40 protein-coding genes, 1 tRNA gene and 1 pseudogene (1 of these 42 running past the window's edge) are annotated in these 57,671 nt (G+C 45.5%); 16 read left to right on the top strand and 26 right to left on the bottom strand.

Annotated features, from left to right (window positions below):
- The first annotated feature begins 832 nt into the window (after positions 1-832).
- Positions 833-3,388 carry a leucine--tRNA ligase gene (gene leuS / locus QUB14_RS10465; RefSeq protein WP_333216937.1) on the top strand — a complete coding sequence of 852 codons (2,556 nt, stop codon included), beginning with the start codon at positions 833-835 and terminating at the stop codon, positions 3,386-3,388.
- An 82-nt stretch (positions 3,389-3,470) separates the two neighbouring features.
- Here the strand turns inward: leuS and QUB14_RS10470 are convergent, their stop codons facing one another.
- On the bottom strand, positions 3,471-4,274 hold the full coding sequence (locus QUB14_RS10470) for a helix-turn-helix domain-containing protein (RefSeq protein ID WP_333216935.1): 804 nt from the start codon (positions 4,272-4,274) through the stop codon (positions 3,471-3,473).
- A gap of 171 nt (positions 4,275-4,445) precedes the next feature.
- Here QUB14_RS10470 and QUB14_RS10475 point away from each other — a divergent pair, with 171 nt between their 5' ends.
- Positions 4,446-5,450, top strand: coding sequence for a site-specific DNA-methyltransferase (locus QUB14_RS10475; RefSeq protein WP_333216933.1), 1,005 nt, complete (start codon positions 4,446-4,448; stop codon positions 5,448-5,450).
- 102 nt (positions 5,451-5,552) lie between these two features.
- On the opposite strand, the gene QUB14_RS10480 is transcribed toward QUB14_RS10475, so the two are convergent.
- Positions 5,553-6,362 carry an SAM-dependent chlorinase/fluorinase gene (locus QUB14_RS10480; protein ID WP_333216931.1) on the bottom strand — a complete coding sequence of 270 codons (810 nt, stop codon included), beginning with the start codon at positions 6,360-6,362 and terminating at the stop codon, positions 5,553-5,555.
- Positions 6,363-6,380: 18 nt separating this feature from the next.
- On the opposite strand from QUB14_RS10480, the gene QUB14_RS10485 reads away from it, so the two are divergent.
- Positions 6,381-7,229, top strand: a complete 849-nt coding sequence (locus QUB14_RS10485) for a DUF3598 family protein (RefSeq protein WP_333216929.1) — start codon at positions 6,381-6,383, stop codon at positions 7,227-7,229.
- Positions 7,230-7,329: 100 nt separating this feature from the next.
- Here the strand turns inward: QUB14_RS10485 and QUB14_RS10490 are convergent, their stop codons facing one another.
- From QUB14_RS10490 to QUB14_RS10505, 4 genes are all read right to left on the bottom strand, one after another.
- Positions 7,330-8,007 carry a GIY-YIG nuclease family protein gene (locus QUB14_RS10490; RefSeq protein WP_333216927.1) on the bottom strand — a complete coding sequence of 226 codons (678 nt, stop codon included), beginning with the start codon at positions 8,005-8,007 and terminating at the stop codon, positions 7,330-7,332.
- A gap of 142 nt (positions 8,008-8,149) precedes the next feature.
- Positions 8,150-9,013: an aldo/keto reductase gene (locus QUB14_RS10495; protein ID WP_333216925.1), complete on the bottom strand. Its 864-nt coding sequence runs from the start codon at positions 9,011-9,013 to the stop codon at positions 8,150-8,152.
- Positions 9,014-9,235: 222 nt separating this feature from the next.
- Positions 9,236-10,030: an ABC transporter permease gene (locus QUB14_RS10500; RefSeq protein WP_333216923.1), complete on the bottom strand. Its 795-nt coding sequence runs from the start codon at positions 10,028-10,030 to the stop codon at positions 9,236-9,238.
- Between the two features lie 120 nt (positions 10,031-10,150).
- Positions 10,151-11,106, bottom strand: a protein-coding gene (locus tag QUB14_RS10505; protein ID WP_445251832.1) for an IS630 family transposase whose coding sequence is annotated in 2 segments (ribosomal slippage) — positions 10,151-10,761 and positions 10,761-11,106 — 957 coding nt in all. Because the reading frame shifts where the segments join, the coding sequence is not laid out codon by codon here.
- Between the two features lie 544 nt (positions 11,107-11,650).
- On the opposite strand from QUB14_RS10505, the gene QUB14_RS10510 reads away from it, so the two are divergent.
- On the top strand, positions 11,651-12,724 hold the full coding sequence (locus QUB14_RS10510; protein ID WP_333216921.1) for a radical SAM protein: 1,074 nt from the start codon (positions 11,651-11,653) through the stop codon (positions 12,722-12,724).
- Between the two features lie 378 nt (positions 12,725-13,102).
- Here QUB14_RS10510 and QUB14_RS10515 read toward each other — a convergent pair whose 3' ends face one another.
- The 5 genes from QUB14_RS10515 to QUB14_RS10535 all read right to left on the bottom strand — a co-directional run bounded on the left by QUB14_RS10515 (position 13,103) and on the right by QUB14_RS10535 (position 22,970).
- Positions 13,103-13,492 carry a hypothetical protein gene (locus tag QUB14_RS10515; protein ID WP_333216919.1) on the bottom strand — a complete coding sequence of 130 codons (390 nt, stop codon included), beginning with the start codon at positions 13,490-13,492 and terminating at the stop codon, positions 13,103-13,105.
- Positions 13,493-13,736: 244 nt separating this feature from the next.
- Positions 13,737-13,865, bottom strand: a complete 129-nt coding sequence (locus QUB14_RS10520) for a hypothetical protein (RefSeq protein ID WP_333216917.1) — start codon at positions 13,863-13,865, stop codon at positions 13,737-13,739.
- A gap of 115 nt (positions 13,866-13,980) precedes the next feature.
- Positions 13,981-15,570: a glycoside hydrolase family 57 protein gene (locus tag QUB14_RS10525; protein ID WP_333216915.1), complete on the bottom strand. Its 1,590-nt coding sequence runs from the start codon at positions 15,568-15,570 to the stop codon at positions 13,981-13,983.
- A gap of 543 nt (positions 15,571-16,113) precedes the next feature.
- A complete protein-coding gene (locus QUB14_RS10530; RefSeq protein ID WP_333216913.1) occupies positions 16,114-19,323 on the bottom strand; it encodes an EAL domain-containing protein in 3,210 nt (1,069 codons plus the stop codon).
- 371 nt (positions 19,324-19,694) lie between these two features.
- Positions 19,695-22,970 carry a PAS domain S-box protein gene (locus QUB14_RS10535; RefSeq protein ID WP_333216911.1) on the bottom strand — a complete coding sequence of 1,092 codons (3,276 nt, stop codon included), beginning with the start codon at positions 22,968-22,970 and terminating at the stop codon, positions 19,695-19,697.
- A 541-nt stretch (positions 22,971-23,511) separates the two neighbouring features.
- On the opposite strand from QUB14_RS10535, the gene gatB reads away from it, so the two are divergent.
- The 5 genes from gatB to QUB14_RS10560 all read left to right on the top strand — a co-directional run bounded on the left by gatB (position 23,512) and on the right by QUB14_RS10560 (position 29,231).
- The gene (gene gatB, locus QUB14_RS10540; protein ID WP_333216907.1) at positions 23,512-25,014 is read left to right on the top strand and encodes an Asp-tRNA(Asn)/Glu-tRNA(Gln) amidotransferase subunit GatB; all 1,503 of its coding nucleotides are present in this window, start codon (positions 23,512-23,514) and stop codon (positions 25,012-25,014) included.
- A 372-nt stretch (positions 25,015-25,386) separates the two neighbouring features.
- The gene (locus QUB14_RS10545) at positions 25,387-26,553 is read left to right on the top strand and encodes a pentapeptide repeat-containing protein (RefSeq protein ID WP_333216906.1); all 1,167 of its coding nucleotides are present in this window, start codon (positions 25,387-25,389) and stop codon (positions 26,551-26,553) included.
- A 43-nt stretch (positions 26,554-26,596) separates the two neighbouring features.
- A complete protein-coding gene (locus QUB14_RS10550; RefSeq protein ID WP_333216904.1) occupies positions 26,597-27,172 on the top strand; it encodes a Uma2 family endonuclease in 576 nt (191 codons plus the stop codon).
- A gap of 80 nt (positions 27,173-27,252) precedes the next feature.
- Positions 27,253-27,891, top strand: coding sequence for a Uma2 family endonuclease (locus QUB14_RS10555; RefSeq protein WP_333216902.1), 639 nt, complete (start codon positions 27,253-27,255; stop codon positions 27,889-27,891).
- 107 nt (positions 27,892-27,998) lie between these two features.
- Positions 27,999-29,231, top strand: a complete 1,233-nt coding sequence (locus QUB14_RS10560; RefSeq protein WP_333216900.1) for a pentapeptide repeat-containing protein — start codon at positions 27,999-28,001, stop codon at positions 29,229-29,231.
- Between the two features lie 73 nt (positions 29,232-29,304).
- On the opposite strand, the gene QUB14_RS10565 is transcribed toward QUB14_RS10560, so the two are convergent.
- The 9 genes from QUB14_RS10565 to trhO form a co-directional block, all read right to left on the bottom strand.
- Entirely contained in the window at positions 29,305-29,502 is a 198-nt protein-coding gene (locus QUB14_RS10565; RefSeq protein WP_333216898.1) for a hypothetical protein, read from the bottom strand.
- A 265-nt stretch (positions 29,503-29,767) separates the two neighbouring features.
- Entirely contained in the window at positions 29,768-30,148 is a 381-nt protein-coding gene (locus QUB14_RS10570; RefSeq protein WP_333216940.1) for a response regulator, read from the bottom strand.
- 177 nt (positions 30,149-30,325) lie between these two features.
- Positions 30,326-30,709, bottom strand: a complete 384-nt coding sequence (locus QUB14_RS10575) for an Hsp20/alpha crystallin family protein (RefSeq protein WP_333216896.1) — start codon at positions 30,707-30,709, stop codon at positions 30,326-30,328.
- Between the two features lie 116 nt (positions 30,710-30,825).
- A complete protein-coding gene (locus QUB14_RS10580) occupies positions 30,826-31,206 on the bottom strand; it encodes a response regulator (RefSeq protein ID WP_333216894.1) in 381 nt (126 codons plus the stop codon).
- A gap of 57 nt (positions 31,207-31,263) precedes the next feature.
- On the bottom strand, positions 31,264-34,698 hold the full coding sequence (locus tag QUB14_RS10585; protein ID WP_333216893.1) for a PAS domain S-box protein: 3,435 nt from the start codon (positions 34,696-34,698) through the stop codon (positions 31,264-31,266).
- 74 nt (positions 34,699-34,772) lie between these two features.
- Positions 34,773-36,674, bottom strand: a complete 1,902-nt coding sequence (locus QUB14_RS10590; RefSeq protein ID WP_333216891.1) for a response regulator — start codon at positions 36,672-36,674, stop codon at positions 34,773-34,775.
- 268 nt (positions 36,675-36,942) lie between these two features.
- A complete protein-coding gene (gene dpdE / locus QUB14_RS10595; RefSeq protein ID WP_333216889.1) occupies positions 36,943-40,278 on the bottom strand; it encodes a protein DpdE in 3,336 nt (1,111 codons plus the stop codon).
- Positions 40,279-40,474: 196 nt separating this feature from the next.
- Positions 40,475-41,131 carry a glutathione S-transferase gene (locus QUB14_RS10600; RefSeq protein WP_333216887.1) on the bottom strand — a complete coding sequence of 219 codons (657 nt, stop codon included), beginning with the start codon at positions 41,129-41,131 and terminating at the stop codon, positions 40,475-40,477.
- Between the two features lie 333 nt (positions 41,132-41,464).
- A complete protein-coding gene (gene trhO / locus QUB14_RS10605) occupies positions 41,465-42,412 on the bottom strand; it encodes an oxygen-dependent tRNA uridine(34) hydroxylase TrhO (RefSeq protein WP_333216885.1) in 948 nt (315 codons plus the stop codon).
- A gap of 29 nt (positions 42,413-42,441) precedes the next feature.
- Here trhO and QUB14_RS10610 point away from each other — a divergent pair, with 29 nt between their 5' ends.
- On the top strand, positions 42,442-43,863 hold the full coding sequence (locus QUB14_RS10610; RefSeq protein ID WP_333216883.1) for an Arm DNA-binding domain-containing protein: 1,422 nt from the start codon (positions 42,442-42,444) through the stop codon (positions 43,861-43,863).
- A 477-nt stretch (positions 43,864-44,340) separates the two neighbouring features.
- Here the strand turns inward: QUB14_RS10610 and QUB14_RS10615 are convergent.
- A tRNA-Gly gene (locus tag QUB14_RS10615) sits at positions 44,341-44,412 on the bottom strand.
- 200 nt (positions 44,413-44,612) lie between these two features.
- Positions 44,613-44,960 (bottom strand): hypothetical protein, encoded by a 348-nt coding sequence (locus QUB14_RS10620; RefSeq protein ID WP_333216881.1) that lies wholly within the window; start codon positions 44,958-44,960, stop codon positions 44,613-44,615.
- A 396-nt stretch (positions 44,961-45,356) separates the two neighbouring features.
- Between QUB14_RS10620 and QUB14_RS10625 the strand changes: the two genes are divergently transcribed.
- Complete coding sequence (locus QUB14_RS10625) at positions 45,357-45,629, top strand: hypothetical protein (RefSeq protein ID WP_333216879.1); 273 nt, start codon at positions 45,357-45,359, stop codon at positions 45,627-45,629.
- 105 nt (positions 45,630-45,734) lie between these two features.
- Entirely contained in the window at positions 45,735-49,472 is a 3,738-nt protein-coding gene (locus tag QUB14_RS10630; RefSeq protein ID WP_333216878.1) for a chemotaxis protein CheB, read from the top strand.
- Here the strand turns inward: QUB14_RS10630 and QUB14_RS10635 are convergent.
- Both QUB14_RS10635 and QUB14_RS10640 read right to left on the bottom strand, forming a co-directional pair.
- Complete coding sequence (locus QUB14_RS10635) at positions 49,435-49,665, bottom strand: hypothetical protein (RefSeq protein WP_333216876.1); 231 nt, start codon at positions 49,663-49,665, stop codon at positions 49,435-49,437. The genes QUB14_RS10630 and QUB14_RS10635 overlap by 38 nt on opposite strands.
- Positions 49,666-50,114: 449 nt before the next feature.
- On the bottom strand, positions 50,115-51,902 hold the full coding sequence (locus QUB14_RS10640; protein WP_333216874.1) for an efflux RND transporter periplasmic adaptor subunit: 1,788 nt from the start codon (positions 51,900-51,902) through the stop codon (positions 50,115-50,117).
- A gap of 123 nt (positions 51,903-52,025) precedes the next feature.
- Here QUB14_RS10640 and QUB14_RS10645 point away from each other — a divergent pair, with 123 nt between their 5' ends.
- The 3 genes from QUB14_RS10645 (at position 52,026) to QUB14_RS10655 (ending at position 54,681) form a co-directional block, all read left to right on the top strand.
- Positions 52,026-52,226, top strand: a complete 201-nt coding sequence (locus tag QUB14_RS10645; RefSeq protein WP_333216872.1) for a hypothetical protein — start codon at positions 52,026-52,028, stop codon at positions 52,224-52,226.
- Positions 52,227-52,326: 100 nt separating this feature from the next.
- On the top strand, positions 52,327-53,460 hold the full coding sequence (locus QUB14_RS10650; RefSeq protein ID WP_190663043.1) for an AI-2E family transporter: 1,134 nt from the start codon (positions 52,327-52,329) through the stop codon (positions 53,458-53,460).
- A gap of 153 nt (positions 53,461-53,613) precedes the next feature.
- Positions 53,614-54,681 (top strand): ABC transporter permease, encoded by a 1,068-nt coding sequence (locus tag QUB14_RS10655; RefSeq protein ID WP_333216869.1) that lies wholly within the window; start codon positions 53,614-53,616, stop codon positions 54,679-54,681.
- 46 nt (positions 54,682-54,727) lie between these two features.
- On the opposite strand, the pseudogene QUB14_RS10660 reads toward QUB14_RS10655, so the two are convergent.
- Positions 54,728-54,928, bottom strand: a pseudogene (locus tag QUB14_RS10660) (ATP-binding protein); the annotation flags it as partial.
- Between the two features lie 79 nt (positions 54,929-55,007).
- On the opposite strand from QUB14_RS10660, the gene QUB14_RS10665 reads away from it, so the two are divergent.
- On the top strand, positions 55,008-56,339 hold the full coding sequence (locus QUB14_RS10665) for a tetratricopeptide repeat protein (RefSeq protein ID WP_333216865.1): 1,332 nt from the start codon (positions 55,008-55,010) through the stop codon (positions 56,337-56,339).
- A gap of 160 nt (positions 56,340-56,499) precedes the next feature.
- Here the strand turns inward: QUB14_RS10665 and QUB14_RS10670 are convergent, their stop codons facing one another.
- Positions 56,500-57,671, bottom strand: the 3' portion of a protein-coding gene (locus QUB14_RS10670) for a PAS domain S-box protein (RefSeq protein WP_333216938.1). The gene runs 2,242 nt beyond the window's last position; 1,172 of the gene's 3,414 nt are visible here — the last part of the coding sequence; its start codon lies beyond the right edge, outside the window — the gene reads right to left on this strand; the stop codon is at positions 56,500-56,502.

Consider the following 57,671-nt stretch of genomic DNA (forward strand, 5'->3'; position numbering starts at 1 on the left):
CGGTACGATCGCCTGATGATCGGCTTGATCGCCTGATGATCGGCTTGATCGCCTGATGATCGGTACGATCGCCTGATGATCGGCTTGATCGCCTGATGATCGGTACGATCGCCTGATGATCGGTACGATCGCCTGATTGTCGGCTCAATCGCCTGATTGTCGGCTCAATCGCCTGATTGTCGGCTCAATCGCCTGATTGTCGGCTCAATCGCCTGATGATCGGTACGATCGCCTGATGATCGGTATGATCGCCTGATTGTCGGCTCAATCGCCTGATTGTCGGCTCAATCGCCTGATTGTCGGTATGATCGAATCAATGACGTGGCGATCGGCTAGCTCACTCTTTTAAGATACAAGGGGCGGGTTTCACCAACAATAATTGCCTAAAACCAATAATCTGGTAAACCCGCCCCCACCCGATGACAAATTAAAACGTACATTGCTATGCGCTCCCGATAGCATTTAAGCCGGAATAAATGCTAAGAAACCCGGTCGATCGTAGAAATCTGGTTTCTGGGAATTGGGGTTATTTATTCTTTTAGGACTTACGCATCAAGACCAAAGAAACCGGGTTTTTTGCCGTTTGGCCGACTGTAACGAAGTATGCTCGTAAAAACCCCGTTTCTGACCACCCGTGCATAAGTCTTATTCTTTTCAGGGCGAACGGGGATATTTGGTCGATCGCCCCCCAGCTAAAATCACGTATACTACACTATATAATACATAGATTTGAGCCAAAATCCTTGGTGCTCAGAAAAATCAGAATCGAAGCCCCTTGAATGTGTAAAAATACTGAAGCAAACATTACTAAACCCTGCACGGAGCAATTGTTGTGGATTCCAGATATAACCCCCAATCCATAGAAGAAAAATGGCAGCAGACATGGGCTGAGCAAAACTTAGACCAGATGCCAGAAGATACCCGAAAGCCTAAATTTTATGCCTTATCCATGTTCCCCTACCCGTCGGGAAACCTGCACATGGGCCACGTCCGCAACTACACAATCATCGATGTAATTGCCAGACTCAAGCGAATGCAAGGTTATCGGGTATTGAATCCGATGGGATGGGACGCTTTTGGTTTGCCCGCAGAAAATGCAGCCATCGAGCGAGGAATTCCGCCTGCACAATGGACTTATCAAAACATCGCCCAAATGAAAGGCTTATTTCAGCGTTTGGGCATTTCATTTGATTGGACAAAAGAAGTTACAACTTGTTCTCCCGATTATTATCGGTGGACTCAATGGATTTTCTTGCAATTTTTAGAAGCAGGATTAGCTTATCAAAAAGAAGCGGCAGTTAATTGGGACCCCATAGATCAAACAGTCTTAGCAAACGAACAAGTAGATAACGAAGGTCGTTCCTGGCGTTCCGGTGCCAAAGTCGAGCGCAAATTATTGCGGCAGTGGTTCCTCAAAATTACCGATTACGCCGAACAGTTATTAAACGACTTAGACAAATTGCCAGATTGGCCAGAAAGAGTCAAATTAATGCAAGCCAACTGGATCGGCAAATCAGTCGGCGCTTACTTAGAATTTCCGATTGTCGGAATGGATGAAAAAATCGCCGTTTTCACCACACGTCCCGATACAGTTTACGGCGTCAGTTACCTTGTTTTAGCGCCGGAACATCCACTAACTCAGCGCGTGACAACCGCAGACAGAAAAGCGGCCGTAGAAACCTTCATCAAAGAAGTCGCCGCCCAAAGCGAGATCGATCGCACAGCCGAAGACAAACCAAAGCGCGGCATCCCCACAGGCGGCAAAGCAATCAATCCTTTCAACGGCGAAGAAATTCCCATTTGGATTGCCGATTATGTGCTATACGAATACGGCACCGGCGCAGTCATGGGAGTACCCGCCCACGACACGCGAGATTTCAAATTTGCCAATCAATATCAACTGACAATTAAATTAGTAATTGTGGATGATGATGAAGTTCCGCTGACGGAAGCTTACACCGAACCCGGAATTATGATTAATTCCGAAAAATTCAACGGCATGGATTCAATTAAAGGCAAAGCAGCAGTGATTGAATATGCCGAAAATGAAGGTTATGGCAAAGCGCGAGTGCAATATCGCTTGAGAGATTGGCTAATTTCCAGACAGCGTTATTGGGGCGCTCCGATTCCCGTAATTCACTGTCCCACCTGCGGAACAGTCCCCGTACCCCAATCTGATTTGCCCGTAGTGTTGCCGGAAAATGTAGAATTTACGGGCAAAGGTTCGCCCTTGGCAAAGATGGAAGAATGGGTAAACGTTCCTTGTCCGAGTTGCGGCACTGCGGCGAAGCGCGAAACAGATACGATGGATACTTTTATCGATTCCTCGTGGTATTTCTTGCGCTATCCCGATGCTCAAAATCAAGAGAAAGTCTTCGATACGGCGAAGACAAATGATTGGATGCCCGTAGACCAATATGTCGGCGGCATCGAACACGCAATCTTGCACTTACTGTATTCGCGGTTCTTTACCAAGGTTTTGCGCGATCGGGGTTTGATCAATTGTGACGAACCATTTAAACGCCTGTTAACTCAAGGCATGGTGCAAGCAATGGCCTACAAAAATCCTGTTACTGGCAAATACGTTCCCCCAGCAGATATAGACCCCGCAAATCCCAAAGATCCTCAAACGGGCGAAGCTTTGGAAGTCTTCTACGAGAAGATGTCCAAATCAAAATACAATGGCGTTGACCCCTTGGAAGTTATGGGCAAATATGGGGTAGATACGGCGCGGATGTTTATTTTATTCAAAGCACCGCCAGAGAAGGATTTGGAGTGGGACGACGCTGATGTGGAAGGGCAATTTCGCTTTTTAAATCGCGTTTGGCGCGTGGTGACAGAGTTTGGTGGACGAGTCCCTGCCACCCCCGATCAAGTAGGAGAGAATGCTGAATTAAGTAAAATTGAGAAGGATTTACGGCGGGCAATTCACACTGCAATTAAGGAAGTTAGCGATGATTTGGAGGGCGATTATCAGTTCAATACTGCTGTTTCTGAAATGATGAAACTCAGCAATGCTTTGAATGATACTAAGTGTAAAGATTCGCCAATTTATGCAGAAGGAATTAACACTTTGATTCGCTTGCTAGCGCCTTTTGCACCGCATATTGCTGATGAGTTGTGGCACAATACTGGTAACAGTGAATCCGTGCATACGCAAACTTGGCCGAGTGTGGATGCTTCTGCATTAATTACCGATGAAATTACCCTGGTCATTCAAGTAATGGGCAAGACTCGCGGCACAATTCAAGTGCCTTCTGGTGCTGATAAAGCTGCTTTGGAAAAGTTTGCTCGCGAGTCGGAATTGGCCAAGCGTCACCTGGAAGGTAAGGAGATTAAAAAGGTAATTGTAGTGCCTGGAAAGTTGGTTAATTTCGTGGTAGCTTGAGGGTAAAAGTCGCTACCTGTCGGCAACGTATCGTTTCTACACAAACACAACCTAATCCCCTTTAAACACTATCGGGCAACTATTATTTACTGTAAGAGTAGACAAGTTGCCCTTTTTTTACTAGCTTTAAGGGAATTTTAGGATTGTTTAGCGGCTCGTTTTTTAGCCTTACCTTTTCTTCCCATTCTTTAAATTTAGGTTCCAGCATTTCAGGTGTAAGTTTATAAATCTCTTTGAGAGTTATGCCTTCATACAGTCCAATATACCAAGCTTCTACTCTGCGATATTTGTCAAGTATAATTTCATTCAAATGATGGTGAGTAGTGACCCCACCGCTTCTATTGAGAGCAATATTTATTGTTTTAAGTTCGTATTCTTTTCCTTCAGCATCAATAGCATCGTTTCCTTCACGTCCAGGTGATATCCGCAGCCCTAAAAGGATTAATAACTGTAAAGTCTTTCCCCCGTTATCTTGAAAAATATCCGCAATACCATATTCACTAGCCAGATTTTGCAATTCTTGGATGCTTTTCATAGCATTTTCTAGCCGTTTAGCATCTGAAATGCGTTCTGCTTCCGTGGTAACAGCCTCTTCAACAGGCTCTACAACTGACGGAGAAACGGGTTCAGCTATTAGGGTGCTAATGAGAGCTGTACTCTCGCCGCTTTGGCTAAAACTGATTAAATAAGTAGCGGGTACATCGAGCGCTTCAGCTAGATCAAAAATAACTTCAAAGGATGGCGATCTTTCACCGCGTTCCAATAAGCTGATATAGTCAGTAGTCTTGTCTATGAGTTCTGCTAACTCGTCCTGTGTCATCCTTTTTTCTCTGCGTAACTGACTTACCTTGCCCGCAAATTGTTGTCTGGCTTCTTTGTAATTCATACCCCTCACAATTCATAAAAACGAACTGAAAGTTCGCTTTTTGAATGGTACGAAGAATTTATACACAAAACAACGTACTGAAAGTACGGATGTAGTATTACTGACAGTACGGATTTTGATATAATGACAGTAGGCTGTGTCTGTTGTACCTTAAACTAATCTAAATTAAACATGAGTAACATTTTGCCCGCCCCAATTTACACCACCCAATACGGTCGATCTTATTTGGGAGATTCTCTTCATCTCCTGAATAGTCTTGCTAGCAATTCTGTTGATTTGGTAATTACATCCCCTCCTTTTGCATTGCAACGCCAAAAGAGTTATGGAAATGAAGATCAAGATTTATATGTTGATTGGCTGCTGGGCTTTGCTCCTGAAATTAAAAGAGTTCTCAAGGATACTGGAAGTTTTGTTATGGATCTTGGAGGTGCTTATCAAAAAGGAATACCTGTACGATCGCTGTATAATTACCGCGTGCTTATTAGGTTATGCGACGAGTATGGATTTAAACTTGCTCAAGAGTTTTTCTGGTTTAATCCTTCAAAACTTCCATCTCCTATAGAGTGGGTGAATAAAAAGAAAATTCGGGCTAAAGATTCTGTGAATACTGTTTGGTGGCTTTCCAAAACGAATCAGCCTCAAGCGAATATTAGTAAAGTCAAAGTAGAGTATTCTGAGAGAATGAAAAAACTTTTGAAAAATGCTGATGAATTTTACACGCCCAAAGAACGTCCTTCCGGTCACAATATTAGCGATCGATTTGCCAAAGATAATGGAGGTGCTATTCCATCTAATTTGCTAGAGATTTCTAATTCTGAAAGTAATTCTCAATACTTGCGTTGGTGCAAAGAGTTTAATGTTAAGGCGCATCCGGCACGTTTTCCCCAAAGATTACCGACATTTTTTATCAATTTTCTTACGGAACCGGGAGACTTGGTAGTAGATATTTTTTCTGGATCTAATACTACGGGTTATGCAGCAGAACAATTATCAAGAAACTGGATAAGCTTTGAAAAGGAAAAACAATATGTTGCTGCATCAATATTTAGATTTTTGCCTCAAGAATCTTTTTGGCAAGCGGATACAATATACAACCAATTGTTAACTGAGGAAGCATCAGGATTGATTTTACCTCAAAATAGGCTACTTTTTGAAGTAAATAATTATTGTTTTTAATTAGGCTAAATAGTCAAAATTTTATTTCAGATATGAAACTGTCTCTTGAAATCGCTTCTACACGAACAAATTCCCAGCAGAGAGGGACTGAAAGAGATGATTTTAATTGTTAGTTTCAAAAAGCAATTGCACGATCGCTCCGCATTCCAATTTTAATACAGATTGAGCGCTGCCACCATTAACGGCAATTTCTACCCAACCGTCAGAACCAGTTATGGCAATTAAATCGCCCGGTTTGCTTTCGCTGTAGGTTTTACCGCTGGGGATGCGAATTGCATCAGAACTATTGCTAATTGTTACTGACCAATTGTTACCTATAATGGAATTATTGGGGATATTAGTAATTAGGTTGCCAAAGCGATCGACATATTGAACACAGCCTTCTATACCTGTGGCTGTAACGGCACAATTTGGTATCTCTAACTGCACTAAACTTGCAGGGTCGATCGCCCCTCCCAAGTCTTCCAACGCCACCCCGTTCGCCAAGTGAGCGCCCGCTGCTGCAAAAATATCGCGACCGTGGAAAGTGCTGCTGGGTTGAGGTGTGCGCCAGTATTGAGAATTCGTGAGTTCGACAGAGGCGATCGCACTTTCCCGACTCAACACCCCGCTAAACAACCCGTTATCCGGCCCGACAAGAAAGCAATTAGCACATTTAATCGCAACCCCGCGTCTCTTGCTTCCCACCCCCGGATCGACGACAGCAACGTGTACGGTTTCCGGCGGAAAATAAGCAAAAGCCGTCATCAAACAAAACCTCGCCGCCGCAATATTTTGAGACGGTATTTGGTGCGTAATGTCAATGACTTTTAACTGCGGGTTAATTTGGGCGATCGCACCTTTCATCACTCCCACATAAACATCGCTTAATCCAAAATCCGTCAGTAGAGTTATAATTCTATTTTTAGACATATATCGAAAGGTAAGAATATGGTAGGGCAGTGGGAAAATTTTCTGCAAAACTTGGGAGAATGGCACGGTTCCTTCACTCAGCTATCAACGCGAGGAGAGGTACTTAAAGATATTCCTAGCATTCTTTCTCTCGAAGGTTTCAATGACAACAAAACTGTGCGATTTAAACTCCGTCGGTTTTACCCAAATCCTAGCGGTGTCGGCGAACCGGAAGTCAGCGAACTTGTTCGAGAATTTCAAACTTTGGGACGAGATAGCCTATTTTTTGAGAATGGAGCTTTTTCTCTGGGTACTATTCAACTAGCGCCTTTTTCTGAGTGCGGTGCCGAGTTGGGTTTTATCTACAATTATCGCCGATTGCGCTTCCCTCTGACATACAATACCGACGGCAATTTATCCAAACTTACCTTAATTAGGGAAAAGCAGCTTGATAAAAATGTCCCCGAACGTCCGCCTTTAACTGTTGAGGCTTTGCTGGGAGAATGGCAGGGCGAGGCGGTGACAATGTATCCAGATTCGCGTTCTCCTGACTTTTATTCTACCAAACTGCAATTGCATTTGGAAAGTAGCGATCGCCTAGTGTATAAAATTACTTTTGGCAGTAATGCTACCGTTATCAGTTCTAGCGGCAGGATTGACGGTTCAGTTCTGCACTTTAACGAAGGTGCTTCACCCGTGCAAGTTTTGCTCCTTCCTGACGGCGGTTCTTGCACTTTACCTGTCAAGATTGAATTGGGAAAACCTATATTTTTCGAGGCCGGTTGGTTGGTAGAACCTGACTTGCGGTTTCGGATGATTCGCAGTTACAATGAGCGGGGTGAATGGGTAAGTTTGACTTTAGTTACTGAACGCAAAGTCAGTCATTGATTATTATGAGCGGGTTCACAAACACTCTTTAATTTCCACCCATAATCTACATAAACCCGCCCCCATTTAGGGCGGACACAAGTTTATGTATCTGCGAGTTTTATTCGCCGGACTTTGTTTCCTGGGTTTGCGATTGAATCACCGCACTCCAGTCATCATTATTAACAGCCGCTTCCAAATCCTTAGCGCGTTCGCCGTCACTTTGGACTGCGGTTTCTAACTCTTTGGTAAGACTGGAATCTGCCATTGCTTTCCGCAATTTCAGCTTCTTTTCCTCATAAGCTTTTTGTTCCTCGGCAGACATTGCCGATCGCGCTGCTTGGCCTACCGTAGCCGCCCACATTTCGCTTTCGGCACCGTTTCCAGGCGGAATGCTGCCAATTTCTGCTATCCAAGCATCCCGCAAACTTTCCATTTCTTCCCGCTTCGGGAATTTGAAAGTTTGCACGCGCAGGAAAGCACAATTTTCGGCGCCATTTTGGGCGATGTGACCGTTGATTGAAAGCAGGATATTTCGCGAATAACCGATAAACTGAGTGTTGCGGGAAGTGTCCATTACAGCGTAAACTCCAGCGACTTTCGCGTTAGTTGCCAAATCGCGCCATGTATCGATCGCCATTATTTGCGTCCCGTCATTTTCTAATGCCGGAGTTGCAGCAACGGCGCTGTGTTCTGAGTCGGAACTGTATAAAAAGTTGTGCAGTCCTTCATGGGCGACTGGTACGTTTTGATGTTCAATTGCTACGTCTCGATCGGCATTCACTTGATTAGCTTCCATAAAACCCAATTCCTCAAAAAATGTCAACTTTACTCATTAAATCCAGCTTTCAGGGGCGGGCAAGATGCCCACCCCACAATAAAGTTCTGTTTGTGGAACAGGCTGCAAAGCCTGTTCTATTGTTTTTTTTGCCCTTATATACTTAACTTGCGGCAATTTGTTGCAATTCCTGGTCAGTCAATTTAACTTCGAGCGCCCCCACAGAGTCCTCAATACTCGATACTTTGGTCGCACCGGGAATCGGAACGACGCAGGGCGATTGAGCCATCAACCAAGCTAATACTATACAGTAAACTGAAACGTTTTTTTCTGCGGCTAATTTGGCGATCGCGGGCATATCTTGCAAGCTGGTGACGCGGCGGCTTCCTCCCAAAGGACTCCAGGGAAAAAATGTCAGTTTTTCGGTTTCGCAATATTCCAGAACGCCGTCTGATTCCGGCTCTCTGTGCCACGGATTGTACTGATTCTGCACGGAGACAACTTCTACTGTATCGCGGGCACGTTTGATCTGCTCTACAGAAAAGTTGGAAACTCCTATAAATCGAATCATTCCTGCTTCTACTGCTTCTTTTGCAGGTGCTAGGGCTGCTTCTATGGTATAAGCGGGATCTGGCGAGTGGTACTGCCAAAGGTCGATCGGTTTCTCGCCGCCCAATGCTTCAAAACTTTCGCGAATTGTCTGGCGCAAATGATGGGGATTGCCGTTGCGCGTCCATGCACCTTGAGGCCGCATTAAGCCGCCTTTAGTGGCGACAGTAACGGCCCGAGTATCTCCGGTGTACTGTTCCAAAGCTTTGGCAATGAGTTGCTCGTTGTGGTGTTTGTCGGATTCATCTTGGCAGTATGAATCTGCGGTGTCAATTAGGGTGACACCCAAATCGAGGGCGCGGTGAATTACCGCAATTGATTGCGATTCTGGTGGCCGGCTGCTTAAGGACATTGGCATACCTCCAAGACCGATCGCGCTGATAGTAAAATTACTGTTACCCAGTTTTTTTCTTTTCATTGGTTTGCCTGCGTTTGCGTGGTTTATTCCCAGTTTACCTTTCCAGGATAAGTTGAAGTCTTAAATTTATTTAACTATCTAAGTAAGTAGAAAAAAAAAATCATATAAGCTGTTGGGCATTTAAAATATATATTTCAATTCCCTATTCCACACGTGTCAAATCTTCTCCCTCTCAAACATAAGAGACAATCTAGATGTGCAGCAACTTACCAACCTACTTAACTAGCTGGAAGCGCTGGTGTAAAACCGGAGTGCAAATTGCCAGAAGTAGCGGGAGAAAAATAACAGCCCGATCGCCAATATTCCCGCCCCTGCTATCCAAACGATTTCACCTCTCCCCAGCATGGCTTCTGCCGGCACAGTCGTCAAGAAGGCAACGGGAACTACGAAAGTGAAGAAAAATCGATAAGCTGCGGGATAAGCTGCCATTGGAAATCTACCCGCTTCTAACAATCCTTTGAGGACTTCGGTAACATTGTAAATTTTGACAAACCAAATGCTGGTTGCCCCTAACATAAACCATATACTGTAAAGAGTAATAGTTCCGAATAACAGGGGTATTGCTGTTAAAAAATAGTTGCCGATTTCTACTCCCAACTTGTTAGCAGCATACAGCAGCAATACCGTGCCGAAGATTAAATCTGGGATTCCCCAAGGCGAAACTGTGTTTGCAGATAGCCAGAATTGGGAACTGATGGGTTTGAGGAGTACGAAATCGAGAGTACCTTGCTGCACTCGATCGACAATACGGCTGAGATTAGGTGCTAGAAACGTTGACGAAAACCCCTGCAACATCGTGAAAATACCGAGTACAACTAAAGCCTCTTCCCATGAATAGCCCGCAAACCTGTAGCCGGTACGGTAGAACAAAAACAGCCCAAACAAGCTGCCCGCAAGATTTCCGAGGCTGCTGAGGGTCGCGAGGATAAAGTTGATTCGGTATTCTAGTTCCGCTGCGATCGCCGCACCCCAAAACAATTTCAGTACGTGGAAATATCGTCCCATGTTTGTCGCCATTTTTTGCCGTGTAAATACTTAAATTCCCATATTTTAAAGGTTGTGTGAAGTTAACTGCTGTACAGGCTGCTCTTTCCACTATAATTTTAAATTATTTAGACCCCTTAGTTATAGCCTTTCTCAGAAAGATGAGGTACAATAACAGCAGTGTGTAAACCAGTTAAAAATATTTGACGATGTAACTTGACCGAACGCAAACTCTATGGCTTTTGCTAATTCTTGATAATTAGTAGTCTGGATAGAACGGAGAATGATTTTAAGTTTTGACCACAGATTTTCAAGGAGTGAAAAATCTGGTGAATAAGGTGATAAGTATATTAATATTGCCCCTTTTTTTTCGATCGCTTTTTTCACTTCTTCTCCCAAGTGAATGGGACAATTATCCATCACTACACAAGCCCCTTTCCATAGTTTTGGCACAAGTTTCCTGATAATAAAAGCTTCAAATGTAATTGCATCTGTTCCGCCTATTAGATTAACCGATGTCAAAATTTCCTTGACTGACATTGCTCCAATTATTGAGACATTTTTGCCACGTTTAGTTGGTTTTGGCCCCTTGGCTCTTTGACCTTTTAAAGCTCTGGCATATAACCTAACCATTGCCAAATTAACTCCCGATTCGTCAATGAATATTAAGTCTTTAAAACTAATCTCTTTAATTTTTTCCCAGAACTCACACCGTAGGAGTTGAACTCGGTCGGTGCCTTTGCCTGAAGGGAACAGAGTTTTTTACAGGCGGTAATATCTAAGAGTTTTATCATTCTTGCTATTGTTGCTCTACTAACGGAAAATCCAATTTTCTCATAAAGTAAATAACGAAGTTCTTCAAGAGTTGCATCATTGTTTACTTCAATCAATTGGGCCAATATGAGTAGTTGCTCTGCATTCAGTTTGCCTTTGACTCCACATCGGTCAGTTCGCGGAGTAATGTTTTTTGTTTCACGATATTGTTTAAGCAATTTTTGTACAAAACTCAGGGCTACAGAAAAGCGCTTAGCTATTGCTTTTTGTGAAATCGGTTCAGTATGATAAGTATCAAGGATTTTTTGCCTAAAATCAATCGAATAAGCTTTCATTTTTAACAATGTATGAAGAGGAGTACAAATTTACTTTTTGTGAGTCAAGCATCTCGTGCTGTCAAAAAAATGCTATTATGTATGCTATCGCTTTCGCGTGGCTTTACTGAACCATGTAATTATAGTTCGTTTGCTCTGAGATTCTCTGCTTTATCCTCCTGAGTGAGTGTCAGTAACATTATACCTCATCTTTCCGAGAAAGGCTATAAGTAGTTTTACTAACACGCAGTATTAACTTATCTAACAATATTTAAACAAAAATGACAATTATTAATTTTCGTCCATCTTAAGCCAATATCTTGTGGCAATTATTAAGAACACTTGATGTTTTTACACCAAGAATCGCTTGATTGATTGGAAATACTAATATGTTACAACTCTTAAAATTATAAATATTTCAAAAACATTTAGCCACACCCAAACGGAACACTTAGGATGGGGCATACGTACTCAAAAGGAATACGTAATCAGCAATGCGTAATTATACGTACAAAAGAGGGTGCAAGAAATTGACTTAACTAACAACACGTAAGGAAAAAAAGACATGGATGCTTTAACATTATCGAGACTGGGCGTTAAGCACACCAAGAGTGCAGTGGCAGAATCGCTGCGGATCAATACAGCATACGACGTGACGAGCCCAGTAACTTTTTACGGAATCGTCAATGAGCGTTGCAATGTTAAATGTCGCCAGTGCGAGTATTGGCGGCTTAAAGAATATAAAGACGAAATGACGATCGAAGAATGGCAAAATGCCCTCTTGAGCGTCAAAGAATTTGTGGGCGAATTTTCAATCAACTTTAGTGGCGGCGAACCTTATATTAAAAAAGGTTTTCTAGACTTGCTGGCCTTTGCGAATAAAAATGGAATTCACGCCGGCGTCACCACCAACGGCTATTGCATGACCAGGGAAAACGCAGCCAAAACTGTCGCTGCTCGTCCTTTTAATGTGAATATGTCAGTTGACGGGCCGAATGCAGAACTGCACGATTATTTGCGAGGTCAACCGGGATTGTTTGACAGACTTTCTAAAGGAATCGGTTATCTGCGCGAAGAACAAGAAAAACAGAACGTCCTGTTTCCGATCAACGTCAAACCGACAATGAACCGACTCAATTTCCGCCACCTCCCGGAAATAGTCACTTGGGCTCAGGGAATTGGGGCGACGACGGTGAACTTCCAACCAGTCAACCGCTGGACGCCAGAAACATACGAGGAATTGTGGATTGAAAAAGAAGACATGGAGGAATTTTCACAGGTAATCGAGCGCTTAATTGAAATGAAGCATAACGGTGCTCCGATTATGAACAGCGATGAAGTGTTGCGATTGATGATTCCTCACTTTGCGGAAGAAAAAGCTCCTGATTCAACTCGTCCTTGTCGCGTGGGACTGCGGAATTACTGGATTGATACGCGCGGTGATGTGAAATTGTGCGATGAGTTTCCGGTGATTGGTAATGTGAAAAATGCCAGCGCCCGCGAGATTTGGTACGGCGAAAAAGCTCAGAAAGTCCGCCGCGATACTTTGAATTGTGGCAAGCTTTGTCTGATTACTTGTGTTTCGCAAAAGACGATTTTGGACAAAGTGAAAATGGGGATGAAATTATTAAAAAATTAAGGTTTGAGCAGTGTTAATATTGCTTGTCTTCATGGTGACCGGGTTTGAGCAGAAACCCGGTTTTTTGTTTGATGAATTGTATTCCCGTTCGGTTTTGCTAAAGGACACGGCAATGCCATTTCCTTACGAATACAATGTTTTGTATCAGTCCTAGGGTGGGTGACGGTGAAAAATGATTGCACCACAGTCATTTACTATTGACTGTCACGCACCGCTTTACCTGGGCAATATTTTTCTTACAAGCCGCAGGATTCTGGGGGATATTTTTCTCGCCAGTGGCAGGATACCCAGTATCAGCAGGCCGAATATTAAACCGCATAGGAAACTTCATATAATCGTGGGGGTGAAGGGATGAAGGGGGAGGGAAAAATCGGGTTGCTATTTAATGGGTGTATCTTTGATGAGGGGATAGCTGGCCCAAAAGATTTGTCCGCCGCCGATCGCAGTTCCGACAAAAAAGATGATATTCTCAAGTTGGTGAGATCGATTTTTCTGTGTCTCTTCGTTCTTCCTGCCGATTTCCATTTGTTTTTGAGCGCGATCGTTCTGCTCTTGTTCCTTTTGCTTGTATAATTCTAGTTGTTCGCGATCGCCCTGACATTCCCTCTCTTCGTGTTCCCGGTTCAATTCCACCTGTTCGATTGCCACCATCCCGCGAATTGTGGATGTTGTCTGCTGGAACAAATCTTGATTGGCAATCAGGTAGTTTAAGTATTTTTCAACTTGGTTTTGATATTTGCGCGAGCGCAAATTCAGGAACTTCGGCAAAAACACCCGTTGCCGCCTTCAATGGAAAAATTTTTGATTTTAGGATAACTTTCGATAGAATAATTTTTCGCCTTAATATCAACAGTATTGCTGTATCCTCGCAACTGCGGCAATTTTTTAGCACAATCAAATACTGCGCTTCGGATTTCAACTAACAATTGCTTTAACTTCGCGAGTTAAGTTTCTCGATTTGGTTCCGCTTCTATTTGAGTGAATTCTGGCAGCTTTCTTTCTAATTCGCTGGCTATTTGCTGGCCTCGGCGATCGACCTTTCCATACCAAAAAGGGGAGCGCCTGCGCGTTGAGAAAAAGGAGTAAAGGGCGATCGACCTTTCCAGACCAAAAATGCGATCGCACTCACACTCTCAACCAAAGATCGCCCCTCTCATTCCACTCATGGCGATCGCCCCATCACCTATAATTTTAATTAACATCCTGTCCCTCCCTTAAGCAGGGCTGGGGGGACAGGATGAAAGGGGAAACGAGACTTAAAGCGATCGATAAACGCGATAGTTAATTTCAGGGAAAATATTATCAATCTCCTCAACCTTCTCCAACCAACCCGAATCGACTTTGCCTTCTTTCACTTCATCGTAAAGCTTGTGAAAGCGCATTAAGTGCGATCGAGTCCGCCGCACTGCATAGGGCACCATCGTTCCTGTACGCATGATAAATGCCCAGTCAGAAGATTGAGCTAGCAGCACTTCCCGCGCCGCTTGGTTCAAAGCCCGCCACTGCAATTCATCCGCAGGTTCCATGCTTCCCAACTCAATCATCCGTTCCGCAGCTTTGTGCAAGTGCGGGTAAATCCAAGCATTGGTATCGTTGAGCCAATATTCGTGGAAACCCCGGAAACCCCAGCTAGACTGAGACGGCCGGCACACTTGCTGAGTCTGATTTCCCCGCAAATAATCGGCTAAGTGCGTCATCTCGTAGGTATTTTGGTCGTACCAACTCTTGCGGAACAGGTAATCTAAGAACCAAGGCCCTTCGTACCACCAGTGACCGAAAAGTTCGGCGTCGTAAGGTGAAACAATAATCGGCGGACGCTGCATAATGCCGTTGAGGTGCTCGACTTGGCGTTCCCGGTTGAAAGCAAAGTTGCTGGCGTGTTCGGCTGCTTTTTCCCGTGCCCAGTACGGATCGTACAACTGTTTATCGCCTAAACCCAATCCACGACCGGTGATTTTGTGATATTTAATCCCGGTATTTTTCCGCTGGCCATTGGGCATGATGTAGGGCTTAATGTAATCGTAGTCAGCTTCCCAACCCAAATCTTTGTAGAATTCGCGGTATTCGGCGGCCCCTGGATAGCCGACTTCCGAAGACCAAACCTGCTGCGATGATTCGTGATCTCGGCCGAAGGCTGCTACTCCGCTTTCGGTGAAAATCGGGGCGTAGCTGCCGTAACGGGGACGCGGGCGGGCGTAGAGGATGCCGTGACCGTCTGTGAGAAAGTAGCGGAGGCCGGCGTCGGCTAACATCCGTTCTAAGCCTTCGTAGTAGGCGCATTCGGGCAGCCAAATTCCTTTTGGTCGGCGGCCGAAGTTTGCTTCGTAATTGTCGCAAGCTACTTGAATTTGTGCCCAAACTGCTTCGGGGTACATTTTCATCAGCGGTAGGTAGCCGTGGGTGGCGCCGCAGGTGATGATTTCGAGGTTGTTGGTATCTTGATGTTCTTTGAAAGCTTTGACTAAATCTCGATCGTACTTTTCCCAAAAGTTGCGAACTTGAGAGAAGTGAGCGGCGTAATGTTCTGCTAAATAGCGGAGGTGACCGTTTCCGCTGTTGTGTTCGATTTCGAGATCTGCTAATTCTTCGAGTTTAGCCAAGTGGTCGTCGAAGCGGTCTTGCAGCAAGGGGTCGCGCAGCATGGCAACCAAGGGCGGCGTCATGCTCATGGTAATTTTAAAGTCGATGCCGTCGCGCTTGAGCCCTTCAAAGACTTGCAGCAGGGGAATGTAGGTTTCTGCGATCGCCTCAAACAGCCATTCTTCTTCTAAAACGTAGTCGCTTTCGGGGTGGCGGACAAAAGGCAGGTGGGCGTGGAGAACGAGTGCGAGGTAGCCAATAGTCATAAAAAAATTCGGTAAGTGGGAAACGAGCGTGTCTTTAGACCTGAGAGGGCAACGGCTAGGCGGTTTCAACCGCCGTGAATCTTTCCATTACACGGGGATTGCTAGATGGGAGTGTACTTTTGTAATGTACTTTCAGTGGGACAATTACCACATCCAACCTCGCAACGGGCGATCGCATAATGTTCGCTCCTTTATGAGCCTCTATGAGAGGGGTAATGTTAGCTTGCGCCTTCGTTAACAGCCGCTACTATATCTAGGAAACTGATTTAACCCAATAAGTGTGTTTAATCCTAAATTTCGCTTGGCAAGGAACTAGCGAGAGCATTCCCTGGTAGGTCTTTAACTCTTACCGTTAACGTAGTACGCAGGTACGCCTCTGGTCAACTATGGTTTAAGTCTTAGGCCCGAAGCAAGCGTGTCTTGAGACCCGGGTCGTTGACAGTGATTTGGATGCCGTACTTATTAACTGACGCCATTTAGGGACAGCTTTAAAATATTTTAAGATTTTATGCTGAAACGGGGCTCACAAAATGCCGTGTTTTTTTAATGGCCTTTCTCTAACAAACTAAATGTCAGCAAATTCTGATTTTCTGCTTGCTGTCGGATTAAGGCTGCTGCTGTTTGAGAGTCTACTGGCTTTGAGAAAAAGAATCCTTGGGCGTACTCACATTTTAACCCTTTTAGTATAGATAGTTGCGAGGCTTCTTCGACTCCTTCGGCTACTACATCCATGCCTAAATTGTGGGACAAAGTAACGATCGACCGCACAATTTCGGTCGGATCAATCCCTCCTTTACTGAAATCGAACTCACCTCCCATCCTGCTAACAAAAGAGCGGTCTATTTTTAAGGTATTGGTGGGGAAGCGGTGCAGGTAGGAGAGCGAGGAATAGCCGGTGCCGAAGTCGTCAATGCACAAATGTATGTTTCGGGTTCTGAGCTGCACCAGCATTGCTGTTACTGATTCGGAATTTTCTATGAGTACGCTTTCGGTAATTTCTAGTTTTAAACTGCTGCCGTCGAGGTGAGTTTCTGCGAGAACTTGGTCGATGTATTCGATTAAATTTGGTTGAGAAAACTGTTTGACAGAAATGTTGACGCTAACGCTCAAGGGGGGGTTGCTGGGAAATAGCTGCTGCCACTGGCGGATTTGGTGGCAAGCTGTGCGGAGTACCCAGCGGCCGAGGGGTACGATCAAGCCGGTTTCTTCGGCGATGGTGATGAATTCGCCGGGGGAAACTAAGCCGCGTTCTGGATGCTGCCAGCGCACTAGGGCCTCAAAACTGGTAATTGTGTTAGTTGCGATCGACACGATCGGCTGGTAGTGAATAATAAACTGGGGCGCTGGGGATAAGGGAGGTAAGGCTGATTCGGGGGATGGGGGAAAGTCTTCTTCTCTGGCCGGCTCTCTAATGGATTCGATCGCCCGCCGCAGGTCGTTTTCTAGCTGCAACAGCCGCAAAGCGTGGGCGTGCATGGAACTGTTGAAAACTTCGTGTCGGGATCTGCCGAGTTCTTTGGCGCGGTACATTGCTGTGTCAGCGTCGCGCAACAGGGTTGTCGGTTCCACGTATTCGCCAGAACTCAAAGCTATGCCGATGCTGGCGGTGATAAATACTTCGTGTCCGTCTAGAAGCAGAGGGGAGGTGATTTTCTTTTGCAGGCGGTTGACAATGGTGGTAGCTTCATTGATGCCCTCGATGTCTTCGAGCAACAGCACGAACTCGTCTCCTCCGATGCGGGCCACTGTATCTCCGGGTCTGAGACAAGCTTCCAGACGCCGCGCGATCGATACTAGCAGTTGATCGCCGATCGAGTGGCCGAGGGAATCGTTGACTACTTTAAATCTATCTAAATCGAGAAACAGCACGGCAAACAAGAAGTCTTTGCGCCGTTTGGCCAGCCTCAGAGCGTGTTCCAGCCGATCGGTAAATAGCGATCGGTTAGGCAATCCGGTGAGGGCGTCGTGAAAAGCATCGTGCAGCAGTTGTTCTTCGGCGAGTTTGCGCTGAGTGATATCGTGACAGTTAATCACGATTCCCTCGACTGCGGGATCGTAAAGCAAGTTGGTGGCTACAGCTTCTACATAACACCAGGAACCGTTGCGGTGGCGGACTCGGTACTCAACTGGGCACAGGCTTCTTTTGGGGTTTTCAATGGCTTTGTGGAGGGTTTCGGTGATGGTGGCGCAGTCGTCGGGGTGAACTATTTCTAAGGCGCTGCGGCCGATCGCATGGTGGGGCGCGTATCCTAAAATTCGCTTGACGGAAGGGCTGATGTAGCGGAAGATTCCTTCGGCGTCGAGAATGATCGTGATGTCTGTGGCGTTTTCAATCAGCGAGCGAAATCGCTGTTCGCTTTGGCGCAGGGCTGATTCTGCTTGTTTGCGATCGCTGATGTCGAGGGCTACTCCGTCTATAATTACGTCGCCGTTTTCGTTTTTGGAAAATTTAGCGCTGTCTTGCACCCACTTGACCTCCCCAGATCTCAGAACGATGCGGTACTGCCGATCGCACGGTAAAAGGGTCGCTCTTGATGCTGCTACGCGGCTGTCAAACGAGCTTTTGTCGTCTGGATGGATGATTTCGGTCAAGAGTTCCGGGTGCGAAATCACTTCTTCGGCCCCGAACCCAGTAACTTCGCGCACGCCCGGACTGATGTAGGGCATGGAAATTGTGCCGTCTGGATGCAGCACGGTGCGGTAGACTGAGCCGGGAATGTTGGCTGCCATTGTGGCTAGCTGCTGCTGGATGCCGCAGACTGCTGCTTCGGCGCGCTTGCGTTCTGCAAGTTCGGTTTGGGCTTGTTGGTAAAGTTCGGCTTGGTGGATCGCGATCGCGCACTGATCGGCTATGGCTTTGAGTAGCGACAGTTCTTCGACGCTCCAAGAGCGCGCCCGATCGCACTGATAGAGGCTAATTCCTCCCAAAAATGACCGCTGGTAGAGCAGCGGCGCGATCGCGACGCCGCGAAACCCCACCAACTCTGCTGATTCTTGCAGGGACGGGCAAAGTGTCGATAACTCGTCGATGATCAGGGTTTCCCCGGCCGCTAGCCCGGAGCGGAACTGTTCGGCCACTTTGCAATTTAGCCCGACAAACCGTTCTCTGTCGGCTCCTTTGCTGATGTAGCGAATTCTGATGCCGCCTTCAGCATCTGGCTGCAAGATGGCGCAGGCGCTGATGTCTAGAGCTTCGTGCAGTTGATCTGCGGTGGTTTGCAGCACTTCGTCGAGTACAAGGGTGAAGCGCATGGCTTGGAGGATGCGGTTGGCGATCGCTTCTCGCTGAGCTTGCCGCTGAATTTGGGTGATCGCTTCTTGTTGCTGGCGCCGCATTTTGTATTCTTGGAGCGATCGTTCTAAGACTGTTGGCAACCTAAACAGCCGCCCTTTTAATACGTAATCGGTCATTCCGGCTTTGATGCACTCAACTGCCGCTTCTTCTCCCAAACTTCCCGTTACTAAAATCAAGGGTATGTCTTGCCCTAATTCCTGCATTAATTTCAATACTTCTAAACCGTTGAAGCCGGGGAGGCGGTAATCTGAGAGTACAGCATCGTACTTGCAATTCTCGAGCAGTTTTCTGCACTCTGTTGCTGTTTCTGCCGTGTCGCAATTAAAATTTACCCCCCCCGCTTCTAAGGCGAGCACTATTAATTCCATATCTTCTGCCATGTCTTCGATAATCAACAATTTTAATGTTGATTCCGCTACCATTTTTAGTAGATAGTTGGTCTGATTTATATCTAACATAAGGAATTGGGGAGGTTTTCAATTGGTTGTTCGTATTTTTGCTAGTAAGTTTTTAGACTGAGTTTTGTTGTTAATTTTATCGGGATATTTTTAGTGATTTTTATCAAAATTAATTATATACTCTACTCGCAAGACCTTTATTTAGCACCGGCAGTCGAGGGCTGACCGAACCGATTGGGGATCGTCCCAATTTTTAAAAGAGCGTTTTTTAGGAGTACGAGCATCTTTCACAGCCAAGCCTAGATCTTTCGCTTCCATCTCTAACAGTGAATACTCCTGTCACACCAAAATTCGGATGCTCTCACCGATTGTGACTTATTTAAGTGTATAAGAGTTTTAAATTCTGGATTTAAAACTCTTGTACACTTAACTTATGAATCTATATTACCGTTTGAGATTGTTTGCCCTAGTTTAAAGTAAAACGTGGCTCCTTGACTAGGTAGGCTTTCGGCCCAAACCGTGCCGCCGTGGCGGTGAATAATCCGCTGGACGATCGCCAAACCGATGCCCATCCCTTCAAATTCTCTCTGGGAATGCAGCCTCTGAAAGGCTCCAAACAGGCGATCGGCATATTCCATCGGAAAACCCACCCCGTTATCCTTGACAAAAATCGTCCCATCAGGTAAACCCTCAATAACTATTGTAGCCGGAGTACGCCCGCGGCTGAACTTGACGGCGTTGCTAATCAAGTTGCTGAACACCTGTTGCAGCAAGGTTGGATCTCCCATTACCGTCGGTAAATTTCCGACTGCAAATTCAACGCTGTGGAGAGTTTGGGTCGGGTCTGCGACGGTTGGGGGTTTAGTCAATTTAATCGCATTTTGTACCAAACGGCTCAGATCGATCGGAATTTGCCTCAACTCGGTGCGACTCACCCGCGACAGGGCGAGCAAACCGTCAATCAACAGGCTCATTTTTTGGCTGCTGTCTTCAATTATTTCCATATAGTGAACTATTTTGCGATCGCTCAAAGCCTCAGTTGATTCTAGCCGCTGCTTCAACGCTTCTACAAAACCTGAAATGTGTCGCAAAGGTGCGCGCAAGTCGTGGGAAACAGAGTAAGAAAAAGATTCTAACTCTTGATTTGCAGCTTCTAATTGCTCTGTGCGTTCTGACAAAGCTTGTTTTGTCTCTACCAACTCAGTGATATCGCGAGCAGTGCCAATTAAAGCATAAACCTCACCGTCGAGATTTCTGAGGGGAATTTTAAAAGTATCGTAGTAAGTAGTGGCGCCAGCTATCACAAATTTGTCCTGCAAGTGCATAGTTTCGCCTGTTTCAAATACCTGCAAATTTTTCCTACAAAATTGTTCGGCTATTTCTGGGGAAAAACATTCAAAAAGAGTTTTACCCTGCATCTCTTTTCTGCTATTTAAGCCAGCAGTTTTGGCAACAGATTGATTGACAAAAGCCAGGCGCATATTTTTGCGTTCGACCACAAAAATGCGATCGGGCAAGGCATCAAAAAAAGTCTCTAATTCGGCGGTACGCTGAGCGACTTGAGCTTCTAAAGTTTCGTTGAGTTCTTTGAGTTCAAATTCTACTCGTTTGCGTTCGGTGATATCTTGACCAATTCCGATACAACTGCCGTCGGAAAGGCGAACATTTGCCCAAGAAGTGTCGATAATGCGCCCGTCTCTAACTTTTGTTTTGAAGTCGCTCCATTTCTGATTTGCTGCTTGGATTTCATCCAAAACGTATTGACGGTATTCTGGCTGCGGATAAAATTCCGCCAAGATATCGCGGTCTTTGATTTCTGCTAAACTCCAGCCGAGCACTTGTTCCCAATGGCGGTTGACCCAGTTTATTTGACCGTTTTTGTCTAAGAATGCGAGCATAATCGGCACGTTGTCGAAGATTGTTTGCAGCAGTTCTTTTTGCTGTTTTAATGATTCTTCGGCTTGTTTGCGATCGCTGATGTCGAGTACGGAACCGATAATTTGCCTCATTTGTCCGTCTGGGGTTCTTTTGAAGATTGTAGACCGAGCGTGTACCCAGCGCCATTCCCCATTTTTGTGTTTGATTCTGTAGTCTATCTCATCTGTTTCATAGGGATTGCTGCTATGTTTTAGCCGATCCATACCTGTAATTAGCTTTAACAGATCCTCGGAATGAACTAACTTAACGATAGCATCTGTACCTAACTCTTGCCATTCTTTTGCCGTGTAGCCGAGTATGGCTGCGACAGATTCATTTGCATAAATATTTTTGTTTTCTACTACATCGTAAATGTAGAGAAAGTTAGGGATAGTTGTCAAAATGCTTTCTAAAAGTTGTTGATGTTTTTGCAGTTCTGATTTGGCTTGTTTGCGCTCGCTTAAGTCCAGCACGAAACTGACGCCTAACTGCTGCGTTCCTTCTAAAAATGTGCTGCCCAACAGCACCGGAACGCGGCTACCATCGGAGCGTATAAATTCTTTTTCAAAGGGAACAACCGTATTTCTCGCCTTCAGTTCGGCAACTTTTTCTGTATCTAAACGCACATATTCTGGTGGTGTCATTTCTTGCCAGTTAACTTTTCCGGCAAGCAGCTCGTCCCGCGTATAATTTACCGTGTTTAAAAAAGCGGCGTTGGCATCTGTAATGCTGCCGTTAAGATCCCAAAAAATTAAGCCGATCATGTTAGAATCAACTATGGCTTTAAATTTGGATTCGCTTTGTCGCAACTGATATTCGACTTGTTTGAGTTCTGTGATGTCGCGGGCGATGGATAAAACTGTTTCTACTGAATTGTCTTCAGCAAACTCGGGAATGACTCGACAGTGGTAATGTTTTATGCCCTCGGGAGTAAGAAACTTAAATTCTATGGTTTCTTGTTTGCCGGTGTCAAAAACTTTCAGAAAAGTCTCGTCCCACAGGTCGCACAAGTGTGGTGGCATTCCTGATTCTCTGTGGCTCTTGCCCATCAATTCTGCGGGGGGTTTTCCGGTTGCTGATTCTACTGCGTGGTTGATGTAAAGGTGGCGGAATTCTCGATCGAACCTGGCGATGATATCGGTAGCATTTTCGGCTAGGGCGCTGAAAGCTTGTTCGCGCCGGTGCAGTTCTTCTTGAATGCGGTGGCAATCGGTTATGTCTCTGGCAAAAGAGAGAATTGAAACTACTCTTCCCGATTCATCGATTAGTGCAGAATTGTACCATTCGCAGTAAATTACCGAGCCATCTTTGGTATAGTTGCGGTTGCGGCAAACGTTGCGGGTTTCTCTGCTGTCTAACAGTTGATTTGTGACGGCGCACACTTCCTCGAAGTCTTCTTGATAAACTATTGACCATTCGTGCCAGTATTTGCCGATTACTTCTGCAGCACTCCAGCCAAATATTTGTTTGGCCATTGGCGACCACCGCACTACCCGAAATTCCCTGTCCCACTCTATAACTGCCATTGGCGAGTTTTCTAGATGAAATTCCCGCCGCAAGTTGGCTTGTTTTATTTGGGTTTGAAGTTGCTGGCGGAGTTGCTTCGCCCCGGCCAAGCGGTCACTGATTTCCTGTGTGTTTGCTGAGCCGGCGCTGGCAATGCGAGCAATGGTTTCTGCTGTTTGTTTTTCGAGTTCGTTCCAAGCGAGTTCGAGGGCTGATTCCGCCTTCTCTAGCTCAGTGAAGCTATTCTGAAACAGTGTGGCACTTTCAACTGGAAATTTACGCATAGTTTTGACACTTAGGCAAGTGTTACTTTTACAATTCAAAATTAAAGCTTAAAAATTAAAAATAGGTAATTTCCTGTAAATTATACATTTTTAATTTTTAGTCTGTGCGTGGAGCCGATCGTTGGAGGCGGGCGGCGTTATTAAAGACTGCAAGTAAAAGGATTTGGGGTGCAGATCGATCGGCAATTGTGGTGGATCGATCTAAAACTCTCCTGGGTAAGGGAAGGGTACGGGCAGGAGCAGGCGCTAAGTATATTTTTGCACAGAGTTGTTGTTTGGGGGCGATCGAAAGGAGATCGGCGTGGCTGGGGGCTTGGGTCGATCGCCCATCTGTAGCAGGGCGTTGCCTGTGCACAGCCCCATTTGTCTCAACTAAACACGCTTTCTCAAAGTCCGGCAGGGGTTTAAACCTGCCGAACTAAGGGTTTGACGCGCTTGTTGACACCAATGAAACTGCGGCTACCTACAAATAATCTCCACTCACTTTGGTCAATAAAAAGCTAAAATAAAATCTAAAGTTATTCAGTCTTTAAAATTGCTTATGACTGCTGCTGCACCCTCTTCGATAAAAAACCAAACTCAGTACGAAGCCATTATCGGTCTCGAAACTCATTGTCAATTGAGTACGAATACTAAAATTTTCTCCAGTTCTTCTACAGAATTTGGCAATACTCCAAATACTAACATTGACCCAATTTGTATGGGAATGCCGGGAGTGTTGCCAGTATTAAATCAAAAAGTTCTGGAGTATGCGGTGAAAGCAGGGCTGGCTCTCAACTGCGAAATCGCACCTTACAGTAAGTTTGACCGCAAGCAATATTTCTATCCCGATTTGCCGAAAAATTATCAAATTTCTCAGTTCGATTTGCCGATCGCTACTAACGGTTGGCTAGAAATTGAACTGGTGGACGAGACTGGAAATTCTACTAGAAAAAAAATCGGGATCACTCGCTTGCACATGGAGGAAGATGCCGGAAAATTGGTTCACGGCGGCAGCGATCGGTTGAGCGGTTCAACTTATTCAATGGTGGATTACAACCGCGCCGGTGTGCCTCTAATCGAAATTGTTTCGGAACCGGATTTGCGATCGGGCGCGGAAGCTGCCGAATACGGTCAAGAATTGCGCCGGATCGTGCGCTACATCGGTGTTGGCGACGGGAATATGCAGGAAGGTTCGCTCCGGTGCGACGTGAATATTTCGGTGCGCCCCGTGGGCAGAAAAGAGTTCGGCACGAAGGTGGAAATTAAAAATATGAACTCTTTTAATGCGATCGAACGGGCGATCGATTACGAGATCGAGCGGCAAATTCAAGCGGTGGAAAATGGCGAAACCATCGTCCAAGAAACCCGGCTGTGGGATGAAAACAAGCAGTGTACTTTCAGTATGCGGGTTAAGGAAGGCGCAAGCGATTACCGGTATTTCCCGGAACCGGATTTGCCTCCGATCAAAGTTTCGGCCGAGCAATTGCACGATTGGAAAGCTCAACTGCCGGAATTGCCGGCCCAAAAGCGCAATCGCTACGAAACTGAGATCGGTCTTTCTCCCTACGACGCGCGGGTGCTGACTGACGACAAAGCGGTGGCGGAGTATTTTGAAAAATCGATCGCCGCTGGTGCTGTGGCTAAACAAGCTGCGAATTGGGTGATGGGCGATATTACTGCTTATCTGAAAAATGAAAAACTGGCGATCGCAGAAATTCCTTTCCAACCGCAGGATTTAGCCGAACTGCTGGGGCTAATTGATGCCGGTACGATCAGTGGCAAAATTGCTAAGGATATTTTGCCGGAGTTGCTGGCAAACGGTGGTTCGCCTCAGAAGTTCGTTGAGAGCAAGGGTTTGATTCAAATTTCGGATACTGGGGCGATCGATCGAGCGATCGATGCGGTGTTAGCCGCCAATCCCAAGGAGCTCGAACAGTACCGAGCCGGTAAAACTAAGCTGCTGGGCTTTTTTGTCGGCAAGGTGATGAAGGAAACGGGCGGCCGGGCCGATCCCAAACTGACCAATGAGCTGCTGGCGGCGAAGCTTAACGGCCCAGGCTAAGCAATTATTAAGGGGGTCGTGTAGCAGATACAGCGGCGGGCGATCGGTTTTTCCCGATCTCGCCGCGCCCTCGCCCTTCTTGCTGGCTCGTAACTTTATAATTAGTCTACATTTCTTTACAACATCTTCACGTTTGGGGGTGACACCCCTCATCCCTCTCGTGTTATATTGTGTTATGTAGATGCACCCTGATGGCAGAGAGAGTTACTTAGGTAGCTCTCTCTTTTTTTGTCTTTTTTTTCCACGGACGTGAAAATACGGATGGGGGAGAGGGGGATTAACGATACCGATCCCCGATTACTGATTACTGATTAGCAATTACCGCTTTGAGTCGATTAATATCAACTTTAGTTATTAACTAATTTTGACATTATGAGCGAACAAGCTAGCGAGCTAATCAAGCAGGGGATTTCGCAATATCAGGCGCGTCAATTTGAGGCGGCGCTGGGTTCTTGGCAGGAAGCGCTGGCGCTGTATCGCTCAATGGACGATAAGCGGCGATCGGGTGCGGCGCTGGGTAATATGGGCGTAGCTTACGAAGCGCTGGGAAATTATGCTCAGGCGATCGAGTGCTACCAGCAGCATTTGGTGTTAGCGCGGGAAATTGGCGATCGCCGGGGCGAGGCTAATGCTTTGGGAAATCTGGGCAATGCTTGTTGTGCTCTGGAGAATTTTTCTGGTGCTATTGATTACCAGCAACAGCGTTTGGCGATCGCGCGGGACACTGGCGACGGGCGCTCAGAGTTGGAAACTTTGGGGAATTTGGCACTAGCTTACGATGCTAAGGGAGATTTGCCTGGTGCGATCGAATGCTATCACGAGCAGTTGTCGATCGCGCGCGCCAGCAATGACGATCGCATTGAGCGCCATGCTCTCAAGAATTTGAAGCTTGCTTACAAGTATTTAGCAGATTACGAGAAGGCTAACCAGTACCGACAGCAGCAATTGGCGATCGTCCGGCAACTGTTTTTAACTGATAAAAATAAGAGTTTTGTACAACTTGTAGAAACAGTTGGTTTGAATCCGATTGAGGATTTTGCTGGGGCTAATTTAAGCGGTTTTGACTTGCACTACACTGATTTTAACGGTGCGGATTTGCGCGAAACCAACCTCCGAGGCGCAGATTTGACTTTGGCCGATCTCAGCGGTGCTTTGCTGAGCGCTGCTATTTTAATTGATGCTAATTTGTGCAATGCTAATTTGCGGGATGCTGAACTCAGCAGCGCCAATTTGAGCGGTGCTGATTTGCGGACAAAGCTGCCCCGGGCGAATTTGAGCGGTGCAAATTTAACCGGCGCCAATTTGAGCAGTGCTTATTTACCGAATGCGATTTTAGTAAATGCAAATTTGACAAATACTGATTTCAAGAATGCTGATTTAAGTGGTGTTAATTTGAGCGGTGCCAATTTAAACGGTGCTGATTTGAGCCGCGCTGATTTGACAAATACGGTGGTGGAAAATGCAAAGTTTTTTTGTTGTTTGGGAATTTCGGATGCCCTGAAGGTTGAATTGACGGCACGGGGCGGGATTTTTGAGTAGAATTAATTGGAAAGGTTGGTAATTGTAGAGGGTAAGAAAAGCTATGACTGCCGTAACTGCAAAACGATTCTCGATCGCCGAATATCACCGTTTGGGAGAACTGGGATTTTTCGCCCCCGATGAGCGAGTTGAATTGATTCGCGGAGAAATTATCCTCAAGGCTACTAAAAGTACGTTTCACTCTGTTTGTAATTCGCTACTGTTAGGAGAATTGTACCCGCTGCTGCGAAAAATAGCGATCGTGCGCGGTCAAGAACCCATTATTTTGTCTGATGATACCGAACCAGAGCCTGATGTTGTGATTGCCCGCAATCGAGCCGATCGTTATTTCTCTTCTCACCCGCAGCCTGCTGATATTTTGTTGGTAATTGAGGTATCGGATTCTACGTTGAAGTACGATCGCACAACCAAGCTGTCTCTCTATGCTGAGACTGGGATTTCTAATTATTGGATATTTAATTTGGTTGATAATCAACTGGAAATGCACAGCGAACCTTATCAGAAACAAAACGGAAGTTATAGTTATCAATTGCAACGAGTTGTTTTGCCAAATCAGACGGTGGTAATTCCGGGTTTTTCCGAATTGTGTCTGGATTTGTCTTCGGTATTTCCAGCCTAGGCTTCCTTCGATGATATAATGCAAAAGTGCGATGGCTACACCCCGGCTTGCGCCTACGAACTCTTCACGAAAATAGCCCTATGACCGCTCAAACTCTCGCTCCACCCGAACAAATTGTCGAGCTATCGGGTATCAGTTGGCAAACCTACGAAACTTTGCTTGCCGAAATCGGCGATAGTCAAATTAGACTGACATATAATCGCGGCAATCTTGAAATTAGGGTACCTTCTCCACAACACGAACGTTTCAAAAAAATAATGGGTCGATTTGTCGAGACTCTAGCGGAAGAATTAGAGGTGAAAATTGAGCTTCTTGGTTCTACCACATTCAAACGTCCTGAACTGAGCGGTGCAGAACCAGATGAATGTTTTTACATCCAGAATCTTAGTGCAGTTAAAGGCAAAAAAAGAATCTACCTGAATCAAGATCCGCCGCCGGATTTAGTAGTGGAAATTGATATTACCAGCCGCTCGGAAAATAGCTTGCAGGTTTATGCGGATCTGGGAGTGCCGGAAGTTTGGATTTATAATGGATCGCGGCTCAGAATCAACAGATTTGAAAATGGAGAATACGTTGACGGCGAGATCAGTTTAGCATTTCCCAGCTTACCGATATTAGAGATTGTTAGATTTTTGGAACAAGCAGAAACAATGGACTATTTGGAATTAGTGAAAGCATTTCGGAATTGGGTAAAAAGCCAAATTCAGCAAAACCAATGACTTGCGGATCAAATTAAACAAAATTTACAATTTGGTTCACAAAAAAAAGGTGTAGTGTGATAAAATAGAGATGATAAACTAATTTAAATATCAATTACAGGCTGGTAGTGCCAGCAATTCTACCCGATATGCGATCGCTAGAGTCTTACAACAAATACCCAGATTGCTTGTGGATGCAATTAGAAGCAATTCCAGTTCCATCGGTTGCACCCCAAACCCAACAGCTCGACATTCACTTGAGTCTGAATTTTAACGAGCATTGGGAACCGCTGCTCGGCGGTCGCGTCAAATTTGGTCTGCAAGGCGGGACGCTCAAACTCTATCTAGAAAACTGCGAAATACCCGTAGCATCGCGTCAGTTAGTCGGTTCTTTCCAGCTTTTGCCAATAGAAGAAACCTTGCCCATTCAAAACAGTGCAAAAATTTTAGTGAGCGAAAGTCAGCGCGGAGTTCAGGGCGGCGAAAATGCGGAAAAAATCAAGGAAACAGAGAGCATACGGTGTCACGTTTCCACAATAAGGAATGATACAACGCCAGCTTGGGTTTTTGCAGTTGAACAGCGCAAATCAGTATTAAAAGGTTTGCTAAAAAGTGCTAAGCTGGGAGAATTAGCTGGCAAAGAATTTCGGATGGCAGCGGCTTTTGAAGTTGCTAAAGAAGATATTAATCTCACAGATGCGGAGGGTTTGTGGCCGCACGATATCACGCCAAATCAACATTCGGTTTTAGAAAGAATCCTGACTATATACCTGCACGCAAATAAACTCCAACCTGCCCTCAGTTGGGCGCTATTGTCCTACAATTTACCTCCGGTTGAACCGCGCGAAGTGGAAATTGTCCCGGAAGCTGAATCGGAATTGCAGGAAATGGTCGATCGCATTATTTCCGCTGAAACCGACAACTTTGTGGAGTTGGCAAAAATCGCCAATCTCAATCCAGCACTAGATTTCGCGGGTAGCACCTTGCGTGGAACGACTTTAAGTGCAGTGGATTTTAGCAGCGCAAATCTCGATCGGGTAAATTTCCGGGGTGCAACCTTAAACGATGCCGATTTCAGCGACGCCAACCTGCAAAATGCCAAATTCGGCGGTGCAGATTTGAGTGGCGCTTTCTTAGGAAATGCTGATTTAAGCGGTGCAGATTTACATAAAGCAAGTCTAGCTTTAGCTAACCTCAGCGGTGCAAATTTGAGCGGCGCAAATCTGCTGGAAGTGAACTTAACAAATACTAATTTCAGCGGTGCGAATGTCGAGTCAGCGAGGTTTGGGAACAATTCAGGAATGGATGAGGAGATGCAGGTGAATTTACAGCAGCGAGGCGCGATTTTTGAAGAGGTTTAGTCGGTAAGTGCGAGATCCCTTTGATTCATCCGCCTCCAGTGTGCCACGGGGCTCACGCCGGTGCGATGGAATTTTACCTTAAAACTACTCCCTCTGAAGAAAGTGGCTTCTTAATCCTTAACTCTCTAACTACATTTATAGAGAGTGATGCACCGTAGCTGTTAAGAGGGTAAACAGGCATTTCTTGCCAACACTGACGGCAAAACCAGTATACTTGAGCTTGGCGAACGTGACGCAGCAGTTGATTGGTGCAGCAAGGACAGCTTGTCATAAAAACCTCTTTTTTATCGAAAGTGTATTTGTCTCTTGTTGCCAAGCGCTGTAAGCTGGCTGGAAGCAGCAACTCTATGAATGTAGAGGTAAGAAGTAAAGATTTGGTAAAGAATACAAGCTTGTTAATGAATTGATGCAAATCGAAATCTTTCGTAAAAATAGCAATAACTGAGAGAAATTGTATCCCACAATCCCCCGCTTCCCAGAGAGGATATTAAGATTGTAAATTCTTAAGAATCCTGCGTCTGCCATACCGGGGAGTGTCAATCATCCCATCCCAACATCTCTGCCACTTTTCCCGGCAGGGTGGTTGGTTCAAATGGTTTGCGAATTACCCCAGCAACACCCATTTCGGCAAAGCTGGTCATATCGCTTTGCATAACTCTTGCTGTCAGCAGAATCACTGGAATCGATCGAGTTATGGGATCGGATCGGAGACGAGCGTACACAGCAAACCCATCCATTCCCGGCATTGATAAATCCAGCAAAATAGCATTAGGTCGTTCTGTTTGTAGGATTTGTAAACATTCTTCTCCTGATTCGGCCACCAGGGTGTTCCATCCCGCGAGGTCTTCCAGGCACAACTGTACCAGTTCGCGGAGGTGTTCTTGGTCATCAACGATGAGAATTTGTTTTCCTTTCATCTTGTTTTCGGGCAGGAGACTGCCCTCATAATTAGCTACTTGCAAAGTGTTCATTTTATTTTGATTGATTAGAAATCAATTTTTTGGTAGTCAATTTGGTCTCAAATACACATCTTTAAGCAATCGCTCAAAGATGTGTATTTGAGAGTTGAATCCGAACTTCGGATTGCTCCACTCTCAATTCTTTAGCAAGCGAATTGTTAAACTATCCTGGTGTATTTTAGCCACATAGATATCAGGATCTACGCGGTGGGGCAACGGGATGAGACTTTCAAATCCACTAGGAAGGAAATAACCTTCTACTCCAGCCACTTCGGTAGGTTGACCTTGAATTAAAACAGTTTCTGGAGTGATTTGGAGATTCAATTTGACAAGATGAAGGTCAGAAATATAAACTTTAAGGATAAGTGTCACATCCCTTTCTTGAATTTTAATGCCTGTGATCGGTGTTTCCTCTGTATGATCGATCCAAGGTGTGGATTGCTGACAACCAGTGGGCAAACCGGAAAATGAACCTGCGAGATCCTGATTTACATCATTCAAAGCTTGAAAAGAATTCATTGAGTCTCCTCCTAATGCAAAGAACTGTTAGCTGCATAACAGGAGACTAAATAGCAACGGTAAGGATTTGGTAAAGATTCGGTTATTGTTACAAAACTTGACAAAAATGCTGAAAGTTATTCATCCCATCCCAAAATCTCTGCTACTTCTTCCGTCAGGGTGATGGGTTGGATCGGTTTGGCAATTACCCCAGCTACCGCCATGTGGGCAAATTTAGCCCGATCGCTGGGCAAAACTTTCGCTGTCAGCAGAATCACTGGAATCGATCGGGTAATCGGATCGGACTGCAGGATCTCGTACACGGCAAACCCATCCATTCCCGGCATTGATACATCCAGCAAAATGGCGTTGGGTTGTTCTGTTTGCAGGATTTGTAAACATTCCTCTCCCGATCCTGCCCCCACTGTTTCCCATCCGCCTAAATCTTCTAAGCAAGCCTGCACAAGTTCCCGAAGGTGTTCTTCATCGTCAACAACTAGAATTTGTCTGTCTGTCATGGAATTTTGGATTGGAGATTTTGGATTTTGGATTGATGCTACAGATTAATCTAAGCGTTATTCAATGGTGGCTAAGGGTAGGGTGAAGGAAAATGTGCTGCCTTCACCTAAAATACTTTCCGCCCAGATTTTGCCGCCATGCAGCTCAACAATACTGCGACAGATTGCTAAACCTAAACCGGTGCCTCCTTTTTCGCGGGAGTCGGAGGCATCGACTTGCTGAAATCGCCCAAAAATGAGTTCTAGTTTATCAGCAGGAATGCCTCGTCCGCAATCGCTAACTTGGAACAGCACAAAGTCTGTCTGGTTTAGGGCACTCAGATGAATTGTGGAATCGGCAGGTGAGAATTTAATCGCATTACTGAGCAAATTTGTTAAGGTTTGGACGATCGCATCTCCTGTTGCCCCGACTTCTGCATCCGTGGGGGTAACGATTAATGAGATCTGCTGTTGAGTAGCCAGCGCCCGAGTGCTATCTACTGCTTGCTGCATCAAATCGGCAGCTTTGCAAACGGTTTTCTCCACAGTTTCCCGCCCGGAGTCTAGGCGCTCCAAATCTAAAATATCATTAACCAGGTTCACTAAACGATGGGTATCGAGGAGGGCAATTTCAATCATGCGTCTAGATTTTTCGGGTTTTTGATCGTAAACCCCACTTTTTATTAGTCCCAATGACATTTGAATTCCTGTCAAAGGAGTGCGAAGTTCATGGCTGACAATGCCAATGAACTCATCTTTAATGTGTTCGATCCTTTGTCGTTCGGTAATATCTTCCCCAATGCTGATCGTGCCAATAATGTTTCCCTCTGAATCTTGCAGCATGGTATTGTTCCACGCAATGAACCGTTGTTCACACGATTTTGTCAAGATAAAATTTTGATAATATGGATGATAGTTGTGGGCTAAAACTTCCGAAAAAACAACTTGAACCGATTGTTGATTAGAAGGAGGTACGAAGTTATCAAACCAATTTTTTCCAATAACTTCTGGGTGAGTATATCCCGTAATTTTTAAGAAAAAAGGATTAACATAATTAACATTTCCCTCTATATTAAGTCCGACAACAATCAACTGCACGTTATCCAAGAGCGATCGCCAGCGTCGTTCCGCTTCTCGGATCGTGGCTTCGGCTTGCTGGCGTTCTTGCAGTTCTAGCTGAAGTTGTCGGTAGAGTTTGGATTGCTGAATGGCGATCGACAATTGGCTGGCAATCTGTTCAAGTAATTCTATTTCCCACGATTGCCATTGACGAGGTGCCGTATTTTGGTAAATAGCTAACAAACCCCAGAGATTTTCTCTCAAAAATATCGGGAAAACTGCATAACTTTTTGCTTGAAATTGTTCCAGTAGCTCGATATGACAGGGTTGAAGTTCAGCGCTGTAAATATTATTTACAACAAAATTTTCATGATTGCGGAATCGACCGCCGTGAGTTTCTTGCAGATAGGTATCTGCACAATTTTTTTGAAGATCGCTTCCTATCAGTTTTCTCCAATCCTCACCAACTGACTCGAAAATAAAATCACCACTCCAATCAGGATTAAAGCGGTAAATGGCAGTGCGATCGGTTTGTAATGTCTGCCTGATTTCAGTAACAGCAGTATTTAGAACGGCATTCAGATCCAAAGATTGGCGAATCCCTTGAGTAATCCTCCATAGCAAATGTTCCTTTCGGGATTTCTGTAGTAAGGCTGCTTCCGCCTCTTGTCGAACTTCTTCTAGGTGCTTCGCTACTGTGATATCTTGATGAACGGCCACCAGAACATCGCCGTAGTCGGAATGATTGAATACAGAGCAAGTGGCACTACACCAAAATGGAGTTCCATCTTTCTTGACATTCTGGATTTCATAGCTGAATTCACTGTTTTGTAAAACGGCAGACCGAATGGTTTGATTTACATCTTCAGGACTCACCGATGCGCTGCCATAGTTGAGAATCGAAACGTGCTGACCGTTGAGTTCGCCAAAGTCATAGCCAAACATCTGCTCAAATTTAGGATTGGCATAGACAATGGCTGCATTATCTGCTCTTACTAAGCAAATGCCTTCCGCCATGTTGCGGGTAATGACAGCCTGAAGCTCCAGCATTTGTTCTGTTTGTTTGAGTTTAGTCAGATCGCGCAGACTGACGATTACCCCTACAATATTTTCGCCTATATCACGTAAAGGCGTATAAGTAACGCTCAAAAATTGCCTAACTAAATTGGGAGAGTCAAACCACTTTTCATACTGAATTGTTTCTCCAGCCAAACATCTATCTAAGCGAGGTTGAATGAAGTTATCAAACAACTCTGCACCCAGGATATTCCTAACAGAATTTCCGATTACTTCGCTTTCAGATTTGTTGCACCAAGTCAAATAACCTGGATTGGCTATTTGATAAATATAGTTGCGATCCATCAGCGCAATCCCATCTCTTGTATTGAAGAGGATGCGTTCATATTGGCGGAAGGCTTCTTCAGTACGTTTGCGATCGGTGATATCAAATACGCTAGAACGACTCATCATGAATTTACCTGCTTCATCATAAATTGCTGTAGCATTTAGGTTGAGCCAAATGAGTTTTCCGTTTTTATTCAACATCTGAAACTCTAAATTATTGATGTACCCTTGTTTTTTAAATACGGGAAAGTTGTGATAAAAAATATTTTTACTTTCAATTGTCATTAAATCAACAAATTTTTTTTGGTGTACAATTTCATCGCGGGTATAGCCTAACCACTTCAGTTCCGTATCATTAATCATAATTATTGTTCCTGCTGCATCTAAGGAATGATAGCCACAGGGAGCATTATTATAGAGGTCTTCAACTTGATTGATATATTGTTGCCAGCTATGGTTGACTTCAGTGAGTTCTGCTGTCCGTTCTATGACTCGTTGTTCCAGTTCAGTATTGAGTTGTTGTAGGGCAATTTCTGCTTGTTGGCGCTCCCTCACTTCCGTTTGTACTTGATCAAATAAATCAGCTTGCTGAATGGCAATTCCAGCTTGAGTTGCTAGCTGTCGCATGAGTTCAATTTCTGATGGTTGCCATTCGCGAGGTTCTGCACAGTGATGGGCCATCAATAATCCCCAGACTTCTTCTCCCTTAAGGATAGGAATAACCAAGTTAGCTCTCACTTGAAAATTTGCCAGGAATTCCCGGTAACAAGTATCAATTCCGGCAGTAGAAATATCAGATTTAGAGGTGAATAAGCCTTGTTTTAAGGGTTCGATATAGCTTTCACCCAAGCAAGGATCGTGTATCTGAGTGGATAAGATTGCTGTCCATTCTGAACCAACTGACTCTACCACAACCTTTCCGCTCCAGTCTGGAGCAAATTGGAAGATAATTACGCGATCGCATTGCAGAGTGTTTCTGAGGTCAGTTACCGTAGTGTTGAGAATGTCTTCTAGTTTGAGGGATTCGGAGAGAGAAAGTGCTGTTTTAGCAAGGATTTGTTGTTGCTGTTGTTGCAATTTCCCATAATCTTTATCAGTATGTTCTATCATTAATCTACTTAATTAATTACATTTTTTAGATTGAGGCATAAACCGGGTTTTTACCCCTCGTGCGTAAGTTCTATTTAAGTATTTCCAGGCTTAAGTAAAGGACGAGAGCGCTTGATTCGGCTGAGTACCCGCGTGACTAATTCAGGCCCTAGTATCGGCTTGGTAATAAAATCATCGGCTCCCGCTGCAAAGGCTTGTTGGAGAGATTCTGGATCGGTATGGGCTGTCACCACTAAAATCGGTAAATTTTCCCATTGGATATCCTGTCGGACTACCTGACACAATTCTAAGCCGCTGACGATCGGCATTTCTAGATCCAGCACTACTAAATCGGGTTCAGTGCTAATTAACACCTCCCAAAATTGCTGTGGTTCTTTGAGATTTGTCACCTCAATTCCCCAAGGAGTCAGTAACGCTGATAATTTAACCAGCATCACAGGGTCATCATCTACGATTAAGACTTTGGCTTCTGAAGTTTTGGGACTGGGTAAAACACGGGCGATGGCTCGAAAAATTTGCTCGGTAGTTGCAGGTTTGTGGAGAAATTGCTTAGCACCTAAGCGCGATACTGCCAAGCGATCGGCAAGGCTATCTCGTCCGGTAAAGACAATTATAGGCAGGTTAGGCGATCGCTCGGTCAGTTCTCGCAGTAGCGTCAATCCATCTTCCTCTGTCTCTGCAAAACTTAAATCTAGTAACATCACATCGGGCATTGACAAAGCAAGACGCGATCGAGCAGCAGTAATATTCGGCGCAATTTTCATCCGAAATCCCCAAGCTTCCGATTCTACTTTCAATCGCTCCGTTAATGCAGCATCATCATCAACTACCAAAACCCGATAGTTGACAATTGAAGTAGAAACTGGTACAGCCGTTGATGTAATCGGTGTTTTGGCTAATTCCTGCTGTAATCCTGTCACCACTTCCGAAAAGCGGGTAATTTCCTCAGCAGTGAAAGAGCCATCTTTGATTAGCAAATGCTCTGCAGAGCGTGCCAATTTCGAGCCTTCGGGATAACCAAAAGAGCCCAAAGAGCCTGACAATTTATGAGCTTCATGTTTTGCCGCTTGCTGTAATTCAGTTTCTAAATTTCCTGCTAATAGAGCAGTTTTTGCCCGCTCCAATACAGCAATTTGTTGGTTGAAGCCTCCCCGAAACCGCTCTAACACTTTGTCGCTCGCGGACTTATCTATCCCGCGAGATTGATGTTTTTTGGTGCGCTCAATCCCAGGATTATTTGAACTAGACCACGCAGATTGGGAGTACGGTTTCAGCCGATAGCCCATGCCATAAACTGTTTCGATAATTTCTTCAATTAAGCCGCCTGCCTTCAGTTTCTTTCTGACATCCTTAATATGAGTGATAATAGCGCGATCGGTTGGTGCGTCATCAAATCCCCACAGACGATCCAAAATAGCACTGCGGCTAAAAATGCGATCGGGATTTCGCAGTAATAGTTCCAGCAGATTATATTCTGTCGCTGTCAGTGAAATTATTTGTTCAGCAAATGTCACCCTACCAGAATCTAAATCTAAACAAAGATTTCCCCAAGTCAATGTATTAGCCGCTGAATTCTGAGTAGAACCTCCTGGGGAAAGTGCTTTACTGCGCCGCAATAAAGTTCGTATCCTTGCCAGTAATACTTCCGTAACAAAAGGCTTGCCGATGTAATCATCGGCCCCCGCATCGAAAAAAGCCACCACCTCCGCATCTGAATCCTTTGCAGTCATTAACAGGATCGGTTTGCAGTAGCCTTGCGATCGCAGTTGCCGACATAGACTAATTCCATCTAGTTTGGCAACCTGCACGTCTAACAAAATCAGATCGTACTCAATTGCTGCTGCCAAGTCTAGGCCCACTTGTCCATCATTGGCCCGATCGAACCCGTAATGATTTGCTTCCAACACCTTAGCCAGTGTTGCACTCAGCCCTCCATCGTCCTCTACTAGCAGAATTTTTATCGGAGACTTCTTCATTTTGGCTGTGCGGTTCAATTTCCATGCGATGACGCGCTTTGATGTCAGGCCGAAGCGTGGCTTTTAACTAAATCACTGCTACTCATTACTACTCCTTTTATCTTACCATTTTTGCAGTCCCATAACCTAAAAATTGCTGTCACTTCCGCAGTTTAGATAAAACGGATCGCCCTTTCCTTCATCTGCGTGCATCCCCGTTTATCTGCCTGCATCTGCGGTTCAAAAAGAGCGAACGCCTCCAAAAAGAGCGATCGCCCTCCCAAACAAATTATCCTTCATCCTCCGACTTTACAGGAGGACGCCCAGAAATCACAATAAATCCAACAGATTCGAGAGTCAGGTTTGGGCGGCGAATACCAGCTAAAACCGCTTGACTCAACAAACTTTCGGTATTGATTTCATCAGCCAAAACCGATTCTAAAAGTTGTTCGGATTTAGAAAGTCGATGCAACCGCAACTGCAATTGATTCACCCGGTTTTCGAGTTGGATAGCAGCAGTGACAGCAGATCGATCGCACATTTCCACAAAAGCCGATCGCCCGCGCAGCAATTCCTCGGATACCACCCGTCCCTTTTGACAAAAATCATCCCATTCTAGCGGATCGACAAAACTGTCAATCAGCGACGTGCGATTTTTCGACAAATTGTAATCCCGATTCGGCCCGCCTTTCCCCTTATAAGCCCGCTGCAAAATCGCCAGAAGTTCCGCATCTTCCACCAGTGACATCTGCTCGCTGCGAGCATCTACAAACACAGTTTCAAAAGTTGGGAGAAACAGAGCATCAGCGCGGCGCTGCAAAGCTTTCAAGTTGTAATTTTCGATGTTTTGTGCTTGCAAAACTTGCTCGGCGGGCTGCACATCAGTCTGGATTGAATAATTAAACTGAAAGCCGAACCACTCCTTCCCGGGCTCCGCATCCCAACTTTCATCATGTCGCCACATGGCAAAAGCTTGACCGCGATCGTCCCAGCGAATATAAGAGCCAAGTGCATCGATCAATCCCTCACCAATGCGGTAAAGAGCCACCTCCGCATTCTGATAAGCAATACGGCGATTGTAACTGCCATATTGCTGGCAATAAGGAACCAATCTGGTCATCAAATCGTTCGAGGGAATTAACGTTTTTTGAGTAGGTTTATAGCGCATCAACCCCGAGATACTCGGATGTTCGATTTGTTTGAAGTGAAGAGCTTGACACAACCAACCTTCAGTAGCCCGCTGCATTTCTTTATGCTTAGCATCGCAGTTGTCGAGAGATTCAAAATACTGAGATGCGCTGTCCTCAAGAGTATCAATTTCATCGAGAACGTATTGTTCGTCTATTTTTATTTTCTCTTGTTCGATTTCAGTTTTAATCGATTCAATTTCGCTGGATAAACCCTTGCCTCCCTCAGCAAACAACTTTTCTTCAAGTTTGAGAAGTTTTTCCTCAGCATAAAACTGAAGGCTGGCAATAGATTTGTTGAAGATATCAAACCCATCTTTTAAAACTTGAAACCAAGCTTCGTGGGGACTCTCTGGCAAATCCGGGCCTGCAAACAAACAAAATTGCACTCCCATTTTGCTGCCAATGCGATCGACTCTGCCGAGTCTTTGTTCTAACTGGTTGGGAAACCACGGCAAATCGAAGTGAACTAACCAATCCGTCACTTGTAGATTTACCCCTACTTCCGCCGAACGATCGCACACTAAGATAAAACAATGCGGTTCAGTCTTAAACCGCTTGAGACTAGCCTCAACATCATCAGCCGATTTGCTCGTGTCATGGCTGGCGATCGCATTTTTACCAAAGATTTTCGCTAAATTTTCCGCAATCTCTTTACAAGTTGCCGTAAAACTGGTAAAAATCACAATTTTCGGGAAACGCTCGCCCGGAATCGGCCGTTTAATTTGCTGTTGAATTCTCGACAGCAAATCGCGAGGTTTGCTGTGATACTCGCGCGGAACCTTCAAAGCAACTGCGAGAAATCGGAGAATGGCGATTCGTAACAAACTCAGTCGATCGAGTCCTTCCTGGGGCTTTTCGAGGCTGTTGAGCAAGGTTTCCAGCATTTCCCTTTCTTCGGGAAACAGCGCAGTTTTGGTCAAAATTGCCGTGTCATTTTGTCCAAATTCGCGATCGAGTTCTGGAGTCGATTTTTTCTGCAAGCGAGCTTTGACAACCCGTTCTAAAACATTCAGCCAAGTACCGGAAGCGCGGAAAAACAGCAGAAAAATTCTCTGATATTCGCTCGACTTGGGAGCGACTGTGCGCCATTTATCGAGTACGGTTTGTATTTCCGACCACTGTTCATCATTCAGATCGTACTCAGTTTTGGGGACAGCATCTCGATCGAAAATCACATCTTCAACCGCATCGCGGCGGTTGCGAAGGATGCGGCGGTGCAGGCGGTAGGTATCGCTAACGTGAGTGCGAATAGTTCGGACAAGCCGAGCCTGTTCTGCGGTTTCTTCCGTTTTCAAACAACTTTCTAACTCGGTTGCTAATCCGATTAAATAATCATCTTTGGCAAAAAGAGTGCGGAGTTGAGCTAGTTTTGTTTGCAAAACAGCAGGCTTGGCATTTTCTCGGAAATCCAGCAAAGCGCGACCGATTTCTTGACGGTTTTGCACCTGTTCTTGGAAGCTTTCCAGGTCATCAAGACGGTAAGTTGTGGGCTCTAGCAAGTGCAGCATCGTTAAAAAATCTTGCTCGCGGCCGAGAACTGGCGTTGCAGATAATAACAATACATTTTTGCTTTTGTGAGCTAGTTTCTGACAGAGTTCAAAGGCTTGCTGCTGAGCGCGATCGCTCGAATTTGCCATTGCCGCCACATCATGGGCTTCATCAACAATCAGAAAATCTAGGTTGGCGTTGCGGCTAATTTGATTGATTTCGCTAACAGCAACAAGCTGCACTCTGTCAGCAAAATGAGACAAATAGAATTTATTTTCCAACTCCTGCCGCCACTGTTCAAGCAGGTATTTGGGAACAACTACCACAGCGTGTCCTTGAGGTTCATCTAGCAGAAATTGGCGGAGAATTGTGCCAGCTTCTACTGTTTTTCCCAGTCCTGGTTCGTCGGCTAATAAATAGCGCACGATTGGGTCTTCTAGGACGCGCCGGACGACTTCTACTTGGTGCGGATAGAGGTCTATGTTAGCAGAAATTAAACCGGTCATGCCGCGGCTGACGGCCCGCTGTTCGATCGCAGATTGAACGAATGCCAATCGGCGATCGTGAAAATACGGCGTTTCTTGGCCTTTGACCGCTAAAATGTCGATCGGATCGGCGATCGGGATATTGCAGCGAACGTAAAGTTCGGTTTCGACAGCTTGCAAACTTTGGCTGTCGGGGAGGTCAATTTCGTACTCTAATTTATCTTCATCCCAGTCATAAACTCGCCCAATTATCCATCTTTCCTGAGTGGTACTCCAGAGATAGCACCGGGTTTGGCGCTGAAGTCTGGCTTCTTGCAGCAAACCCAAAGGCACAGTTTTGCGGATGCGGTTTTTAACTGAGCAAAAATATTCAACTTCAGCATCCGTACGCGATACCTCGACAACTTTTCCGACTCCCAAATCGTTTCTGGGCGATCGAACTAACGAACCAACATCAATCATAATTACAACCTGACAATACTTACTAGATTACAATAAATCCTTTCCAGTTAAAACTTTTAGCAAAATGCGATTTTTGCCTGCGTCACTTTTCTAGTCAAATAACAGTCAATCTGCTATTCTGAAAACAATAAGTTTAGCATGATAAATTACCTTTTGGGAATTAATAAGTATGCTGGCAGCGAATAAGAATAAGTAATTACGAGGGAGGAAAAATAACCCCTGGATTACCGGATTCCCATTTCGGGTATTTCTGCATAACACTGGTATAAATTTCTGAGTCTGTAAACCCTGCTAACCAAGCTTGTAGCGGAGGCCAAGGCTGTTCGTTGAACCAATTTAGATCGGTATGAGCGAATTGACGGACAAAAGGTGCGATCGCCATATCAGCCAATGCTACATTGTTACCAAATAAATATTTAGTGGCACTTAATCGTGAGTTGAGTTGTTCCAGGAATAAAGAACCTTCATAACGATGTACTTGGGCATCAACACCGGAATAACGATCCGGGTACTTATAACGGTCAAGATGATATTTAAACCTATCATCAAATAGAGCGATTAGTTCCAGCATTTCTGTAACCGAACCTTGCTGTGGCATCAACCATTTTTCAGGATCGTGTTGTCTCAATGCCCACAACATGATATCGATACTTTGATCGAGTACCCGCCCGTCAACATCAATTAATATTGGTACTGTACCTTTGGCAGATACCTCCAACATCTCTGGTGGTTTGTCTCGCAAAACAACTTCCCGCAACTCACACACCTGATTGCTAACCATCAAGGCCAAGCGCGCGCGCATAGCATAGGGACAGCGGCGAAAGGAATACAAAATCGGGTATTTTGCTGACATATTATCTCAATTCCGGTTGCACCGGAATTATTCTTGACTGTTGACTGTTGACTGTTGACTGTTGACTGTTGACTGTTGACTGTTGACTGTTGACTGTTGGTCAAAGAAATGAAAATAGCGCGAATTATTTGTTGGCCTCGGGATTCGACTTTACGCCCGACTCCCGAAGCGCGGATTTGATATCATTCCGGCAGTAAGGCCGGAAACGATATAATTAGTCGATCGCACGATCGGGTTTTTCGGGTCAGAAACCCCGTTTCTTCGTAGATTTCTCGTCGCTAAACAAGATTTTTCGTAGAAACGGGGTTTCTTTAAGCTTAGTGAATAATAATATTAGTCGATCGCACCATCCACTTTTTCCTTCGCATCGTAGCGCGCGCCTATATGTACTTGGTTGCGACGCTTAGCAAGCTCAATCTGACGTTGACGTTCAGATAAGGCTTGTTTTTTGGTTTCAGTTTTTGAGTCATGACAATGAGGACAACTCACACCAAGTACAAATAATTCAGAAGCCTTATCTTCCTGACTAATCGGGTGACGACAACCGCGACAAAGTTCATAGTTTCCCGGCTTTAACCCCTGACCAACAGAAACCCGTTCATCAAAGACAAAACATTCACCTTCCCAACGACTTTCTGCTTCGGGCACCGTTTCCAAATATTTTAAAATTCCGCCTTCGAGATGATAGACTTCCTCAAAACCTTGAGTACGCAAAAAAGCAGTTGATTTCTCGCAGCGAATACCACCCGTACAAAACATTGCCACCTTGGGTTTATTGCGTAAAGCAGTTTCCCGCAGCACCCATTCAGGTAACTCAGAAAAGCTTTTTGTTTTTGGATTGATAGCGCCTTCAAAAGTACCCAGAGATACCTCGAAGTCGTTACGCACATCAACCACGACAACATCGGGATCGTCAAGCAGCTTATTCCACTCCTCCGGCTTAACATATTTACCAGCCATGAGGCGGGGATTAATGTCGGGTACTCCCATCGTGACGATTTCGCGCTTCAAGCGTATTTTCAGGCGGTAAAAAGGTGCTTTTTCCGAGAAAGATTCCTTGTGCACGAGATCCGCAAAACGCGGGTCACTACGCAAGAATGCCAGCACTGCGTGTACGCCCTCGGACGGGCCGGCAATAGTGCCATTGATGCCTTCTTGGGCCAGCAAGATAGTGCCTTTGACGTTGTTGTTGTTGCAACAATCGAGTAGCGGTGCTTTCAGGTCGGCAAAATCCGGTAGTTCAACGAACTTATATAAAGCAGCGGTTAAGAAAGAAGCCATATATCGACTGGATAAGACTAATTAGAATTTTGAAAATTAATTTAAAGCGGACGGTGGGACTCGAACCCACGACGTTCAGCTTTACGAGTAAGTATCGGTCATGCAACCGCCTGCTGGCAGAGGATTGTATGCTCAAAGCTGAATTGGGTCTCCTATTTTGTCTCCAAATTGTCTCCAAAGTGCTAGCCTTGTCCTGTTGCTTTTTGCATTTTACCATGACCGATACGTCTAGTAGAGCCAAGAAAGGATCGGTAGTTGTCCAGACTCGCAGTGGCAGGTTGCGCTTGCAGTTGCCCAGGCAGATTTACGGGGGCGATCGCAAGTACCTGTACCTAAACCTACCTGACACCCCTGAAAACTGGGAATTGGCACAAGTTAAAGCCCAACTGATTGAATCCGACATCAAGTTCGAGCGTTTTGACCCTACCCTCAAAAAGTACAAACCGCAAACTCACTTGACTGTCATTGAGACTATCAAACCAAAACCTGAACAGACTCTAACTCAGTTGTTTGAGAGATATTTGGAATTCAAAAAACCTGTTGTCAAGCCAACAACTTTTCACTATTTAGTGACGAGCATTCAAGCTTACGTTGACCGCTGTCCCTACCAAGCTTTGTCTGAGGATAATGCGTTGCAAATACGCGCGTGGCTGCTTGACGACACTACTAACAGCATGACCAAGCGAATATTGACTTATGTAAATGCAGCGGTTGAATGGGGGATTAAATTTAAAATCATCAGCGGGTTCACCGTCTCTCCGTTTCAGGGAATGGCTGCGGATTTACCAAAACACAACTGGCAAAGTGACCCCGAACCGAACGCTTTTAGCACGGAAGAAAAGGCATTGGTATTAGAAGCCTTCAAGAACCACAGGGGAAATTGGAACGGTAGGGGTTATTCAGGGCAAAAGCTTTGCTTCTATTACCCTTTGGTGCAATTTTGGTTTATGACTGGATGCCGTCCCTCTGAGGGTGTTGGCTTGAGGTGGCGCGATATTGCCACTGACTTTTCTCACATTGTGTTTAACGGCAGTGTACAGCATCCGGGCGGGATGGAAACTAGGGTTGATGGTAGTAAAAATAACAAGCGCCGCAAATTTCCTTGTAATCAGGAATTGAGCGAGTTTTTAAGAAAGCTTCAGCCGGAAAACTTGACGGACAAAAACAGTCTGGTTTTTCCCTCACCCAAGAAGGGCGGGGCGATTAATTACAGCAATTTCACTATACGAACGTGGCATAAGTTGGTTGACCCAATTACTGAGAAAACTCGCGAGTTTGAAGAAGACCGCAAAACCACCACCCCTTATTCTTGTCGGGATACTTTTATTAGCGAGCAGGTTGGTAAAGGCGTACCGAGTGCAGTTGTGGCTAAGTGGTGTGATACGTCGGAGAAAGTGATTAATTCTGTGTATTTGGATGGCAAGATTTTGGAGCATTTACGCCCGCTTTGATGCTGTTAATATGTTGATTATAGGGTCATTTGAGGAAGATTTAGCTAGCTCGAAGGCGGAGAAAGACCCAGACAAAAGCCCGACACCTAAGCCACCAGCCGAAAAATTTTATCAAAGGTTGGATCTGTTGCGCTCAAGCATAAAAAGTCGAGGGCGGAATTGGCGGATGTAGCACTCCTAAATGATTTGCTTGCGCCATACGCGAGAAAGATGCTTGCACTACAAGGATTCCGATCTCGATTAATTTTGCGACTGATTTAGCACTGCTATATAGTGGCGGTGCTCGACGTACTCGCATAGCTAGGCGATCGACCCGATCTGTATTTGGAGACAGTCAAAATTGTCTCCAAATTGTCTCCAAGTAGCTATCCAAAACCCGATGTTTATCTCCAAAAACATCCTGTGCCACCACAGATACCAAGCCCTAGAAACGCCAAAACTCTTGAGAAATCAAGAGTTTTAAAGACTGTTCGCCCAAGCGGACGGTGGGACTCGAACCCACGACGTTCAGCATGGGAAGCTGACATTCTACCACTGAATTACGCCCGCGCTTAGGGTTTTTTACTTGCTTTCACCTTCTTTGACTGTGGAGGCCCAGCGGTAAAAAACGACTAGAAAAACATTGTACAACTATTTTCTGATTTTGAGTATACCATTTTGACAATCAATTTTGGCCGATCGCCGATCGCACAACGGAGCCATGATACTGTGGCAGACGAGCCAATTGTCATTGCGGCCAAAAGCTGCCACTAAATCAGCAATCGCCTCGGTTCCGAACCTTGACAAAGAGTTAGCGGCTTCGGATCGCACGTTCCGATCGCGCGATCGAACTGCATCATTTTTAACCGCGCAGCCATTGAGTCCGCAGTTTGACTGTGCCGCCATCCCATCGCCACGAACGATCGCACCATAAACTCGCGATCGTCCACTTTGCTCAGCAACATCGGTAGCGCCACCGCAGGATCGCCCTTTCTCACAGCCGTTACCCCCCGCAGCCTGTCTTGAGAATCCGAACTTTGCTGTGCTGCTAGGATTTCCCTAATTTCCCGAAGCCAATTAAAATATATTTTTGTTACTTTGATTGAAAATTTTAACAAGGAGGGTCGGATTTTGGGAAAATTAAAAAAAATTCAGTTATTAGATTGTGTCTGCCAATTAACAGCCTCAAACTTCAAAACCAGAAGAAGTTCAGGAGGTATTTGGTAAATTTGAGCAATATTGGCAACGAGCGAGCGACGATACCTGGGAAATGACTAAAAAGGTAAAAATGCCCCAAGAAGGCGTGATGAGACACTTAGAAAATCATCCAGAGATAGTTTACATCGACGGGGCGCTAGCGAATTTGCGATGCCACAACCTGCCTAAAAACGAAATTAATTGCCGTTCTGTAGGGTGTTCTGTTTTTTTAAGTTTATCTACTTAATTGTACAGTTTTCTTTACCCGCAGCTTCTCCCTACCCCCACTGGTTGAGAATGGCGGAAAAGATTCGGATTTGAAGTTCCTTGATGAGTGGACGGATTTAGGAGATATGGAGTCTGTGGTGGCCAAAATTCATAGTGCTACGATGATCGCAGAATGTGGTAAATTTACTCTTGCTCTACTTTCAACAGTACAATTAGTAGAATTTATGACGGACTTCAACCCTCACAATTCTCGCCTTTATCAAGACCGTATGGCTCTCAATAATAATAATAATAATAATAATAATAATAATAATAATTTGAAAATCGCTCGCGCAGAATGCAGCCAATCAATATATCCCTAGGTAGATGCGTGATCCTTGATCTTATTATACAATTATTAATATAATTAAAATAAAAAATTTATCATCATAATATTTATTCAAACAGCAAGATAGGCGGTATAAAAAATGACTAATAAAAAGAATTTCAAAAAATCTAAACCTCAAGCTGATATGAATGCTGAAGGAAAGCAACAAAAAAATCAAAACGAGTTATTTCCAGTCGTCGGAATAGGAGCATCTGCAGGTGGATTGGAAGCCTTTATGCAATTACTCAGCCATTTGCCGATCGATACGGGCATGGCGTTTGTAATAATTCAGCATATGTTGCCGACTCAGGACAGTGTGTTGAGTGAGATTCTGGGTCGATCGACCGAGATGCCCGTGCATGAGGTGGCATCTGGGATGCAAATAGCACCGAACCAGGTCTACGTGATCCCCCCGAATGTCAGCATGACCATCGATCGAGGGGTGCTGAAGCTAACGCCTCGCGGCAGAACACACGGCGTGTTTATGTCCGTCGATACTTTTCTGGTTTCCCTCGCCGCAGAACGCGGGAACCAAGCCATCGGCGTCGTTTTGTCCGGGGGCGACGGCGATGGTGCCCAAGGATTAAAAGCGATTAAGGCTGCAGGCGGTATTACTTTTGCCCAATGTGAAGGATCGGCACAAGTCAGCAGTATGCCGAACACTGCGGTGGCTACGGGTCAGGTAGACTTTATCTTGACACCAGAAAAAATTGCCCAGAAAATAGCAGAGATCAGCCGTCATCCCTACATGGCCGATCGACCTGCGGCAGAATCGACCACCAGTGAAGATGCCAGCAACAGTAAAAATGCGATCGCCACCATCTATAGGTTGCTGCGCGCCGCTACAGGAGTTGATTTTACTCACTACAAACAAACCACCTTGAAGCGACGGATGCAGCGGCGGATGTTGCTGTACAAGCTGGAACGGATCGAGGATTATGCCGAATATCTCCAAAACACCCCGACAGAAGTAACGGCGCTTTATCACGATATCTTCATTCATGTCACCAGCTTTTTCCGTGACCCCGAAAGCTTTGAGGCCTTAACCAGCAATGTTTTTCCCGAAATCGTTAAAAATAAATCGTCGAAAACACCGATCCGAATTTGGGTGGCCGGCTGTTCAACCGGTGAAGAAGCTTACTCGCTCGCCATCTGCTTGTTAGAGTTTTTAGCAGAGCGAGGTATGGATCTGCCGATTCAGCTTTATGCGACCGACATCAGCGAAAATGCGATCGCCCATGCGCGCCGTGGCTTTTATACGCCAGCCCAAGTCGCGGATATTTCATCCCAACGCCTGCATCGGTTCTTTGTGCAAGTCGAGGGCGGATACCAAATCGCTCAGCCGGTGCGCGAACTCTGCGTTTTTGCTAAACAAAACCTGATCGGCGATCCGCCGTTTTCCCGGATGGATTTGATCACCTGTCGCAACGTGCTGATCTATCTCGGCCAGCCTTTGCAGAAAAAGCTGCTGCCAATTTTCCACTATGGGCTTCAGCCCGCGGGCTTTTTGCTGTTAGGCACTTCGGAAACGGTTGGTGACTTTTCAGAATTGTTTGCGGTATTAGACAAAAAGAGCAAAATTTATACTAAAAAACTGGTGTCGCATTGGCTAAGCATGGATTTAACTGCTAGCAACTACCCTGCGACAGCCATCAACTTTCCACCGCAGCAGATGGAAAGCTTAAACGAAATGGAAATCGAGAAACAGGCCGATCGCATTGTTTTGAATCACTATGCGCCTGTCGGCGTCGTAATTAACACAGCCAAGGAGATTCTGCAATTTCGAGGACAGACGAGTGACTACCTAGAACCGTCTCCCGGTAGGGCTAGCTTGAATTTGCTGATAATGGCAAAAGAAGGATTGCGCGTCGAACTCCGCACTGCAATTGAACAGGCCTCGCAGCAGCAGTTGCCGGTCAAACGTACTGGCTTGAAAATTAAAGAAAACGAGATCATCCGCCTCGTGATAATTGATGTGATTCCATTCCCAACAGCCGCTGTAGAAAAAAACTATTTTTTAGTTTTGTTTCAAGACGAGCCGCCGATCCCTGTAATACCTGCTACTGTAAAAAATGGTAAAGTCAACTCCGATACTTTAGAGGGTGAAAGTTTGGAGATTGCGAGGCTGCAAGAAGAACTCAAAATCACAAAAGACCACCTGCAATCGATCATCCAAGAACATCAAGCCGCCAACCAAGATTTGAGAGCCGCCAACGAGGAGATTTTGTCGAACAACGAAGAGTTGCAAAGTACAAATGAGGAACTCGAAACCGCAAAAGAAGAGATTCAGGCAACCAATGAAGAACTGAACACGATTAATGACGAATTGCAGCGGCGCAATGTTGAATCAACTCAGGTGAGTAACGATTTACAGAATCTCCTGGGCACCATCAATATTCCGATTCTGATGGTGGGAGGCGACCTGCGAATCCGCCGGTTTACTCCCGCAATCGAAAGGATCTTTAACTTGATTTCTAGCGATATCGGGCGCTGTTTGAGCGACATCACTCACAAGTTGATAGTGCCGGAGTTAGAGCCAATGATTGTAGAAGTGATCCGCACCCTCAATTTGAAAGTTGAGGAGGTTCAAGATCGAGATGGTCATTGGTACGATCTGCATATTCGACCGTATCGGACGATCGACCACAAGATTGATGGAGCTGTGGTGATGTTGGTGGATATCAACGATCTCAAAGTCAGCGCCCAGCAGTTGATGGAAGCGAAAAATTACGCCGAAACGATCGTAGAAACCGTGCGCGAACCTTTGCTAGTGCTGGATCTAAAACTACAGGCGATCACCGCCAACCGTTCTTTCTACGAGACGTTTCAGGTGATGCCGATCCACACTGAGCAACACTCGGTCTTCGATCTCGGTAACGGACAGTGGAATATTCCCAAGTTGCGATCGCTCCTAGAAGAAATTCTGGCAGGAAAGACCGAGTTTCACGATTTTGAGGTCGAGCATGACTTTGAGCAGATCGGGCATAAAATAATGCTGCTCAATGCCCGCAAAATGCCTCCCATCGGCGATACACAGATGATTCTGTTGGCGATCGAGGATATCACCAAGCAAAAACAGTTGGAGACAGAACGCAGCCTTCGGATGCAAGAACAATCGGCTCGTGTCGCTGCTGAGGAGGCCAACCGCGTGAAAGATGAGTTTTTGTCCGTCCTCTCTCACGAACTGCGGACGCCGCTCAATGCGATGATTGGCTGGGCACAGTTGCTGCGCCTGAAAAAATTTGACGAGGCTAAAACCGAGGAGGCGCTAAAAACGATCGAGCGCGCCGCCAAAGCACAAAACCAGCTCATCGATGACATATTAGACGTTTCGCGGATTAGCACAGGTCAGTTTCGGCTCAATGCTATTGCAATTGAGCTCAATCTACTGGTTAAAAATGCGATGGAGGTGGTTGGTTTGGCAGCAGAAGCCAAAAATATTCAAGTTGAATCCCGGCTAAGTCCTTTAAAACCAAGCGTGTTGGGCGATCCAAGTCGCTTACAACAGGTGGTGTGGAATCTACTTTCAAACGCGATTAAATTCACCCCAGCCGGAGGAAAAATTGAAATCGCATTAGACTACATTGATGGCATGGCTCAAATCCAAGTTAGCGATACTGGTAAAGGCATTCACCCTGATTTTCTCCCCTATGTGTTCGATCGCTTCCGTCAGGCGGATAGTAGCTACTCTCGCAGAGACGGTGGATTGGGGCTAGGACTCTCGATAGTCCGTCATTTAGTAGAACTCCACGGCGGTACTGTTAATGCAGAAAGTTCAGGTGAGGGACAAGGGGCAACGTTTACCGTGAGGTTGCCGATACGAACAGATAGCTCATGATTGTTGACTGTTGACTGTTGACTGTTGATTGTTGAGTGTTGACTGTTGACTGTTGACTGTTGACTGTTGACTGTTGACTGTTGACTGTTGACTGTTGACTGTTGACTGTTGATTGTTGACTGTTGACTGTTGACTGTTGACTGTTGACTGTTGACTGTTGACTGTTGACTGTTGACTGTTGATTGTGAGTCAAAAAAATGAAAATTGCGCGAATTATTGGTTGGCAGCTTGATTCGACTCGATCGGGACGATGAAGGGCGGATTTGATATCATTCCGGCGCAACCGCAATTGAGATTATTTCTAATATTATCTCCTCATCTGATACCAATTTTTTATGAGGCCCCGTAGAATCTGATCCCCCCTAACCAAGAGGGCGGGCACGGGGGCACCGCCCCTACTAAGGGGGGGACAAGATTCTTCTCAAAGTGGGTCTTCTTAAGGGGGATTTAGGGGGATCGAGATATGTGCAACTTCACCTTAAATTGGTATGATATCGTTTCCGGTTGCATCACAATAATAAAATCGAGTCAACAGTCAACAGTCAACAGTCAACACCCGCCCGTTAACAGTCAACAGTCAACAGTCAACAGTCAACAGTCAACAGTCAACAATGACGGACGGTGCAACCGGAATCCATATAACTATTTACCAACATTAACCCGATCGCCATCCTTAAGAAAACCAGCGCCAGTAACAACAACCCGATCGCCCGCCTTCAAACCCTTTTTAATCTGTACCTTAGCAGCAGTCAAATCGCCCACCGCACCCCCGGAAATTTCCCCGATTTCCACCGGTTGAGCCTGCACCTTGTCCTCGCCCACAAGTTTATAAACCATAGAACTGCCGTCAGGTTGCGGCACAATAGCTTTAGCGGGCACTTTCAAACCTTGAGCCGTTGCCGTCGAAATGGATGCGCGCAAAAACATTCCCGATCGCAAAAACTCGCTGGCGGGCAAATCAATCTTCACCGTAGCTTGCCGATTTTGCGGGTCAACTAGGGGCGAAATATCTCGCACAGTTCCTGACAACTTAATCCGCTTGTCAGAATCCGAAGTAATTTGCACTGCTGTTCCCGGCCGCACTCGCGAAACTTGAGTTTCCGGCACTTTCAATTGCAGTTCCAGCTTGTTGCCGCGAATAATCGAAAAGAGTTTTTGACTTCCCGAAGAAACATCGCCAACTCGACCAATTCTTTCAGCCACAGTGCCGCTATCGGGCGCTCGAACAATAGTTTGTTCTAGTTGAGTTTGTAACTGTTTGACTTGGGCATCATTGCTGCGGACACTTGCTGCGTTATTTCCGACATTTGCTCTGGCACTGCTGACACTCGCTCCGGCGGTATTCACTTTTGCACGAGCGCTGGCGAGGGCGGCTCTAGCTGTACTGATATTAGCTTCAGCAGTAGCTACTTTAGCAATAGCCGATCGCACTTCTTCCGCTGCTTTATTCTGTTCTTCCAAAGCTGTATTCAAGTCAGCTTTAGCTTTGTTCAAGTCTTGAACAGCAGTCTGCCGCTCTGTCTTGCGTCTTTCTAAATCTTGCTGACTAATTACTCCCTGAGCAGCCAAACCTTGGGTGCGATTTACTTCTCTTTGAGCTTGATCTAATTTAGCCTGAGCGGAGGCAATGCCTGCTTTAGCTTGAGTGACACCGGCTTTAGCTTGTTCCACACCGGCTCTTGCCTGCCCGACGCCTGTTTTGGCTTGCGCTGCGTCAGCGATGGCTTTTTCAACGCCAGCTTGGGCTTGAGCAACGCCGGCTTGGGCTTCTTGTTGGGCTGACTGAGCTTGCTGTACCTGAGCTTCGGCTTGTTCTACCGTAGAATTGGCCGATTGTACTCCCGCCAGCGCTTCGGCAATTTGCGATCGTAATACCGAATCGTCCAAAACCGCCATCGTCTGACCTTTTTCTACCGCATCCCCTTCATTCACCAACACCTGCTTGATTTGCAAACCGTTGGCTTGTGGCAGCACCGGCAGCAAGTCATAGGCGGCCACGGTGCCTATCGCTTCTAAAGTTTCACCCACCTGGGCAGATTCCACAGGCGCCACTGTCACCGTCGGAGCCGCCGCCTGCTGGTTTAGCGGTGGAATTGGAGCGGCAGGACGCGAACTCTGATTGCCCCCTGTGAAGTGTACTGCTAGCAGCGTTGCAGCTACGCCAACCCCTGCGCCCGCCAACAAGGCCGGCCACCTGATTTCTTTGCGGGGCCCAACTTCACTTGCTTCTGGTTCCCAAACTTGTTCCTGCTCGATTTCTGGAACTTCCAGCGCAACTTCTCGTTCATCTTCCTCAGCGGAGAATTGCCAGCGAGAGTTTTCTGAGACTTCACTTTCAGCTACATCCACTGCTGAGTTCCTGTCGCGCCCGCTCTCTACGGGGGAAAGGGGTTGCTTTTCTTCGGCTTCTGAAAAAACTTTATTAGTCACGGTAGTTCCTCTCGCCAGTATGAGCCTTTCCTTTTTTTTTATATTGTAAAGAAAGATTACGATATTATTTAGTTCATTTTAGCCGAGGGCATCTGGAGAAGCGCTTCCTCCTTTTGGGTGAGTATGGCGCCGTTTCACCCTACAATGGCGATTTTGATTAACTGTCGATCGAAGTTTGTACGATCGAGATTTAATTTGATCTGCCTCTGGGCCATACTGAATATTAGCGTGATTCGCGATCGTGGGGGCGATCGGGCTGGCATTGTCTCTCCCCAAGTGGCTTGGCCGTCACCTATGTATCAAGGCTCACAAAAGTCAGTCTAATCTTGAACTGATTATTCCTAATCTATACTGTCATGTGTTTACTGTATAATACGGCACATCTGCTGAAAAAGTTGTGCCACTTTATTTAAAAAAAATCACAATGAATAGTCTCTTTTCTCCCCTCCAACAGTTTCTAATTACTTGGCTGCTAGTGCTAGTGACGGGATGGTTTACCCTGACTGCTGTCAGTTATGTTGGGGAACTGGTCAGCATTTTAGTAACGGCGGGACTCGTTGCATTTTTATTAAATTATGCAGTAAAAAGACTGCAAGTATTTTTGCCCCGGGGAGTAGCTGCGGCGCTGGTTTATTTAACTGCGGGTGTGATAGTAGTAGTAATCGGTGTAACTATTGTGCCGCCGGTGTTCAGCCAAGCGAGGCAGTTGGGGGTGAGGTTCCCGGAATTGCTGGAGTCGGGGCGGCTGCAGCTAGCTGAATTTCAAGCCTGGAGTGCCGAGCGCAATTTACCGTTTGACGTGCAAATATTGGAGCAGCAACTGTCAGCTAGAGTCCAGGGAGAAGTCCAGGCGATCGCCGGTACGGGTTTAGGCTTAGTTGTCGGTACTTTTAACTGGTTTTTGGACTTAATTTTTATTGTCGTGATTTCTTTTTATATGCTCCTAGACGGGCAAAGAGTGTGGCAGGGTTTGACCAGCATTTTTTCCCCAGACATTCGCTATGTTTTAACAGAGACTTTGGAGCGAAACCTCCAGCGATTTGTATCGGGACAGTTATTGCTGGGACTATTTATGGCCATCTCGCTAACTATGGCTTTTTGGTGGCTGCAAGTTCCGTTTTTTCTGTTGTTTGCCGTGTTTATAGGATTGACGGAAATAATTCCGTTTATTGGGGCCACTTTGGGAATTGGCACTGTTAGTATAATTGTAGCCTTTATTGATTGGTGGCTGGCGCTGCAAGTGTTGGTAGTGGCGATCGGTCTCCAGCAAATCAAGGATAATTTAGTAGCTCCCCGAATCATGGGCAATCTCACCGGATTGAGTCCGGTAGTTATTTTCACAGCTTTGCTGTTAGGAGGCAGAGTGGGAGGATTGTTGGGAGTTATCCTGGCAATTCCGCTCACTGGGGTTGTAAAAAGTATAGTAGAAATTGTACTCAATCCCAAATTGCCGCCCCAAACAGGCTCATTTTTCTACAATCCTTTTAGCGGCGAGGAATTGGGGAAAATACCAGACGATGAAACTAGAATAATCTTGGTCGGAGATGAACAAAAGTAGTCTAATTTTTGTAGTAAGTAATTCACTTATGAAAACTGTTATAAGTCAGGAATTAAGTTTTGGCTGCTGAGTCCATTAAGAACAGACTAAAGTTTCTACAAAGAACTTTAGTCTTTATTACTAACCCACTTAAAATCTCAAACCTAAAAACTTATGAACTGGTGGCAAAATCTTAGAAACAATCCTCTAGCTCGGTTGGGAGCCGTGCTACTGTTAATTTTTTATACAGTCGCGCTTTTGGCCGAATTTGTGGCACCTTACGACCCCTACGACTCTCAATTAAACGGTTCATTGCTGCCACCGACTCAGATTTATTTAAGCACCCAAGACGGGCGCTTTATCGGGCCCCACGTTTATCCGACTACTCAGGGCCCGGTGGATGCTAATACCGGTGCTCGTGAGATAATTGTAGACTGGCAAAAACCCTCTGTTCTCGGTTTGTTTGTCAAAGGTTCCCCCTATAAATTTTTAGGATTTTTGCCATTTGACAGGCACCTGTTTGGCACTACAGGAGAAGGTCAAATTAATCTTTTAGGCACGGATGAGCAAGCTCGCGATCAATTCAGTCGCTTAGTACACGGCAGCAGAATTAGCCTCAGCATCGGTTTAGTAGGAATAGCAATTTCTTTTCCATTGGGATTGTTTATCGGAGGCATATCTGGTTATTTCGGCAGTTGGATTGATAGTATTTTAATGCGTTTCGCCGAAGTATTGATGACGATTCCCGGTCTTTATTTATTAGTAGCGCTAGCAGCAGTATTGCCACCGGGATTGACAAGTGCTCAGCGATTTATATTGATTGTGCTGATTACTTCATTTATCAGTTGGGCGAGTTTAGCGCGGGTGATTCGCGGTCAGGTACTGTCAATTAAACAGCTAGAATTCGTGCAAGCGGCGCGGGCAATGGGCGCCAATCCAATTTATATTATTGTCCGCCACGTTTTGCCGCAAACTGCAACTTACGTAATTATTTCTGCCACTTTGTCTGTTCCTGGTTTTATTGTGGCGGAGTCGGTTTTGAGTTTAATTGGGTTGGGAATTCAACAGCCAGATCCTTCTTGGGGAAATTTGCTATCCCTGTCTACTAATGCTTCAATTTTAGTGTTGCAGCCTTGGCTGGTTTGGCCTCCGGCGATACTGATTATTTTGACTGTTTTGGCGTTTAATTTATTGGGGGATGGGTTGCGGGATGCTCTCGATCCGAGAAGCATTCAAAGGTAATTGGGAGTTAGTAATTTCTAGTTCCCAGGCATAGCCGGTGTAACAGTTACGCCCCGTAATTTTGCAGATTAACCGGCAAGCGAATGGTGAAAGTAGAACCAACACCCTCCTGACTTTTTACTGAAATATTGCCGCCCATCATTAGGCAAAAACGCTGGCTGATTGCTAGTCCCAAACCGGTGCCGCCGTACTTGCGGGTGGTGGAAGCGTATGCTTGGGTAAAGAGTTGGAAAATGTGCGGCAACTGTGGGCTACAATTATCTTCAAGTATATACCTGCAATTTGCTGTAAAATTTTTTCAGTAATCTAATTATTCCAGTCGGCTCGTGAAATTAGAACAGGCCTTAGCTCAATATACTGATGCTCTCACTAACCTAAAATTGGCAAAGTCTGAACCCTCAGAAATAGAAATTCTCCATATTTTAGTTACTCGCGACGCGATCGAAGAAGCACTCAGCGAGAAAACCCAGCTTTCTGTGGAAAGTTTGGCTAAACTACTCGAATTGGACAACTTCCTGAAAAAACAAGCCCCTGCGATCGCCAGAGGAGCAAATTTGGCAGAATGGCGATCGACATTTCACCCCTCTCCAGAAGCTTGGTGGTGGTTTCTCGAACCGACTTCCGACGAGGAAGTTTCCCACTCACATCCCCTCGATCCGTTGTTCAACGGGCTGACTATCGCTGGATTGACGGCGGTAGGGGCCTATCTGACAACCTTCATTCAACTCTTTTCCACGGGAGGATTCGGTTTCTTGGAGGCATTAGGCCTGCTGGGACAAGGAGGGTTAATTCTCACGTTAATCCGCACCTTGCAGAACACAGGACAAGAAAAGATTAAAAACCTCCTCAAAAAACTCAATATTTCTCCCCAGTTTCACAGTCAAGCAACCTTGGGAATTACCGCAATGTTATTGTTGGCTTCTGTGGGAGTCAATAACTCTTTGCCTGAGATTGGGAAATGGAACTATCGAGAAGGAAAAAAACTCTACAAACAAGGTTTACTGGTAAAAGCCAAAGCGCAATACGAGCAAGCGGCCAAAATAGCTCCCCAGGATTCTGACATTCTAATGGCCTTGGGAGAAATATACGAATCTTTGGGAGATATAGATCCAGCTCAAAAGCTGTATCAAAGAGTTGTAGAGCGAGGAGATGCCCGCGCCTTTAATAATTTAGGTCGCGTTTATATTAGCAAAAAGAAACTGATTGACGCTGAATCTTTACTGCGAATTGGATTAGAAGAGTTTACTAAAGGATCTAGAAAAAAAGACGATCAACTCAACTATGAACTGCATCTAAACTTGGGCTGGGTACTGCTCGAACAAGGATTTTACGAGGAGGCTGAAAAAGAACTCCGAAAAGCAGTTGCTCTCGACGAAAAAATTCTAGAAAAACAGCTCGGTGGAGGCATGGCTTATTGCTTACTCCCAGAGGCTATGAAAAAGGTTATGGAAGGGAGAAAAGATAAAACAAACGAAAAACAGCGAGCGGACGATGAAAAAGAGAAATTGGACTGGGAAAAAAAGTGTATGAGCAAGGCTCGTCCCGAAACGATCGATCAGTATAAATGGTTTATTGATAAGAAAAAACGAGAGATGATTGAGTATATAGATACGAGTGGGGTGGTGACTCCAGAATCTCAGCCAAGTACAGAGCCGTGATGAGTAAGATAAAAGTAAGAAATAAAAAATAAAAAGAATGTTCTTTTTACTTTTTGCTTCCCTACTTGGTTTGAAGTCTCCCTTCTTTAGGGGAACTTATTTTGTAAGGTGCGCCAGCATTCTTTTTTTCTGAAATTGAATCCTGCGTGTGCGCTCCGCCCTAATTTGGCGGATTAACAGGTAAGCGGATGCTAAAAGTAGAACCTACACCCTCCTGACTTTTTACTGAAATATTGCCGCCCATCATTAGGCAAAAACGCTGGCTGATTGCTAGTCCCAAACCGGTGCCGCCGTACTTGCGGGTGGTGGAAGCGTCTGCTTGCGTAAACGGTTGGAAAATTTGCTGCAACTGGTCGGGAGTCATCCCAATTCCTGTATCTATACAATTAACAACTAAAAATTCTTTACTAGCAATTGAATATTGAGAACTTGCCACAGGTTCAGAAGAGTTTTCTTGTTTTGCTTCGCTGCTGTCGCCCGCCATTTTTTCTCGGCTGGCTGTGAGGGTAATTGTACCGTTTTGAGTGAATTTGGCGGCATTGCTCAGCAAATTTAATAAAATCTGCTGCACTTTGGTAATGTCACCGTGCATAGTGCCGATATTCGTAATTCGATCCAAGTTAAGGGTGTTGCCGTTTTTCTCAATTAGCGGCGCGGCGGTGGAGGCGACATCTTCAATCAAGGCGGCGATGTCGAAGGTTTCTAAGTAAAGATCCATGCGACCGGCTTCGATTTTAGAAATGTCGAGAATGTCGTTAATTAGCGATAGCAAGTGTCGGCCGGAAGTGCGAATTTTGTCTAAATCTGGGGTGAGTTCATCGTAACCCAATTCTGCGGTTTCTTCTTGGAGCATTTCGCTGTAGCCGATGATGGCATTCAGAGGTGTTCGCAGTTCGTGGCTCATGTTTGCTAAAAATGCGCTTTTTGCGGTGGAAGCGGCTTCGGCTGCTTCTAGGGCGAGTTGCAAGGCGGATTCAAAGACTTTACGATCGCTAATATCCTCGACGCTGCCTTCATAGTAGAGTACCTCGCCGTCCGCGTCGCACACTGCACGCGCGCTTTCGGAAATCCAAATTACACTGCCGTCAACGCGGTAAACTTCTGACTCAAACCCCGAAATTTCTCCGAATTCTTCCATCACCCGCATAAACTTGTCGCCCTGCTGAGGATTGACGTAAGCTTGCTGTCTGATGTTTGTGAGATTTGATGTCAATTCTTCGGGACTGGCGTAGCCGTAGATGCGCGCTAAAGCTGGATTTACGCTCAAGAAGTGGCCTTCGGGGGTTCTTTGAAAAATCCCTTCGACGGCATTTTCAAAGATGCTGCGGTATT

It is taken from the genome of Microcoleus sp. B3-D2, assembly GCF_036705345.1.
Taxonomy (GTDB): Bacteria; Cyanobacteriota; Cyanobacteriia; order Cyanobacteriales; family Microcoleaceae; genus Microcoleus.

What these genes read in the sequence shown, in the direction of transcription:
- QUB14_RS10590 (WP_333216891.1), bottom strand. Translation starts at nt 36,674, where the DNA reads ATGAAGAAGTCTCCGATAAAAATTCTGCTAGTAGAGGACGATGGAGGG.
- QUB14_RS10535 (WP_333216911.1), bottom strand. Translation starts at nt 22,970, where the DNA reads ATGCGTAAATTTCCAGTTGAAAGTGCCACACTGTTTCAGAATAGCTTC.
- QUB14_RS10490 (WP_333216927.1), bottom strand. Translation starts at nt 8,007, where the DNA reads ATGGAAGCTAATCAAGTGAATGCCGATCGAGACGTAGCAATTGAACAT.
- QUB14_RS10650 (WP_190663043.1), top strand. Translation starts at nt 52,327, where the DNA reads ATGAATAGTCTCTTTTCTCCCCTCCAACAGTTTCTAATTACTTGGCTG.
- QUB14_RS10655 (WP_333216869.1), top strand. Translation starts at nt 53,614, where the DNA reads ATGAACTGGTGGCAAAATCTTAGAAACAATCCTCTAGCTCGGTTGGGA.
- QUB14_RS10480 (WP_333216931.1), bottom strand. Translation starts at nt 6,362, where the DNA reads ATGTCTAAAAATAGAATTATAACTCTACTGACGGATTTTGGATTAAGC.
- QUB14_RS10570 (WP_333216940.1), bottom strand. Translation starts at nt 30,148, where the DNA reads ATGAAAGGAAAACAAATTCTCATCGTTGATGACCAAGAACACCTCCGC.
- QUB14_RS10475 (WP_333216933.1), top strand. Translation starts at nt 4,446, where the DNA reads ATGAGTAACATTTTGCCCGCCCCAATTTACACCACCCAATACGGTCGA.
- gatB (WP_333216907.1), top strand. Translation starts at nt 23,512, where the DNA reads ATGACTGCTGCTGCACCCTCTTCGATAAAAAACCAAACTCAGTACGAA.
- QUB14_RS10550 (WP_333216904.1), top strand. Translation starts at nt 26,597, where the DNA reads ATGACTGCCGTAACTGCAAAACGATTCTCGATCGCCGAATATCACCGT.
- QUB14_RS10510 (WP_333216921.1), top strand. Translation starts at nt 11,651, where the DNA reads ATGGATGCTTTAACATTATCGAGACTGGGCGTTAAGCACACCAAGAGT.
- QUB14_RS10585 (WP_333216893.1), bottom strand. Translation starts at nt 34,698, where the DNA reads ATGATAGAACATACTGATAAAGATTATGGGAAATTGCAACAACAGCAA.
- QUB14_RS10495 (WP_333216925.1), bottom strand. Translation starts at nt 9,013, where the DNA reads ATGAAAAGAAAAAAACTGGGTAACAGTAATTTTACTATCAGCGCGATC.
- QUB14_RS10525 (WP_333216915.1), bottom strand. Translation starts at nt 15,570, where the DNA reads ATGACTATTGGCTACCTCGCACTCGTTCTCCACGCCCACCTGCCTTTT.
- QUB14_RS10500 (WP_333216923.1), bottom strand. Translation starts at nt 10,030, where the DNA reads ATGGCGACAAACATGGGACGATATTTCCACGTACTGAAATTGTTTTGG.
- QUB14_RS10645 (WP_333216872.1), top strand. Translation starts at nt 52,026, where the DNA reads ATGGCGCCGTTTCACCCTACAATGGCGATTTTGATTAACTGTCGATCG.
- QUB14_RS10470 (WP_333216935.1), bottom strand. Translation starts at nt 4,274, where the DNA reads ATGAATTACAAAGAAGCCAGACAACAATTTGCGGGCAAGGTAAGTCAG.
- QUB14_RS10555 (WP_333216902.1), top strand. Translation starts at nt 27,253, where the DNA reads ATGACCGCTCAAACTCTCGCTCCACCCGAACAAATTGTCGAGCTATCG.
- trhO (WP_333216885.1), bottom strand. Translation starts at nt 42,412, where the DNA reads ATGGCTTCTTTCTTAACCGCTGCTTTATATAAGTTCGTTGAACTACCG.
- QUB14_RS10580 (WP_333216894.1), bottom strand. Translation starts at nt 31,206, where the DNA reads ATGACAGACAGACAAATTCTAGTTGTTGACGATGAAGAACACCTTCGG.
- QUB14_RS10545 (WP_333216906.1), top strand. Translation starts at nt 25,387, where the DNA reads ATGAGCGAACAAGCTAGCGAGCTAATCAAGCAGGGGATTTCGCAATAT.
- QUB14_RS10485 (WP_333216929.1), top strand. Translation starts at nt 6,381, where the DNA reads ATGGTAGGGCAGTGGGAAAATTTTCTGCAAAACTTGGGAGAATGGCAC.
- QUB14_RS10530 (WP_333216913.1), bottom strand. Translation starts at nt 19,323, where the DNA reads ATGTTAGATATAAATCAGACCAACTATCTACTAAAAATGGTAGCGGAA.
- dpdE (WP_333216889.1), bottom strand. Translation starts at nt 40,278, where the DNA reads ATGATTGATGTTGGTTCGTTAGTTCGATCGCCCAGAAACGATTTGGGA.
- QUB14_RS10630 (WP_333216878.1), top strand. Translation starts at nt 45,735, where the DNA reads ATGACTAATAAAAAGAATTTCAAAAAATCTAAACCTCAAGCTGATATG.
- QUB14_RS10565 (WP_333216898.1), bottom strand. Translation starts at nt 29,502, where the DNA reads ATGACAAGCTGTCCTTGCTGCACCAATCAACTGCTGCGTCACGTTCGC.
- QUB14_RS10600 (WP_333216887.1), bottom strand. Translation starts at nt 41,131, where the DNA reads ATGTCAGCAAAATACCCGATTTTGTATTCCTTTCGCCGCTGTCCCTAT.
- QUB14_RS10575 (WP_333216896.1), bottom strand. Translation starts at nt 30,709, where the DNA reads ATGAATTCTTTTCAAGCTTTGAATGATGTAAATCAGGATCTCGCAGGT.